Here is a 57,671-nt window from a genome sequence, read left to right on the forward strand (position 1 = left end):
CTCTTCGGGCGGCTCGTTCTTGTCGCGGTAGTCGATGTTGTTTTCGGCCTGCCACAGGCTGCCAGCAGCGGGGCCGTCGGGCAGGGTGGCCAGGGCCACGGAATTGCGCAGGCCCAGCGCAAAGGGTGCGAACTGCTGCACCGGCGCTTGTCCTTGCAGCGCAGGGCTGCGCAGAACCGCACGCCATACGGCGCCCCGAAACTGCATCGCCCCGCGCTCGGGGCAGGGATGGGGCAGGGCGCCTTGCGCGTCCTGGCAGCGGTCTGTGAGCGAGCCGATGTTGACGTAAAGGCTGCCATCAGGCCCGAACGTGATTTCCTTGAGCGGGTGGGCGCCGTCGTCGGGCAGCTGGTCCAGCACCTTTTGCGCCTGGATCGGTTGGCCGGCGGCCGGCACCGGCGTGCGCCAGATGCGGCCGGCCTCGCCGATGTAGATCTGGGCATCGGGCCCGCGTACCAGGGCGAGGGGCCGGTCGAGCTTGTCGGCGAGGACCTGGACCTGGGGGCGCTGTGTGGCGGCGGCCGAGGGCGCAGGCAGGCGCAGCTCCAGCAGCCGGCCCTGGCGCGGCATCCAGCTGCCCATGTCGATGATCCACAGGCGCCCGGGGCTGATCTCCAGCACCCGGCGCGGGGCGCGCAGGCCGTCGCGTTCATCAGCCACCAGAGCTACGCAGGTGCCGGCCGGGCTGCCGATGCTGACTCTGTCATAGCCGCCGCAGCGGCCCTGGGGCGTATAGCCCCGGGCATGCGCCAGCGGCGCCCAGGCCAGCAGGGCGCTGGCCAGCGCAGCGAGCGCCGCCTGGGCTGGCAGGCGTTCAGGCCAGCACTTGTGCAATCGCCTTGCCCACGTCCGGGGTCTTGGCCTGGCCGCCCAGGTCGGGCGTGCGCGGGCCGCTCAGAATGGTCTGGCTGATCGCATCGACGATGGCGTCATGCGCGCTGCGCCAGGCGCCCTGGCCGTTGCCCAGGAAGTCGAGCATCAGCGCCACCGACCAGATCATCGCAATGGGGTTGGCAATGTTCTGGCCGTAGATGTCGGGCGCCGAGCCATGCACCGGCTCGAACAGCGAGGGGAAGTTGCGCTCAGGATTCAGGTTGGCAGAGGGCGCGAGGCCGATGGTGCCGGTGGTGGCCGGGCCCAGGTCGCTCAGGATGTCGCCAAACAGGTTGGTGGCAGCGACCACATCGAAGCGGCCGGGCTGCAGCACAAAGCGGGCGGTCAGGATGTCGATGTGCTGCTTGTCCAGCACCACGTCCGGGTAGTTCTGGGCCATGGCTTCGGCACATTTGTCCCACCAGGGCATGCTGATCGCAATGCCGTTGGACTTGGTGGCCAGCGTCACATGCTTTTTGCTGCGGCTTTGGGCCAGGTCAAAGGCGAACTTGAGCAGGCGGTCAGCGCCCTTGCGGGTGAAGACGGCCTCTTGCAGCACCATCTCGCGGTCCGTGCCTTCGAACATGATGCCGCCCAGCGCGGTGTACTCGCCCTCGGTGTTCTCGCGCACCACGTAGTAGTCGATATCGCCGGGCTTGCGGCCAGCCAGCGGGCAGGGCACGCCGTCAAACAGGCGCACCGGGCGCAGGTTGATGTACTGGTCGAACTCGCGGCGGAATTTGAGCAGCGAGCCCCAGAGCGAGACATGGTCGGGCACGGTTGCTGGCCAGCCGACGGCGCCGAACAGGATCGCGTCAAAGCCTTGCAGCTGCGCTTTCCAGTCGTCGGGCATCATCTGGCCGTGGGCGGCAAAGTAGTCGCAATGCGCCCAGTCAAAGTGCTGCATCTCCAGCGGCAGGTCAAAGCGCTTGGCGGCGGCTTCCAGCACGCGGATGCCTTCGGGCATCACTTCCTTGCCAATGCCGTCGCCCGCCAATACCGCGATACGTAGTTTCTTGCTCATGCTGGTCCTGAAATCCTGGTGAATAGGGATGTTGGCCGCCCGGGCGACTGGCCGCGCTCGCAAAGGCCATCGCTGGGCTCTACAATCGCTCGTCCTTGCACCTGGGTGCCGGGGCTGGGGTGTCTGGATGGGCATCCTAGCGCTGTTGGAGCAGCTGCGCAGCATGGTGCGAGACAGCTTGCACCGCCGGCGCCCCATTTTGCCGCCTGCCGTGTCGCCTTTTCCTTTTCCCCCTGAATCCCTGGCCGTCCTGGCCGCCGCCTGCTGGGCGCTGGCCGCGCTGTTCTCTGCCCCCGTAGCACGCAAGATGGGCGCCTTTGCCTTTACCCGCTGGCGCATGGTGTTCGCCACCGTGATGCTGGGCGGCTGGGCCAGCTTGGCGGGCACCTGGGGAAGCCTGAATTTGGCGCTGGTGGGCGTGCTGGTGCTGTCGGGCTTTATCGGTATCTTCATTGGCGACACGGTGCTGTTTGCCTGCATGAACCGGCTGGGCCCGCGCCGCTCGGGCATTTTGTTTGCCACCCATTCGATGATGTCGGCCGTGTTGGCGGCGCTCTTTTTGGGCGAGCGCATGGGCGCGGTGGCCATGCTGGGCTGCGCGCTGGTGCTGAGTGGCGTGATGTGCGCCATTGCCTTTGGCAAGCGCGCCGGTAGCGCATCGAGCCTGGAGGCCACGCGCGGCCGGCTGGCGGTGGGCGTGGGCCTGGGGCTGATCGCAGCCCTGGGCCAGGCGCTGGGCACCTTGGTGGTCAAGCCGGTGATGGGCCCCGATGTGGACCCGGTGGCCGCATCGGCCGTGCGCATGGCGGCCGGCTTTGGCTTTCATGCGCTGCTGCTGCTCGTGGGTTGGAAGCCGGCGCGCCTGACTGCCGTGATGGCGCCGCGCGACTGGCAATTGCTGGCGGGCAGCGCCTTTTTGTCGATGGCCATGGGCATGACCTTGATCCTCGCCGCCCTCAAGTACGGCAGCGCCGGGCTGGTGGGCATGCTGTCCTCTGTCTCGCCCATCCTGCTGCTGCCGCTGTTGTGGTGGAAGACCAAGGTGCCGCCCACCTTGGGGGCCATGGCCGGCGCGCTGCTGACCGTGGCCGGCGTGGTGCTGATCCTGGCGCGGCTGCACTGACCGAAGCGCCCCGCGCGCCTGCGCTAGAAGGACGTACCCAGACCCAACTTCATGCCCCGGCGGTCCATCGTGCGCAGCGCCAGCAAGGAGTTTTTCTGCGTGCTGCTGTCATCGGGCAGCACATCGCTGCGCGCCAGCTCACCGGCCTGCAAGGCCTTGCCCGATCCCGTATCGGCCTGCAGCACAAAGCGGTAGTCCTTGAGGTAGACACTGCCCCGGCCGGAGATCGTGAAGGTCTCCACGCAGCGCACCTGGCCGGTCGAGGGGTTCAGAAAACTGCAGCGCACGCCGCCGCCGGCCGTGGTGGCGGCAGTGCCATCGACCTGGGTCAGCGCCACATGGGCGGTTTCCTTGTTCGTCGTGTCGTGGAAGGTCCAGTGGCCCAGCAGGCTGGCCGGGTCTGGCGCGACGGGCGCAAACTGGAAGCGCTCGATGGCGACGGCTCCTTCACCCGGAAAGCGGATATGGCCGCGTGTGGGCGAGCTGAAATCCAGGAACACCTCGCCGGCCGTGGAGGCCTCAGTGCCACTGAGCGGGCCGCTGCCAAAGTAGCGGCCGCCCTGGTAACTCTTGAGTGGGGCGCTGGCCTGGCCACTGGCAAAGGCGCCGACACCCAGGTGGAAGGTGGCATTGCCATCGGACTGGTAGTTGTAGACCTGCATGACCAGCGTGCCGGTCTGCACATCGATGGCCATGCCGCGCCCGGGCTGGCCATTTTTCTCGCCTGTCACGATCCAGGTGCCGCTGGCGGGGACCGGCGTGGTGTCGCTGAACACCAGCGAGTCATAGCCATCCGGGCTAAGCATGCGCTGGCCCACCAACTGGTAGCTGCTGCCGTCCAACTGCGCCGAGCCGCTCAACTGGTGCAGCACCGTCTGGAACTGCAGCCTGACGGCGGGCGTGGCACTGCCATTGCTGCAGTTAAAGCCTTGCAAGGTGGCGCTGTAGCTGCAGGAGACCTGGATCTGGGTGCCATTGGGCAGCGCCATGGCCATCGCGGGGCCGGTGCTGGTGTCCAGCCCGCTGAGCGCAATGGCCGAATACACCGCCTTGCCGCTGCTGTCTTGCATGGACATGAGCCAGTACGCGGAGGGCAGCGCAGAAGCCGGGGTGTTCTCAAACCGAAAGCGCTGGATCGCTACCGTGGGCTCGCCGGGGAAGCGCAGCTGGGCTTGCGTGGCGCTGGTGAACTCGATGCGCACCTCGCCCGCATCGCCATCCTCCACACCTGACAGCGGCCCGCTGCCGAAATAGCGCCCGCCCCGGTAGCTTTTGAGTGGGGCCGCCACCTGGTTGCCGTCTATGTTGCCGACGGCCAGGTGGAAGGTGGCCGTGCCATTGGCCCGGTAGTTGTAGACCTGCATGACCAGCACGCCATCTTGCACATCGATGGCCATGCCCCGGCCAGGCTTGCCATCTTGCTCGGCGCTGACGATCCAGGTTCCCGGTAGCGGCGTGAAATCGCTGGCGGCCTGCGCCGCTGGGATGGACGCCAAGGCGATCGTGCCGGCCAGCACCGCAGAGCGAAACAGGGGGCTGCGCTGCAGCCAAGGGCGAACCGTAGAGGACATGCTTCACTCCTGCTAGCCGGGATGGCTACGGTGCCCATATTGCTACAAATGTTTACGCCGTGTGGGAGTGGTTGATGGTGGTAAGTGGTTAATCACTTTTTGTGAAGGGATACAAAAAAGCCAGGTAATGCGCGGCATTACCTGGCTCTGCGGCGGGCTAAGCGCTGATGGACGGGCCCACCAAGCTCAGCAAGCGCGGCTTACTTGATCAAACGCACGGCGCCCGACATGCTGACCGACACCGTGGTGTAGCCCGGCTCCAGGCCCACGGGGGCGCTGCTGTCTTCCATCTTGCTCATCATGGCCACGCCCCGGCCCATGCGTGGCATCGGCTGGCTGGTACCACTTTGGTTCAGGTGGATGGTGTCGTACTCGTACTGCGCATAGCCCATGGCATTGGCGGTGACCTTGGCCTTGGCGTTGAAGTTCTTGACAGCTTCGGCGATCAGCTGGTCCTGCGCCTTGTTGCGAGCGGCATCGGACAGGCGAAAGCCCGAGCCGGTCAGGCGGGCCTTGTCCATCAACGCGGCCATCGTCTGGCCGAGCACGGCCGTGTCCGTCGACTCCAGCTGCACATTGAACTGGGTGCGCCAGCTGGTGACCTTGCCATCCTTGTTGTAGACGGGGCTGGTGAACAGGTTCTCGGTCGTGACCTGCAGGGTCTGGGACTTCTTGGCGGTGGCCAGCACATCGGCCAGCGCGGTCTTGCCCAGCTGCTGGGCCTGGGCCTGGTCCTTGGATTCCTTCTCGACGCTGAACTGGGCCCAGGCGGTGTCTTCCGGCACGCGGGTGGTCGCTTCGGCATCCAGGTTCAGGCTGGGGCGTTTGTCGATGTTGGAAGCGGCAGGAGCAGGGTTTTGGGCCATGGCAGTGGAAGCTACAAAAGGGGTGGCGGCGATCAAGGCGGCGGTTGCCAGCATGCGCATTTTTTTCATCAGATTCTCCTGGTTCAAAACAGTCGCGAAGGGCATGCCGCCAAAAGAGCGGGGCCCAGGTCACCGGGCTTGGAGTGCCAGGCGGGCTGCAAGTTTCAGCAGCCCCCACATGCCGTATCGGAGACCAAGCTTATCCCCAAGTGCCGCGACAAAGAGCCACAGCGTAGGCGGCGGCAGGCCGGAGCCTTGTAGGACGGGCTGCCGCAATCGCCCTGGTTCATCGATATTCACATTTGGCTTGCCGCACCTGCGTCTAACCGGCAATCGCCTGGCTGTCCCGCAACGCGGCAATGCTGTCATCGCCATAGCCCAGGCTGCGCAGCAGCTCCTGCGTGTGCTGGCCCAGCTGCGGCGGGTCCATGCGCACGCCCAGGCGCTCACCGGCCATGCGCAGCGGCAGCAAGGTGGTGGGGGCCATCTGCCCCGCGCGTTCGCCATCGCTCAGGCGAACGGGGGCGAGGCCGCCGCTGGCCAGCAGGTGTGGGTCGTCCAGCAGCTCTTCGGGCTTGCTGATCGGGGCATAGGGCAGGCCGTTGGCCTCAAAGACCTGGCCAATGTGCGCGGCGCTCATCGTGGCAAAGCGCTGGCGCAGCTCAGGCAGCAACTGGGGGCGCAGGCGCACCCGGTCGTTGTTGCTGGTGTAGCTGGGGTTGGCCAACAGATCGCCCCAGCCAAACGCGCTGCACATGGTGGCCCACTGCGCATCACTGACTGCAGCCAGAAAGATCTGGGCGCCATCCTGCACGGTGAACACGTCATACACCGACCAGGCCGAGATGCGGTTGGGCATGGGCTCGGCCGCCTCACCGGTCACGGCGAACTGCATCATGTGCTGGCCCACCAGGAACACATTGTTTTCGAACAGCGCTGAGTCGATCTCCTGGCCACGTCCCGTTTGCGCCAGCTGCATCAGCGCGGCCATCGCGCCGATGGCCCCGAACATGCCGCCCATGATGTCGTTGACGCTGGTGCCCGCGCGCAGGGGGTCGCCGGGACGGCCGGTCATATAGGCCAGGCCGCCCATCATCTGCACCACCTCGTCGAGCGCGGTGCGGTGCTCGTAGGGCCCGGGGAGAAAGCCGCTGTGGTTCACATAGATGAGGCGCGGGTTGAGCTGCGACAGCGCGCGGTAATCGAGTCCGTACTTGCGCATCACGCCGGGCTTGAAGTTCTGCACCACGATATCGGCCGTGCTGGCCAGGCGGATTGCCGCCTCCAGCCCCTGGGCCTGGCGCAGGTCGATGGCCACGCTTTTCTTGTTGCGGTTGAACATCGGGAAAAAGCCCGCTCCCGCGCCCAGCAGGTGGCGGGTGCGGTCACCCTCGACCGGCTCCACCTTGATGACCTCGGCTCCCAGATCGGCGAGCACCAGTCCACAGGTCGGGCCCATCACCATGTGGCTGAATTCGACCACGCGAAGGCCCGTCAGCGGCAGGGGAGAGGGGGTGGAGACTGTGTTGACGGGCGTGCTAAGAGGTATGGAAGTGTCGGTATGGTGCATGACTGAGGAAAGCGAAAGCGTCGGCAGGCTGGGGGCTGAGGGCGGCATTGGGCGTATCTCTTCGCAGTCGCAGCAGCAGCTGGAAAGCCCCGTAGATACAGGGGTGTATGCGGTGTGTAACACATCCGCGCTAGGACAGGTGCTGGGGGCTGTCCCGGTTGCGAAGACGCCAGGCAAAAAAAAGCCTTCTGCCGCGTGGCAGAAGGCAGGGGTGTTGGCGAGGCTAAGCGCGGATGTCACCGTGCCATGGATTTCCCGCCAGCAGACCTCAATTGGTTTTGAAGGTGCTGGTGTAGGTGAAGGCCTCACCGGTTTCCTTGATCGTGAAGCTGAACTTCAGATTCACCGTCTTGCCATTGGTATAGGCGCTGCGCAGCGCAAAGGATACTGGCTTGTCCGAAGTGACCACTTGGCCATCAGCCAGACCTTCAAAAGACGCTTTGACGCTGGAGCCCGAAGTGAGGTTGGTCGCTTTGAGGTCGGCAATCGTGTAGTTGGCGCCATTGACTTGGAGCTTGTATTGGGCAATCTTGTAGGTGTTCTCGCAAGCACCGACGCAAGCTACGCTAGCGCTGATCTCTGACGAGCCGGTGTATGGCCAGCTCAGCGCCTGGCCCGATGCGGCGGAGTCATCGTCACGCAACAGGCGAATACCGTCCTTGGGCATGACGGTTACCGTCACTTTGGCTGCGGCACTGTCCTTGCTGCCATCATTGACCACAAGCGTGATCACATAGCTGCCAGCCTTGTCGGCGACAAAGCTGGGGCTGATGGTGTCGGCAGACTTCAGTTGGGCCTCGCTGCCTGCCGGGGCAGCGCTCAGCGTCCACTTGTAGGTCAGGCGTTTACCGGCCGCAGCTTTGCCGCTGCCTTCCAAGGTCACCGTCCCGCCTTCGACTGCGCCGGTCACCGTGCCGATTTGGGCGGTAGGTGCAGCAGCCTCGCCGTTGCCAGGGTTGTTGCCTTCGTCGTCCACAGGGTAGAGGGGGCCGCCTTGTACCAGATTGCCTTGGGCGTCGGTGATGCGGATAGCGGTCAATTCGGGCGAGCTGTCGGGGAGGGAGCCACCGTCGCCCAAAATAGCGCGGGCAGCACCATAAAAACCCGCACCCAGGCGAATGCGCTGCTGGTCAGCAGTGACCGTCTTGGGTTCGCAGACAAAGCGCAGATCCAGCCAGTAAGACACGGTGCAGGTGTATCCGGCATCCTTGTCTTCGACTACGCCGCTGGCGGTTTTCTTCAGGTTGAGAATGCGATGCTTGACAGCGCCGGCATGCGGCACCAGCGCCCAAGTGCCGACGAGGCTGTCGATGCGGTCTTGGTCAATACCGAAGTAAAAACGCTTGAAATTGACAGGATCTTCCTTGGGGAATTGAATCAGGCCGGTCGCTGTGGTATTGAAGGTGATCTGCTCCGGTCCGACATACACATCTTCAACACCGTCTTGTGCAGGGCCTCCCAAGTAGCGACCGCCCTTGTACTTCATCACGGGGATGGCAGGCAAGGAGGGATTGACCGCGCTGGGGCTGTGGGTGGCCATGCCGATGTGGAAAGTGGCATTGCCCTTTTCGTCGTAGTTGTAGATGGGCATGAACAGCAGGTGCTTGCTGCCCACCGGCTTTTGCAGATCCAGCGAAATACCACGGCCCGCCTTGCCGGTGACTTCATTGCTGATGATCCAGGTTCCCGCTTCAGGCAGCGAATTGCGGCGGAAGTAGGCGCGCGTGACGACCTTGCTCTCTTCGATGGCGTACGCCGTTTGTTCCACCCGGGCGCCCATCACCTTGGTGTCGCTGCCATCCAGGGTCAAGGTGCCTTGCAGGTCGTCAATGCTGCGCTGCATGACCAGGCTGATGGGCTTGCGTACAGAACTGCCTGAGCTGGTGTCCACTTGCTCGCCGACGCAGCTGAATTCCATGTTGGAGCCCAGGTACTCGCATTCCATGAAGCCATGCTTGTTGGGCGTGGCCAAGTCCAGCGTATGCACCGTGAACTTGCTGCTGGATTTGTAGGGCCAGCCGGCAGCCATGTTCGGAACCATGGCCATCTGCGTGCCAATCGCGGTATCGGCAAAGAAGGTCGATGTGGGTTTGCCATCAGCATCCATCGCCACCATGGCCCAACGCTCGACAAAGGCTGGGTCGGACCATTGGTCTTCCGGCGTGCTTTCGTAGTTGAAGCGGTGCATCAACTTGGGCTCTTCGCCAGGGAGCTGGATCGTGGCGGTAGTACGGCTGGTGAATTCGATCTTCACATTGCCGGCATTTTCAGCTTCCACTCCATCACGGCGGCCGCTGCCAAAGTAAGGTCCATCCTTGTACTTTTTGAGGGGTGCGTCCACCTTGTTGTCAATCACTGCGCCTGTAGCCATATGGAAGGTGGCGCTGCCGTCCTTGTTGTAGTTGTACAGCTGCATCAGAAAGACGCCATCCTGGACATCAATGCCCATGCCGCGGCCAGGCTTGCCGCCCAATTCGTCGGCAATGATCCAGTTTCCGTTCTGTGGCGCAATGGTGTTGGCAGCCCAACCTGCGGAGACGGCGCAAGATATCAGCGCAGCTGTGATGCTTTTGGAGATCAGTCGCATGGGTGTATTCATAGGAAGTGAAACAAGGCAGTCGGCACCGACCGCATAGCTGTGTGTCATGGAAGCCTACAGCCAACCGAGCATTGTAAAAGCATGGCGGCAAAGCCAAGGATTTTGCAGGGAATCGTTACCAATTTCTGTATTTGAAGGTCAGTGCACACAGGGCCAGACGCTTGCTGGCTGGTTCGATGTCAGTTTCCTCGGGCCCTGCATCCATCCTGTGGGACCGAACGCCGCTTGCTAAAGGCTCTCACAGGCCAGGCGCCATGCGCATACACCGCAATCTTGCTGGTGTATTGAGTTGTGAAATAAAATGATACATAAATAACCTATTGAAATTTATTGATTTCAGTCAAGGTTGGGCCCAGGCCAAATTTCAGTCTTTGTTAACCAAAGTGAATACATGGAATCAAAGGCTTTATTTTGATAATTGATTAAGTTAATATATTTTTTTGAATTTCAACTGATGGACACAGGCCCTGATGCTGCACAGGCTTCAGGGTCTTGGCATTTCGGTGTCGGTGTTTTCAACAAGAACGGTCAAGGTGTGATGGGTTCAGTGAATAGGTGGGCGCAGGGTGCGCGGCGGATGCATGGCTTGCTGGGGCTTTGCTTGGCGTTGGGGCAGGGCGTGGCACATGCGGCAGACAATGTGACTGCTGTCTGGGGTAGCTTCAACGGCAACCGCTGGACGGCCAGTACCAGCAACGCCGCCACGGCGCCTGCAGCCAATGGGAACAACGATCTGCTGGCGTTCACGGCCGGGGGCGTGCGCTACTCGACCGGGGTCAATGATGCGGTGCTGACCGGGGCTTTTGAGCCGGCGGTCTTCCAGGGCTTTACGCCCAACGCCAGCTCGCTCCCGGCTACGGGTGGTCTCAATGCCATCGCCCAGAGCGCCAGCTACGACATCTCCAAGACCCGGGCCTCCTACCTGTCTGATGGCGTGCATGGGCTCGATCTCAGCACGGCCTTGTTCAATATCCCGGCGAGCTCGCTGCGCTTCAGTGCGAGCGTGGGCAATCCCGAGTCCACGACGGATGATGTGCCCGATGTGCTGGTCACCCAGGTCGGTCAGCCATCGAGCAAGACCGACACCTTTTATTTCATCGACGACACGGGCGCGGTCGTGGGGAACAGCGTCAGCATCGCGCTCAGCAGCGTGCCGGTCGTCGCCCGGCAGAACTGGCAGTTCTGGAACCCCAACCACACCAAGTCCTCGGTCGGTGATGGCAGCCGTGATCTGCGCATACGTGCTTACTATTTCGCCGACTTTGGCATCACGCCGCAGAACATGGGCCGGGTGGCTGGCTTTGTGCAGGCCTTGAGCGGCGACTCCGACATTGCCTTTGTTGCCTACAACCAGGAGGCCGTGAGCACCCCGGCGGCCTTGAGCGTGCAAAAGACCAATGCGGCCGCAGCCGTGACCGCAGGCGGCCGCACGGTCTACACCGTGACGATCAGCAATACCGGCGGCTCGCTGGCCAGCGATGTCTCCTGGCAGGATCTGCCCCGAGGCCTGCGCGTGCTGGGTATTGAGGCCGGTGCCGTGGGCGCGGGCAGCGATGCCGGTGTCTGCAATAGCAGTGGCTGCACGGGCCTGCGCCTGGCGCCGGGTGCATCGATCACGTACCGCGTGGAGGCGGAGGTGACCGGCTTGGTGGGTACGATGGCATCGAACACCGCCGTTGTGAACGGCGCCAACTGCAGCAACGGCAGTCCCGCCAGTTGCAGCAGCAGCGATGCGGATCTGATCGTGGCCGCCGACTCGGTCAGTGTGGTCAAGACCAATGGGGCGGACCGCCTGACCGTGGGCGCCGAGACCACCTACAGCGTGACCCTGAGCAACAGCGCTGCGACCACGTTCTCGGGCCTGAGCTGGAGCGATGTGCCCAGCGGCCTGGCGGTCAGTGGCATCCGCGCGGGCAGCGTGGGGGCCGGTAGTGTGGCGGGAACCTGCAGCACCACGGGCTGCACCGGCATCACCTTGGCTGCGGGCCAATCCATCGTCTACATCGTCAGCGCAAAAGTGAATGCTGCCATAGCCGCAGGCGCCTCGGTCAGCAACAAGGCCGTCGTGCAAGGCGGCACCTGCACCAGCGAGCGGGTGAGCGGCTGCGCCAGCACCGATACCGACCAGGTGGTGACGGCGGCCAATATGCAGATCAGCAAGAGCAATGGCGTAGATGTACTGGCCCAGGGTGCCAGCACGGTCTACCAGGTGGTTGTGCGCAACACCGGCGGCAGTGCAGCTGCGGGCCTGCGTTGGGCAGAGAGCCCGGTGGGCCTCAATATTGAGCGCGTCAGCGCCACGACGGTGGGCGCCAACAGCGAGGCCGGCCTATGCACCGTCAGTGGTTGCTCGGATATCGCCGTTGCGGCTGGCGAATCGATTGTCTATGCGGTGCAGGCAACCGTCACCGGCGAGGTGGGTGTGGACAGCGCTCGCAATGCGGTGACCTTGAGTGGCGCGACCTGCAGCGGCGGCAACAGCTGCAGCGCCGAGGACCGCGATGCCATCGTGCTGCCAGCCGCTGTCAGCATCCACAAGAGCAATGGTGTCGATACGCTGACCGAAGGCGCCAGCAGCAGCTATACCGTCACCATTACCAACAGCGGTGGCATGCCCGCTGCCGGCCTCGCCTGGCTGGACAGCCCCCAAGGCATGGAGATTGAGGCCATCACGCCGCTGGCGGCCGCAGCGCCCAGTGATGCCGGCAGCTGCAGCCTGCAGGCACCGATGGGCTGCAACGGCATCACGGTTGCCGCCAACGCCAGCGTCAGCTACCAGGTGCGGGCGCGGGTCACGGCGCTGGTGGAGGGCCGTGCCGATGCCACGGTCAGCAATACGGCCACGCTGACGGGGGCGAACTGCACGGCAGCATCCCCCTGCACAGTGACGGATACCGACTCTCTGCGCAGCCCCGTGCATCTGACGCTGAGCAAGACGGCCGCGGCAACGGTGGAAGCGGGCCAGGCGCTGGACTACCAGTTCCGCATTGGCAACAGCGGCCAGACGGCCGTTGCCGCCGGGCAAACGCTGGTGGTCGCTGAGGCCCTGCCCGATGGCATGCGCCTGACGGGTGCCTCGCCCGGTGCCGGTGTGGCATCGGCGGTCTGTAGTGGCGAGCCGCTGGAGTGCGAGCTGGTGCTGGATGCCGCGCTGGAGCAAGGCGGCCATGTTGCCTTTGGCTTGCATGCCATCGCGCCAGCGCAGGCCGGCAGCATCACCAACCATGCCGCCATCGATCCGCTGGGGGGCAGCGAGCCGCCTGTGCCGGGCGCTGCCTGCCTGCCTGCCGACAGCTGTGCCCAGGCGCGCACTGATGTGCTGGCCCCCGCCCATATCACCGTGCTCAAAAGCAATGGCGTGAGCCAGGTGCTGGAAGGCAGCAGCACGCGCTATGTGGTGACGCTGAGCAATGAAGGCGGCATGCCCGTAGAGCTGCAATGGGACGATGTGCCCAGCGGCATGGTGGTGACCGAGATTGTTGCGACCGAGGTTGGGGGCCACAGCGCCGCAGGTGTCTGCAGCCCATCGGGTTGCACCGGCGTGACGCTGGCAGGCGGCGAAACCGTGCGCTATGCGGTACTGGCCCGGATCACGGCCACGGCACCTGCGCATGTTCGCAATCTGGCCCGGGTGAGCGATGCGGCCCAGTGCAGCAGCAGCGCGCCTTGCAGCAGTGAGGACGAGGATGAGGTCTACAGCAACACCATCGATGTGGACCCACCTGCGCCCGATCCCACGCCTGACCCGACTCCAGACCCTGACCCCACTCCGGATCCAGACCCGACACCGTTGCCCGCGCCGGTGGCGGTACCTACGGTATCGCTGGCGGGTCAGCTGCTGATGTCGCTGCTGCTGGGCGGGGCCGCTGCGCTGGGCCTGCGCCGCATGCGCCAGCGCTGCCTCCACTGAGCGGCAAAGCGCCCACAAAAAAACCATTGCCGCTCGGTGCTGCAGTGGTTTTTTTGATGTTTGTCTTCCGGGCAGCCCCGTACCCGGGGCCTGCCTCCCGGCGATCAGGGGGCCAGTGCAGCCTTCACGGCGGCAGAGACCTGGCCCATGTCCGCCTTGCCCGCCAGCTGGGTCTTGACGGCGCCCATGACCTTGCCCATGTCGCCAGGGCCCGAGGCGCCCAGTTCCGCCACGATGGCCTGGACCGCAGCGGTCACTTCTTCGGCGGACATGCGCTCTGGCAGGTAGGCCTTGATGACCTCGATTTCCGACTTTTCCTTGTCGGCCAGGTCCTGGCGGCCGGCAGTTTCAAATGCCGCGATGCTGTCCTTGCGCTGCTTGATCATCTTGTCGACGATGGCGATCACCATCGCGTCATCGAGCTCGACGCGCTCATCGACTTCCTTCTGCTTCATCGCAGCTTGCAGCAAGCGGATGGTGCCCAGGCGTTCGGTGTCCTTGGCGCGCATCGCGTTCTTCATGTCTTCGGTGATTTGTGCTTTCAAGCTCATAATAGGCTCCTGTTGGCAGGCCGTCGACGCAAGCAGCGGTCTGCCTGAAAAATCTGGCGATGGCCAGAAAACAAAAAACCCGCGCCTGGCGTCCCGAGCGCGGGTGGTGTCACAGCCTGGGCAAATTGCGTCAGGCCTGTGAGAGCTGCGATCAGTACAGCTTCTTGGGCAGTTGCATGCTGCGAACGCGCTTGTAGTGGCGCTTGACGGCAGCAGCCTTCTTGCGCTTGCGCTCAGCAGTTGGCTTTTCGTAGAACTCGCGAGCGCGCAGGTCGGTCAGCAGGCCCAGTTTTTCGATGGTGCGCTTGAAGCGGCGCAGCGCAACGTCAAAGGGTTCGTTTTCTTTTACACGGATAGTCGTCATTAGCTAATGTTTCCATTGGTGCCAACAGCGGGTTTTGGGGAAGATCGCGCCCCAAAGCCTTGAATGGCGGTTTTGCCCTGTCATATTGACTAGTATTGGCAGACAGGGCTTTGCCAGCAAAGAGGGGAGATTATATCCGGCTTTTGATCCAAAAGCAAGAGGGTCGCGGTTTGCAAGCGGGGAGCCAGACCTGCGCTGTTGCTCTCCTGCATCTTGCCTTGCCTGCTGTTATTGGCTTTCTGCCATGCCCGCTGCGCAGGCGGCCGCACTGGCCCAGGCCCATTGAAAGTTGTAGCCGCCCAGCCAGCCGGTGATATCCACCACCTCGCCAATGCAGTAGAGGCCCGGCACCTTCTTGGCCTCCATCGTTTGCTGCGACAGCTCGCGCGTGTCCACACCGCCCACGGTGACCTCGGCCTTTCTATAGCCTTCGGTGCCGGTGGGGGTCAGCTCCCAGCGCGTCAGGCGCTCGGCCAGGCGCAGCAGGGCCTTGTCACTCGCCTCGGCAATCGGGCGCTGCCATTCGGCATCCTGCGCCACCCAGGCATCGGCCAGGCGCGCGGGCACCAGGCTGGCCAGCGCATTGGCAATCAGCTTGCGCGAGCGCTGCTTGGCCGACAGCAGCTGCTCGGCCACATCCACCTCAGGCACCAGGTTGATGTCGATGGGTGTGCCGGGCGTCCAGTAGCTCGAGATCTGCAGGATGGCCGGCCCCGACAGGCCCCGGTGCGTGAACAGCAGGTCTTCGTTGAATGTCATGCGGTTTTTCTTGCTGCCGGTGCCAATTACCACCGGCAAGGCCAGGCCCGCCAGCTGCGCATAGGGCGCCCAGGCACTGCCATCGAAGGTCATCGGCACAAGGCCTGGCACACGCGGCACCAGTGCCAGACCAAACTGCTGGGCCAGGCGGTAGCCCAGGTCGGTGGCACCAATCTTGGGGATGGACAGGCCGCCGGTGGCAACCACCAGGTGGCGGCAGTGCACCGTGCCCTGGGCGGTGCTGACCTGAAAGCGCTGGCCTTGGGCATCGGCATCCAGCGCCGCAACGGCGTTGACAGCGCAGGGCTGCCAGTGGGTCACCTCGCCCGCGCGGCACTCGGCCAGCAGCATCGCGATGATGTCTTCGGCCGAATGGTCCGCAAACAGCTGGCCCTTGTGCTTTTCGTGGTGGGCAATGCCGTGCTTGTCGACCAGCGCGACAAATTCGGCCGGCCCAAAGCGCGACAGTGCCGAGCGGCAGAACTGCGGGTTCTGGCCGACAAAGTGCCGGTGCGGCTGGCGCACATCCAGATCGCGGTTGGTGAAGTTGCTGCGCCCGCCGCCCGAGATGCGGATCTTCTCTGCGACCTTGGCCGCATGGTCAATCAGCAGTACCTTGAGCCCGCGCTGGCCCGCCTGCGCCGCACAAAACAGGCCGGCAGCGCCTGCGCCAATGATGACGGTATCGAACAGGTGGGAGGGAGCGGGAGAAGGCATGCGGATCCGGAAGATGGCTGGGCCTCTCAATTGAGTGCCTGCGCCGACAAAAGCAGCGATTATCGGTGATGCGGCTCTAACCCGACTGCCTGCCCAGGTGGGCTATGCAATGCCAGGCCTTTTTCAGCAGTGCTGCCGGGTAGCGATGGCAGGCCTGGGCCTGGCCCAGATCGGCTGGGGTGAGCCCACCTGGCGCATGCTGCAGCATATCGGCCAGCACCTCGGCCACCTCGGCGCCCCGGTACAGGCTGGCTTGCGCCAGTTGGTCAGCCAGCAGCCGGTAGCCGGCGTGAAAGCGCAAGGGCAGACCGGAAGTCTGCACGGCTTGCGCCAGCGGCGTATTGCGGTAGCAGGGGTCGAGCCAGATGGCCGCCACATCGCGCGCCAGCACCAGGCCGCCATGCAGCTGGGCCTCGACATAGTGGTCCAGCGGGTCGGCCAGTTGCAGGCATTGCAGCTGCTGCCAGTCCATCTGCTGCCACAGCCCGACATGGCGGGGCTGCCAGTAGCTGTCGGGGTCGCAAAAGCTGCTGCGCGCGGTGGCGGCGCGGTGCAGCTGCAGATACGCCGATCCAAAGCGGGGCGCGGCGCCATAACCCTGGTGGCTGGGGTGGCCCAAGGGCGCCAGATCGACGGCGCCGTACACCGGCCGCTCGGCGGGATCGGCGTGGTTGTAGGCGCCCGCAAACTGCTGGTCCTCCCACTGCCAGCGCTCGCCCTGGGGCTGGGGGCTGTAGCTGCCATTGCTGCGGCCGCTCTCAAACTGCGACAGGTAGCGGCCTTGCTGGCACAGCAGCGCCAGCAGCGGCTGGCCTTGCACGATCCAGTCGGCATGAAAGTGAACGTGAATCGAAGCGGGTGCAAGTGCGTGCTCGCGCACCGGGCCGCCACGGCGTTGCACGGCCTGCAGGGCTTGCTGCTGGGCGGCGGTCAACAAGGGCGTGGGGCTGGGCATGGGCAGGTTCGGTTGAAGGTCCAGGGACTGCAGTGGATGGATCGTAGCCGGTTCTGCGCTGCATGTATGCCCTGGCTGTTCTGGGGTTGGATACTGCCCAGCGGCCCGGCGCTGGCCGACAATCAGCGCTTATCCCCGATCTCTTGAGGAGTTTGCGTGTCGTTTTGCCAGGCCTTGTGGCAAGCCAACCAGGCGCTGTACCAGCGCACCTTGGACCATCCCTTCAACCGCGAGCTGGCGGCAGGCAGCTTGTCGGTCGAGCGCTTTCGCCATTACATGATCCAGGATGCGCATTACCTGGTGGCCTATGGCCGTGCGCTGGCCGTCGCTGCCGCCAAGGCCGACCAGGCAGAAGGCGTGGTGCAGTTTGCCAATGCCGCCAATGAGGCGGTGGCCGAGGAGCGCAAGCTGCACGATGGCTTTATGCGCGACTTCGGCATTACGCCGCAGCACTTTGCCGCCACGCCACTGACGCCGGCCTGCCACCACTACACGAGCTTTTTGCTGGCCAACAGCTGGTCGCAGAGTTACCCGGTGGCGCTGGCCGGGCTCTTGCCCTGCTTTTGGATCTATGCCGAAGTGGGGCGCGACATCCATGCCCGCTCCCAGCCGGGCAACCCCTACCAGGCCTGGGTGGATACCTACGCCAGTGAGGAGTTTCATGCGGCGGTGCGCGGCGTCATCGCCACGATCGACCGTGTGGCCGAATCCGCTGACTCGGCCACGCGCACGCGCATGGCCGAGGCCTACCGCTACAGCGCTGAGCTCGAATGGATGTTCTGGGACAGCGCCTACCAATTGGGAAGCTGGCCGACACGCTAAGCTGCGCTGAAGCCTGGTGCGCTGCCGCACGCTGCGCCGGCTGTAAAGCCCGGGCAGCGCGGGCGTAAAGTTATGCAATGCTGCATCCGGTCGCGATAGGCTGGCGGTATTCGCCTACAGGCGCCTGCCAAAAACCGCCTTACGCTTCGTGGCATTCATTGATCAGATGCGCCAACGCGCAGACCCCGAGCGAGCCCGAGGCCTACACGCACGCATCGCAACCTTAGAAGGAGTTGCCATGTTGTCTACCAACGCTGCCCACACCCATACCGCCTACCACGCCCCCGTGTATGAACCCACGGTCGATGAGCTGGCCGTGCTGAAGAAGCTGGAGCTGGGCGAACCGATCTCGGTGGAGGATGCGCTGCATGCGCATGTCTCCAAGCGTTTGCTCGAGCGCGGCTTGGTCGAGCAGCGCGATGGCCATCTCACCATTACGGCGCAGGGCCTGCAGCTGATCAAGCGCGACGATGCCTGATCCCCACCCCACCTGCGCCGAGCAGCGACACCCCAGGCAGTCCAAGCAGGCTGCCTTTTTTTTCATCATGGCACTCTTTTTGTTTTATTTTCAACGATTTGGGTGGCTTATCTACAGCTGTGCACAGAGCTTTCCACAGCATTGTGCCCACGGACTGGGGACAACGCGGTGATGCGCTGAAATAGCGGCGTTCCAGTGCCAGAAGAGGCCAGGGCCAGTAGTGCAGGCGCGTTGAAACTGCGCGAATGACGCGCCCAGGCCCCATATGCCTCAATTTTGAGCATGGTTGGCATTTGGCTTAGAAATCAGCGGCTTGCCTTGCTTATCTACAAGCTTCTTCACAGCTTTCCACAGCATTGTGCCCGTGCATTGGGGACAACGCGCGACTGCCGCGCGACGCGCAGGCCTGGGGTGATCCGCAAGCTGGTGGGGCGCTGCGCGCATGTTGGCTGGCTTGCGCTTTGCTGCGCCAGGAATGGCGATGGGCGGCTGCAGGCAGCGAAGCAACCGCACCGCAAAAAACCTGCGCGTCCAACAGCCTTGCCAACGGCGTGCTGCCACGGAATCTCAGTAGACTCGGGGCTGGCGGCGGTGGCGTTTACTTATCTTCGCAGTCGGTACAGGGCAGGTGCAACATGGCTGCACTAGGATGCGGTCATTCTTTACATGCAGGTGCCGATGGTGGAGCTTTGCCCCAGGCCGCTGCTGTAACTCACCTCTACCGATTGCTGCCATGGACCATAACTCCAATAATTCCACCCGTCCCACCCCAACCCCCGGCGCGGCAGACGCCGGGCTGAAACCCGGTGCTGCAGCAGCACCCAAGCGCCGCAGCCGCTGGCTGGGCTCGACGATCGCCATCGTGCTGGTGGCGGGGCTGGCAGGTGGGGCCTGGTACCTGGTGCAAATCAAGAAGAACCCGAGCGGCATGGCAGCGGGCGCGCCCGGCATGGGCGGCCCACCGGGCGCAGGCGGCCCTCCTGGCATGGGCCCTGGCGCGATGCGCGCGATGGCCGTCACCGTGGGCAGCGCGGCGGCCAAGCGCCAAACGCTGCCCGTCACCCTGACGGCGATGGGCACGGTGGTGCCCACCACCACGGTGACCCTGACCACCCAGGTCTCGGGCATTCTGCGCGATGTGCTGTTCACCGAAGGCCAGATGGTCAAGAAGGGCCAGAAGCTCGCCCAGATTGATCCGCGCCCATTTGAGCAAGCGCTGCAGCAGGCCAAGGGCCAGTTGGCACGCGACCAGGCGCAGCTCGATGCCGCGCGCGTGACGCTCAAGCGCTACCAGACCTTGTGGGACCAGGATTCGATTGCCCGCCAGGACCTGGACACGCAGGCCGCGCTGGCCAAGCAGCTCGAAGGCACGGTGCTCACCGACCAGGCCCAGGTGCAGACCGCCCAGCTCAATCTGGGTTATGCCAGCATTACCTCACCCATCGATGGCCGCATCGGTCTGCGCACGATGGATGCGGGAAACTACATCAGCGCGGGCGGCACCACCGGCATCGCCGTCATCACCAAGATTGCGCCGATCGATGTGAGCTTTACCGTGCCGCAAGACCATATCCCCGCGGTGCTGGGCGCGCAAAAGACCGATGCCCGGCTACCGGTGGCAGCGCTGGACCGCGCGGGCAACAAGACCTTGGCCCAGGGCGTATTCCTGACCTTGGACAACCTGGTCGATACCGCCACGGGCACCGTCAAGGCCAAGGCCCGGTTCGACAACAGCGACGGCTCGCTCTTTCCCAACCAGTTTGTCAACACCCGCCTGACCTTGAAGGACGAGAGCGCGCTGGTGGTGCCGGTCACCGCCATCCGCACCGGCGGCAATGGCGATTTTGTCTATGTGATCAATGCGGACCGCACCGTGACCCAGCGCACCGTCATCCGGGGCATGAGCACGGTCGAATGGGTGGCCATCAACTCCGGCCTCAAGGAAGGCGAGTTGGTAGTGACCGAGGGCGCCGACCGCTTGAAGGATGGCGCAGTGGTCGCCCTGCAAGGCGACACCCCCACGCAGGCCCATGGCGCCAGCAGTGGCCGGCGCGGCCCCCGTGAGGGCGGTGGGCGCGAGGGCGGCGGGCGCCGCGGCGCTAACGGTGGCCCCGCATCGGGCGCACCCGGTGCGGCAGGTAATGGTGTGGCTGCGGGCACTGGTGGCGGCGGCGCTGCCGTCGAGCCCAATGCCGGCCAGCCCAGCGCCGCAGCCCCTGCGGTGAACCCGGACCAGGCTGCCGGTGGCGCCAGTGGTTCAGGTGGCGCCAGCGGTTCAGGTGGATCAACCCCTTCCACGCCATCCGGCCAGACCGCACCGGCGATCAAACCGGAGGATGTGCCCAAGGGCATGGCGCCAGCGGCCACCACCGTGCAACCCGCCCAGCGCGCCAACCCATAAGGCGGGCTGAGCGATGAGTCCTTCCCGTCCCTTTATCCAGCGGCCGGTAGCGACGGCCTTGCTGATGCTCGCCATCGTGCTGACCGGTCTGGTGGGCTTTCGGCTGCTGCCGCTGTCGGCGCTGCCCGAGGTGGATTACCCGACGATCCAGGTGCAGACCCTGTACCCGGGGGCCAGCCCCGAGGTGATGAGCCGCACGGTGAGTGCGCCGCTCGAGCGCCAGCTCGGCCAGATGTCCGGCCTGGACCGCATGGCATCGACCAGCGCAGCGGGCGTGTCCATCGTGACCTTGCAGTTCCAGCTGGGCTTGTCGCTGGATGTGGCCGAGCAAGAAGTGCAGGCGGCCATCAACGCCAGCAGCGCGCTGCTGCCGGCCGACCTGCCCGCGCCCCCGATTTATGCCAAGGTCAATCCGGCCGACACGCCGGTGATGAGCCTGGCCATCACCTCCAAGGAGCTGCCGCTCACCGAGGTGCAGAACATCGTCAATACGCGCCTGGCGCAGAAGATCAGCCAGGTCACCGGCGTGGGGCTGGTCAGCCTGGAGGGCGGGCAAAAGCCTGCGATGCGCATCCAGGCCAACACCCAGGCGCTGGCGGCCAATGGCATCACCCTGAGCAGCCTGCGCACTGCCATCAGCAATGCCAATTCCAACACCGCCAAAGGCAGTTTTGATGGCCCCAAGCGCTCGTACTCGATCAACAGCAACGACCAGCTGCTGACCGCTGCCGACTACATGAACCTGGTGGTGTCCTGGAAGGACGGCGCCCCGGTGATGATGAAGGATGTGGCGCGCGTGGTGGCGAGCGCCGAGAACGACCGGCTCGCCGCCTGGGTCGATGAGACACCCGCGATCATCTTGAACGTGCAGCGCCAGCCCGGCGCCAATGTGATTGCGACGGTGGACGCGATCAAGCAGCGCCTGCCCGAGCTCACCGCCTCCTTGCCCGCCTCGGTCGAGGTCAAGGTGCTTACCGACCGCACCACCGGCATCCGCGCCTCGGTCGAGCATGTGCAGATGGAGCTGGCGCTGGCCGTGGTGATGGTGGTGCTGGTGATCTTCTTTTTCCTGCACAGCCTGCGCGCCACGGTGATTGCGAGCCTGGCCGTGCCCATCTCGCTGATCGGCAGCTGCGGGGCCATGTACCTGCTGGGCTACAGCCTGAACAACCTGAGCCTGATGGCGCTGACCATTGCCACCGGCTTTGTCGTCGACGATGCAATCGTGATGATCGAGAACATTGCGCGCTACATCGAGGAGGGCGAGACGCCGATGGCCGCTGCCTTGAAGGGCGCCGCGCAAATCGGCTTTACCATCATCTCGCTGACCGTGTCGCTGATCGCGGTGCTGATTCCGTTGCTCTTCATGGGCGACATCGTCGGGCGTCTGTTCCGCGAATTTGCGGTGACCCTGGCGATCACCATCCTAATCTCGGCAGTGGTCTCGCTCACCTTGGTGCCGATGATGTCGGCGCGCTGGCTCAAGCAAGAGGACACCAGCGCGCACACGCGCGGCTGGGCCAGCTCGGTGCAGCGCGGTTTCGACAAGGTGATCCACCACTACGACCGGGGGCTGCACTGGGTGTTTCGCCACCAGGCGCTGACCCTGGTCGTGGCCGTGGCCACCGTGGTGCTGACGGGCCTGCTCTACCTGGCCATCCCCAAGGGCCTGTTCCCGACGCAGGACACCGGCCAGCTGCAGGCGCAGATCGAGGCGGCGCAAGAAGTGTCCTTTGCCCGCATGAGCAACCTGCAGCGGCAGGCCGTGAGCGCCATCCTGCAGGACAAGGATGTCGCCTCGGTCAGCTCGGTGGTGGGCGTGGATGCGGCCAACAACACCATGCTCAACACCGGCAGCCTGTCGATCAACCTGACCCGGCCGCATGATGCGCAGGATGAGGTGATGCAGCGCCTGCGCGAGCGGGTGAGCCAGGTGGCGGGGGTGCGCATTTTTCTGCAGCCCTCGCAGGACCTGACCATCGACTCGCAAACCGGCCCTACCGAATACCGCCTGTCGATCGGCGGCGTGAACACCGACCAGGTCAATGACTGGACGCAAAAGCTCGTCAGCCAGCTGCAGAATGTGGCCCAGGTGCGCAATGCCACGAGCGACGCCGGGCGCAAGGGCCTGTCGGCCTATGTGAATGTGGACCGCGATACCGCATCGCGCCTGGGCATCAGCGCCAGCAGCATCGATGACAGCCTCTACAGCGCCTTTGGCCAGCGCATTGTCTCGACGATCTTCACGGAGACCAACCAGTACCGGGTGATTCTGGAGGCGCAGCAGGAGCAGCTCAACAGCGTGCAGACCCTGGGCAACCTGGCCATCAATGCCAGCAGCACGGGCGCTACGCCGCTGTCGGCGATTGCCAAGATCGAGGAGCAGATGGCGCCGCTGCAGGTGACCCGCGTGTCGCAGTACCCGGCCGCCACCCTGGGCTTTGACACGGCGCCTGGCGTGTCGCTGGGCCATGCGGTCGATGCCATCAAGCAGGCGGCCAAGGACATCGGCATGCCCGCGTCGCTGACCATGGAGTTCCTGGGCGCAGCGGCGGCCTACCAGAACTCGCTCACCAGCCAGCTGGTCTTGATTTTGGCGGCGCTGGTCTGCGTCTACATCGTGCTGGGCGTGCTGTACGAGAGCTATGTGCACCCGCTCACCATTCTCTCGACCCTGCCATCGGCCGGCGTGGGCGCCTTGCTGGCGCTGATGATCAGCGGCAACGACCTGGGCGTGATCGGCATCATCGGCATCATCTTGCTGATCGGCATCGTCAAGAAGAACGCGATCATGATGATCGACTTTGCGATCGATGCCGAGCGCAACCAGGGCATGGCACCGCAAGAGGCCATCCACCAGGCCGCGCTGCTGCGCTTTCGGCCCATCTTGATGACGACCTTGGCCGCCTTGTTTGCCGCGCTGCCGCTGATGTTTGGCTGGGGCGAGGGCGCCGAGCTGCGCCGCCCGCTGGGCCTGGCCATTTTTGGCGGGCTGATGCTCAGCCAGTTGCTGACCTTGTTCACCACGCCGGTGATCTACCTGGTGTTTGACCGCCTGGGTGCCCGCTTTGGCCGCCGCCAAGCCGGTACTGCGGATGGAAGCCATTCCGAGGTGCAGGCATGAACCTGTCCCAGCCCTTTGTCAAACGCCCGGTCGCAACGGTCCTGCTGACCATTGGCATGGCATTGGCGGGTATTGCCGCGTTCTTTGCGCTGCCGGTGGCACCGCTGCCGCAGGTGGACTACCCGGTGATCTCGGTCACGGCCAGCCTCTCGGGCGCGAGCCCAGAGAACATGGCCTCGAGCGTGGCCACGCCGCTGGAGCGCCACCTGGGCGTGATTGCCGGTGTCAACGAGATGACCTCGCGCAGCTCGACCGGCTCGGCCAATGTGACCTTGCAGTTTGACCTCAACCGCGACATCAATGGCGCCGCGCGCGAGGTGCAGGCGGCCATCAATGCAGCGCGCACCGATCTGCCTTCTGACCTGCGCAGCAACCCCACCTACCGCAAGATGAACCCGTCGGATTCGCCGATCATCATCTTGGCGATGACCTCGCCCACGCGCACCCCCGGCGAGCTGTATGACGAAGTCTCCAACGTGGTGAGCCAGCGCATCTCGCAGGTCGATGGTGTGGGCGATGTGGAAATCGGCGGCGGCTCCTTGCCGGCGGTGCGGGTCGAGCTCTTGCCCCAGGCGCTGAGCCACTACGGCATTGCGACCGAGGATGTGCGCGCCGCCATCCAGGCGGCCAATGCCAACCGGCCCAAGGGCGCCATCGAGAGTGGCGGCAACCGCCTGCAGATCTACACCCCCGCGCCCGAGCGCAAGGCCAGCTGGTACCAGGGCCTGGTGGTGGGCTGGCGCGACAATGCGGCCGTCCGCCTAGGCGATGTGGCGCGCGTCATCGACGGGCCGGCCAATGTCTACACGATGGGGCTGTTCAACGGCCAGCCCGCCATCCTGGTGCTGATCACGCGCCAGCCCGGCGCCAACATCATCAATACCGTGGACAACGTGCGCAAGCTCCTGCCCGAGCTGCAGGCCCAGCTGCCCAAGGATGTGAAGATCCAGGTGGCAAGCGACAGCACCAACTCGATCCGCTCGTCGCTGCGCGAGATCGAGACCACCTTGATGGTGTCGGTGATCCTGGTGGTGCTGGTGGTGGGCGCCTTTATCCGCAAGGCGCGCGCCACGGTGATTCCGGCGGTGGCCACCGTGGTGTCGCTGCTGGGCACCTTTGGCGTGATGTACCTGCTGGGCTATAGCCTGAACAACTTGAGCCTGATGGCGCTGACGGTCGCCACCGGTTTTGTCGTCGATGATGCGATTGTGGTGCTGGAGAACACCAGCCGCCATATCGAGCAGGGCATGGACAAGATGGCCGCCGCGCTGCAGGGCGCGCGCGAGGTGGGCTTTACCGTGCTGTCGATCAGCCTGTCCCTGGTGGCGGTGTTCATTCCGCTGCTGTTCATGGAAGGGCAGATCGGCCGTTTGTTCAAGGAGTTCGCCGTGACCTTGTCGGTCGCGGTGATGATCTCGCTGGTCATCTCGCTGACCACCACGCCGATGATGTGCGCCTGGTTTCTGCGCAATGAGGATGCGATTGAGACGGCGCCGCGCGGCCGCTTTGCCCGCGCGCTGGAAAGCGGCTATGACTGGATGTTGCGCGTTTATGAGCGCTGCCTGGATTGGGCCTTGCATGCCAAGGCCGTGGTGATGCTGATCCTGGTGATCGTCATCGGCATGAATGGCTATTTGTTCATGCATGTGCAAAAGGGCTTTTTCCCGCAGCAGGACAATGGCCAGCTCGCCGGCGGCCTGCGCGCAGACCAGAGCATCTCGTCGACCGCGATGGCCGGCAAGCTCAAGGAGGCACTGGCCATCATCCAGCAGGACCCGGCCATCGACACGGTGGTGGGCTTTGCCGGCGGCAGCCGCTCGGGCGGCGGCTTTGTGTTCATCAACCTCAAGCCGGTGAGCGAGCGCGATGTGACCAGCCTGCAGGTGGTCGCGCGCCTGCGGCCGCAGCTGTCGCAGATCACCGGTCTGCGCGTGTTTCTGAACCCGGTGCAGGATTTGCGCATGGGGGGGCGCTCGTCGAACTCGACCTACCAGTACACCCTCAAGAGCGACAACACCGCCGACATGAAGAAATGGGCCACGCGCCTGGCCGAGCGGCTCAAGCAAGAGCCCTTGCTGCAGGACGTGGACACCGACCAGTCCGACAGCGGCGTGGAAGTCTATGTCGAGGTGGACAAGCAGGCTGCAGCACGCCTGGGGGTGAATGCCAAGTCCATCAACAATGCGCTCTACAACGCCTTTGGTCAGCGCTCGGTGGCCACCATCTACAGCGATCTGAACCAGTACTCGGTGATCATGGAGTGGGCGCCCGAATACACGCGTGGGCCGCCGGCGCTGCAGGATATCTATGTGCCATCGAACCTGAGCGGCACCGAGGGCACCGCGGCCAACCCGGCGCTGCGCAGTGCATCGACCGGCAGCGTGATCAGCACCAGCGTGGCCACCATGGTGCCGCTGTCGAGCTTTGCCAAGGTGCTTGAGCGCCCTGCGCCCACCAGTGTGAACCACCAGGATGGTGAGCTGTCGACGACGATATCGTTCAACCTGGACGCAGGCGTGGCGCTGAGCGAAGCCCAGCAGGTGATTGCCCAGGCCGAGGCCGATATCGCCATGCCGATCAATGTGCGCGGCAGCTTCCAGGGCACGGCGCTGAGCTTTCAGAAATCGCAGAACCAGCAGCTCTACCTGATCCTGGCTGCGATTGTCGTGATCTACATCGTGCTGGGCATGCTCTATGAAAGCCTGGTGCACCCGATCACCGTATTGTCCACGCTGCCATCGGCGGGGGTGGGCGCGGTGATTGCGCTGATGCTGTTTGACATGCAGTTCACGGTGATTGCGCTCATCGGGGTGTTCTTGCTCATTGGCATCGTGAAGAAAAACGCCATCCTGATCATCGACTTTGCGCTGGAGGCCGAGCGATCGCGGGGCCTGTCCGCGATCGATGCGGTGCGCGAGGCCTGCCTGCTGCGTTTTCGCCCCATCCTGATGACCACCTTGGCCGCCGCGCTGGGTGCCTTGCCACTGGCCATTGGCTTTGGCCAGGGCTCGGAGCTGCGCCAGCCGCTGGGCATCGCCATCATTGGCGGCCTGCTGGCCAGCCAATTGCTGACCCTGGTCACCACCCCCGTGGTCTATGTGCTGCTGGACAAGCTGCGCCGCCGCGCGCCCAACGAGCGTGACCTGGGCCGTGCCTCGAGTGACGGCATGCCTACCCTGGAACACTGATACGCCATGACGCCTTCTCTTGATCTTTCCTATTCTTTTCGTGCCCCCCTGCTGCGCAGCCTGGCGCTGGCGCTATGCTGCGCAGGGCTCTTGAGCGCCTGCTCGGTGGCCCCCGTCTACCAGGTGCCCGCCACGCCAGCGCCAGCCAGCTTCAAGGAAGCGGGCGCGCTGTGGCAAAGCGCCCAGCCCAACGATGCGGTGGACCGGGGCGACTGGTGGACGCTGTTTGCGGACGAGCCGCTCAACCAGCTCGCTGCCCGGGTGCAGGTGCACAACCAGAACATTGCCGCGGCTGCTGCCGCTGTGCAGCAAGCCCAGGCCGCGTTGCGCGTGGAGCAGGCCGGCTTGCTGCCGACCGTCAGTGGCAGCCTGGGCCAGACGCGCCAGGGTGGCAGCCAGTCCAGCAGCAATGGCAGTGCCTCGCTGGGCATCAGCGCCGCCTGGGATGCAGACCTGTGGGGCCGCCTGCGCGAATCGGTGAGCGCCGCCCAAAGCAGTGCCCAGGCGAGCGAAGCCGATCTGGCCGCTGCGCGCCTGTCGGCCGTGGGCAGCCTGGTGCAGAACTATTTCCGCCTGCGCGAGGCCGATGCCGAGATGCAGATCCTGCTGCAATCGATCGAGGGTTACCAGCGCAGCCTGCTGATTGCCCAGAACCGCTACGACGTGGGGGTGGAGGCGCGCACGGCAGTGCTGCAGGCGCAGACCACGTTAACCAATACCCAGGCCAGCGTGGAGTCCCTGCGCCAGTCGCGCCAGACCTACGAGCATGCGATTGCCGTGTTGACGGGCCAGGCGCCGGCGCAGTTTGACCTGCCGCCCGCCGCCTGGAACGTGACCGTGCCCGAGATTCCGGGCGTGGTGCCATCGACCCTGCTGGAGCGCCGGCCCGACATTGCCGCTGCCGAGCGCGCGGTGGCTGCTGCCAATGCCCAGATCGGCGTGGCCCAGGCGGCCTACTACCCGAGCCTGGGCCTGAGCGGCTCGTTGAACCGCTCGGGGTCGAACATCGGCAACCTGTTCAGCGCCTCGGGCCTGCTGTGGTCGCTGGGCGCATCGCTGAGCCAGAGCATTTTCAACGCCGGCGCCACCACCGCGCAGGTCGATTCGGCCCGCGCCGCGCATGCGGCCCGCACGGCCAGCTACCGCCAGTCGGTGCTGGCGGCGTTCCAGGCGGTCGAAGATGTGCTAAGCAATGTGGCGGCGCTCAATGCCCAAAAGCCGCTGCTGCAGCAAAGCCTCGATTCTGCCGAGAAGGTCGAGCAGCAGATGCTCAACCGCTACAAGGAAGGCCAGGTGCCCTATACCGATGTGGTCACCGCCCAGGCCACAGCGCTGTCGGCACGTCGATCCTTGATCCAGCTGCAGCTGAACCAGCAACTGGCAGCGGCCCAACTCATCCAGGAGCTGGGGGGCGGCTGGCATGCCGATTGGATGAAGCCGGGCGCCTAAAGCTCAGCCAAAGGGTTCAGTGCAGATGGGGCAGAAAATTGCGCCCTGTCCGCTGCACAAATTGCGCATAGCTCATTGGCGCGCCCAGCTGCGCATCGCCCCGGTTGGGCAGCACCCAGGCCCAGGCGCGTTGCTGCTGCTCATCAAACACCAGCTTGTACAAATGGCTGGGCACCCAGACCTGGTTGCGGCCAATGGTGGGGGTCTGGCCCTCAAACAAGGGTCCGGTATAGACAAAGACATTGCCGCTGGCGCGCTTGGCGTACTTGCGCACATCCGCTTCGAGCTTGGACCAGACCTGGCGATTGTGCGTCGGGTCCTGCGGCACCATGTTGGACAGCGCAAAGGACTGCGCCATGCCGGTGGCGGTGCTCTGGTCCGCTGCCGGCGCCATATGGCCCCGGTCATAGCCACTGGCCTGGTAATCGGATAGCTCGGCCTTGTAGGCCGCGCGCAGGCGTGCGTCGGCATAAAAGTGGTCGGTGCGCTGCAAGCCCGCCGCGCCTTGCAGCCGCTGGCGGCTTAAGCGCTCCACCGTGACGATCGGCGTTTTGGACAGCCCTGAATAAAGTACCGCAAACCCGGTCGAGCACAGGGTGACGGGCATCCAGTTGCGCCCCACACTGGCAGCACTGAGCGGCGCGCTGGCGGGCAGCTGCTCGGCGCAGTCGGCAAAGCCCTGGCTGCCTTTATCGCTGCTCGCCTGGCTGGAAGGGGGCGGGGTGGGGGTGGCTGAAGCGTGCCCGGCATCTGACGCAGCGCCCCGGCTTTGCCGGGCAATCTCTAGAAAGCGGCTTTGCCAGTCTGCCGCGGTGGACTGGACCTCTTCCACCCAGTGCTGCACCGTTTGCACCGGCGGCAGCTGCTGCAGCCACTGAGTGCTATGGCTGACCGCCCATTGGCGGATAGGGTCGAGTTGCGGCACATAGGCGGCCGACGCGATGGCTGCGACCGCGCTGTAGGCGGCAATCGCCCCTTTGCCCACCATGCCGCGTAAATAACCGCGCAGCAGGCCGGGGGCGGACTTGGATGCTTTTTTCTTTTTGGCGGGGCGCTTGGCGGAACGGGGAGGAGGGCAGGCCATGAACTACGACAACCGGGGCATGCCGACCTTTAGCCAGCACAGCAAGACAACTGCCGTATTGTGGCTCAAATTGCTACCTGTTGCCTGAAATTGCTATGAATTTTTAAGCTAACTATCTAGTGCAATGAATGCGTTGTGGCTATATGGTGCTGAAGGCCGCCAAGCACAGGACTGTATAAAAATATGGCAAATATTGCGCTGTAGAAGCGCAGCTGGCACAGCCGCCCCCGCGCCACCGGGGCTGGTGCTTCAACCAACGGTCTGCGGCGGTGGCTGCATCCCTCATAAAACAGATTTCACACGAATAGCAAACAACTGCAAACTGATAGTTGTTGTTAACCACAAATAGATTTAATCGAATATCATATAGCTATCAATTATAGCTAAGTGTTAGCGCAGAGTTAATCGCTGTAGCCGTTTCTGTCATTTACCATCCGCGCTGGGGGAGAATCCAGTGCGGAATTTCTGATGGCGGCACAGGTAATGGGTGGTAATGGTATTTGTTGCCCCCCTAATTCGCAAAGACAATATTTACTCAATGTACACCCCTGTCTACGTGTATTTGTCGTCAGAGCCGTTTTCGAAGATAAAACTCAAGCCCACCAGCCATTTCGGCGTGTACAGAACGGATCCCATCAAGCTCGTGGTGAACGAAACCACGGTGGCGACCTACCAGTATGTGCGGCTGGACCGGGTATTCAACAAGATTTTTATCTACGATATCCATTTGCGCCGCGATGTGGGCAGCCTGGGCCTGGGCCAGTTTTATGATGAGCAAATGGGCGGGCGTAGTAAATCGGGTGGAGATGAATAATCGCCATGGTATTGGATGATTGTGGGGGACGATTCCAATAATCGCATGGTCAACCGCCATTGGGTCTCCATCTTTCTTTCCGCCTCTGCAGTTGGCTTGCTCAGTTAGTCGATCCCATCGCCCAGGCTTGGCTATCTGGTTTCGTATGGCTTGAAAATGGACCATGGTCTGGTCATAAGAGGCGCTAGATGCAAGCCTCACGCGTCCAAACGCGCATCCCCTCCTTGGGGCACCACTGCATTTCGCTGTACGGCAGATCCGGCGCAATGGCTGAAAGCGCTGAGCGACTGTCCGCGTACCCGCCATCGTGAGGGGGGAGCAGGCGCCCTTATAAGCAAATGGCTTAGAAATATCCAACCATAAAAGAAACTATTTATAACAAAATTTGGCTATAAATGTGACAATATGTTTCTTGTGTGGTCTAGGCCAAGTGCCCGCGATGTGGCGGTAGCTCTGGCCAGTTGCGAAATCCCTCGAGTCCCATTCCTCTATCTCACCCTTGGCAATGAAAAAGCAACTTTTGGTCTTTGCGGCTGCGGCCTGCGCGCTGTCTTCTTTTGCGCAAACGGCGCCTACACTATCGTGTTCCAGTCTTGTCTCCGAACTCAACACTGGCACTCTGAATGGCACAAAGCTGGGTACTTCCCAGCCGGATCCGGTGTGGAGTCAGTTTCAGGAGTACACCGGTTCGCCACAAAAGCCCCCACCTAATGGCGCCAATTGGGTGCAGGCCCGAACGACGGGGACGGTAGACGGGAGCTGGGCTAATTTTGGTGATGCGCAATGGCTCAGTCCCGGCTTCATGGGCGTGACTGGAGCGTACAACCAGTCGTGGCCCGGCAACTGGTGGCCGCGTCCCCTTCCTAGTCCGACGCCATTCAACAACCACTATCGGGTCCAGTTCAACCTGTCGCCCGAGGTGCCACCGTCTGCCCTGCGCATCGAGATGGAATACATGGGCGATGACCTGGTCAATGCGGCCTATGTCAATGGCACTGCCGTTGAGCCGTTTTCAGGAAACGGGTTTGGCGGCGGCGTTTACACCACGCTGAACAGTGGCTGGGTCGCGGGCCTCAATACCCTCGTGTTTACGACGGCAGATACTGGGTGGGCAGCAGGCTTTTTGGCGCGTGCCCGCACCGCCGGGGAGTCGGTCTGCTCGGTATCACCGATCAGTGTGACCAAGACGGCAGACAAGGCCAGCTATGTGCCGGGCGATACCATCAACTACAGCGTAACGGTGACAAGCCAGGGCTTGGTAGATGCTACTGGTCTGAGCTTGGCCGATGCAGTGCCTGCCGGTGTGGCCAACCCGGTATGGACCTGCTCGGCAGGCGCGGGCACGGCGGTGTGTCCTAGCCCGATCTCCTCCAATGTGGTGTTTGACTTGCCTGCGCAATCCAGCCTGGTGTTCAGCTTGTCAGGCACGGTCACGGGCCGTGCCAGTCTGGACAACACCGCAACGATCAGCCCTGGCACCGGTGGCGTGTGTTCTGCCACGACGGGCTGCTCAGCGACGGTCACTCCGCCCTATACCGCCTCGTCGACTTCTCCCATCAGCATCACCAAAACAGCGGATCAAGCAAGCTACCAGCCGGGGCAGACGGTGCAGTACGCCATCACGGTCACGAACGAATGGACTGCCAATGCGACAGGCTTGATGTTGGCGGATCCGCTGCCTGCTGGTATCTCGAATCCCGTGTGGAGCTGTGCCGCTGCCGCTGGTGCTGCGGTCTGCCCTGTGCCAGCAGCTCCAGGCACTAGCTTTGATTTGCCAGGCAACGCCAGCCTGGTGTTCACGTTGAAGGGCACCGTAACCGGGCTGGCTTCTCTGGACAACACTGCGACAGTCAGCCCTGGCGTTGGCGGGGAATGCGCGGCCAGCACCGGATGCTCCGCCAGCGTGAGCCCCAGCTACACCGCTGCGCCCCCGGTGGCACAGGCCGTTCCTGGCTTGGGTGCGTGCGCGCTGGCTGCCCTGACGGCGTCTTTGGGTCTGCTGGCCTGGCGACGCAAGAGGGATCAGCGCATGAGGGTCGAGAAATAAGCCGCCTCCCGCGCCATCTCGTTTGGTTCTAGCCCTCCTTGTGAGGGCTTTTTGCTGCGTCGGTGGTGCAAAGTGGGAATTTAGGCGATGCAGCCTTTTCTCTCGCTCGTGTGGGAGAGGCTGGCTGGGCTGTTTCAACGGATGCACACAGCAATTCTTTTAGCTGCAGGGTGTACTGATGGTGATAGCCTGGAGGCGTCTGCGATATGGATCGGTGCTTCAATCAGATGGATGCCAAGCCCCCCAACACCAACCCAACAAGGGGCTTGCCCTCTGGTTAGAATGTCGGCTGCTATCGTTTTTAAACAAACGCAATCGGTTTCAACCGCGAACGCCTAGACATGCAGCACCCCGCACCAGACAAAGAAAAAGCCGCTAAGTTGTTTAAACTTAACGGCTTTGAATGTGGTGCCCGGGGCCGGAATCGAACCGGCACGCCTTGCGGCGGGGGATTTTGAGTCCCCTGCGTCTACCAATTTCACCACCCGGGCTGTGTCGGTATCGCAGCTCGCAATTATGGCACAAATAATGAGCTCCAAAAAATACCCAACGATTGAGGATGCGATTGGCAAGACCCCTTTGGTGACCCTGCAGCGCATCGGTGCCAACTACAACGAAGCCCATGGCAATGTGGTGCTGGGCAAGCTCGAGGGCAACAACCCAGCTGGCTCGGTCAAGGACCGCCCAGCGGTGTCGATGATCCAGCGCGCGCAGGAGCGCGGCGAGATCAAGCCCGGTGACACCTTGATCGAGGCGACCTCGGGCAACACCGGTATTGCGCTGGCAATGGCTGCAGCCATCAAAGGCTACCGCATGGTGCTGATCATGCCCGAGGACCTGTCCATCGAGCGCGCGCAGACGATGAAGGCCTATGGCGCGCAGCTGATCCTCACGCCCAAGAGCGGCGGCATGGAATATGCCCGCGACCTGGCCGACAAGATGGTCGCCGAAGGCAAGGGCATTGTGCTGGACCAGTTTGCCAACCCGGACAATCCGCGCGCCCATTATGAGACCACCGGCCCCGAGATCTGGGAGCAGACTGGCGGCCAGATCACCCACTTTGTCAGTGCGATGGGCACGACCGGCACCATCACCGGCGTCTCGCGCTACCTGAAGGAAAAGAACCCGGCCGTGCGCATCATCGGCGCCCAGCCCACCGAGGGCTCGCGCATCCCCGGCATCCGCAAGTGGCCCGAAGAGTACCTGCCCAAGATCTATGATCCGAGCGCGGTCGACGAGATGGTCTATGTGACCCAGAACGATGCCGAGGACATGGCCCGCAGCCTCGCCCGTGACGAAGGCATCTTTGCCGGCATCTCTGCTGCTGGCGCCTGCCATGTCGCACAGGAAATTGCGCGCCGCGAACGCAACGCTACCATTGTGTTCGTCGTCTGCGACCGGGGGGACCGCTATCTGTCCACCGGCGTGTTTCCCGCCTGAGCACGCGCGCCGAGCGATGAGCGCTCGGTTGCCGGCATGAAAGCCCTATGCAATACGATACGAAATTTTGTGTGAACTGCGCCACGGCGCTGCAATGGAAGGTGATGGCCGAGGACAGCGGCGAGGTGAGCCGACTGCGCTGCCCGGCCTGCGGCTGGACGCACTGGGGCAACCCCACGCCTGTGCTGGCCGCTGTCGTCGAGAACGACCTGGGCCAGGTGCTGCTGGCGCGCAATGCGCTGTGGCAGCCGGGCATGTTTGGCCTGATCACCGGCTTCATGGAGGCTGGCGAATCGCCCGAGGCCGGCATTGCCCGCGAGGTGCTCGAAGAGACGGGCCTGCAGACCCAGGCCCTGCGCCTGATTGGCTGCTGGGAGTTTTTGCGCATGAACCAGGTGCTTATCGCCTACCATGTGCGCGTGGCGGGCCGGCCCGAGGACGTGCGCCTGTCGCCCGAGCTGGTGGAGTACCAGTGGCAGACTGCGCAGGAAGTGCTGTGCTGGCCCTCCGGCACGGGTTATGCGATGGCCGAGTGGGTCAAGAGCAAGGGCGAGCCGGTGCGCTTTGGAGCGTTCCGCCCCAACAACCCGAATCCGAACCCCGATCCCGCCAAATGGCCAGTCAATTATTGGGAAGAGGACGCGCGCTTTGTGGTCGCTCCCCGTTTGGACTGAGCAGGGTGGGTTATCGATAACGAATGAACACGATGGATATTGACCAGGAAGTGGATACGCGCGGACTGAACTGCCCGCTGCCGATTTTGAAGGCCAAGAAGGCCTTGGCCACCATGCAAAGCGGCCAGCTGCTCAAGGTGGTGGCGACGGATACCGGCTCGATCCGGGATTTCCAGGCCTTTGCCAAGCAGACCGGCAATGAGCTGGTGGAGCAGCAGACCGTGGGTGAGGAGTTCATCCATATTCTGCGCCGCCGCTAGGCGCTCCCCACGCTGCTGAAACACCAAAGGCCTGCATCTGCAGGCCTTTGTTTTGAAGAGGTGGAGCGCCGGTCAGATCTGCAGGTTCTTCAAAAAGGCGCGGAAATCATCGCCCACGTCGGGATGCTGCAGCGCCAGCTCCACGGTGGCCTGCAAAAAGCCTTCCTTGCTGCCGCAGTCATAGCGCTTGCCGCTGTAGCGGTAGGCATACACGGTTTCGCTGTGCATCAGGCGCTCGATCGCATCGGTCAGCTGGATCTCGCCGCCCACGCCCTTGGGCTGGTTGCGGATCTCGTCAAAAATGCCGGGGGTGAGCACATAGCGGCCGGCCACACCCATGCGCGAGGGGGCTTTTTCCGGGGCGGGCTTTTCGACGATCTCGTCAATGCGCATCAGCGGGCCGCCTGCGGGCTCGCCCTTGACGATGCCGTAGCGCTTGGTGTGTTCCAGCGGCACTTCCTGCACCGCCAGCAGCGAGCGGCCTTGTTTGGAAAAGGCGGCCGTCATCTGCGCCATCACGCCCGGGCCGCCTGGCGCGCCGGTCATCAGGTCGTCGGCCAGCAGCACGGCAAAGGGCTCATTGCCCACCAGTGGCTCGGCGCAGAGCACCGCGTGGCCCAGGCCCAGCGAGCGGGGCTGGCGTACAAACAGGCAATTCATGTCATCGGGGCTGACGCTGCGCACCAGGTCCAGCATGGCCTGCTTGCCGGCGTTTTCCAGCTCGTTTTCCAGCTCATAGGCGGTGTCGAAGTGGTCTTCGATCGCACGCTTGCTGCGGCCAGTGACAAAGATCATGTCCCGGATACCGGCCTCGTAGGCCTCTTCCACCGCGTACTGGATCAGGGGCTTGTCCACGACGGGCAGCATTTCCTTGGGCGATGCCTTGGTGGCAGGCAAAAAGCGGGTGCCCAGGCCAGCGACTGGGAAAACGGCTTTGCGGACACGGGTCGGTGTAGTCATAAATACTCGGGTGCTAGGACTTGGATGTGACAAAGGCGCAGCAAGCTGCGCCTTTGTGTGCAGGGCCAAGGGGCATTATGTGCTGATTTTTGCACGGCCCCGGCCGATTCAACCCAGGCGCTGGAGCTGCTCTTGCAGCTTGCTGAGCGAGGCACCAAAGTCCGCCACGCGCTTTTTCTCCTGGTCCAGCACGGCAGCGGGGGCCTTGGCGCAGAAAGCCTCGTTGGACAGCTTGGCGTTGGCCTTGGTGATCTCGCCTTCGAGGCGCTTGATCTCCTTGCCCAGGCGCAGCTTCTCGGCCTCCACATCCACTTCGACAAACAGCGCCATGCGCGCATCGCCCACCACCGACACGGGGGCATGCTGGGCTTCGGCCGCCCAGGCCGCTTCGTCGTCAAACACCTTGACCTCGCTCAGCTTGGCCAGGTTCTTGAGCACATCGGCGTTGGCGCGCAGGAAGGCGGCGCCCTCGGCAGAGCCGGCCACCGTCAGCAGCGGCAGGCGCTGCGCGGGCGACACGGCCATTTCTCCGCGCAGCGCACGGCAGGCATCCACCATCTGCTTGATACGCTCGACATAGGCAATCGCTGCGTTGTCGATCTTCTCGGGTTGGGCTTGCGGGTAGGCGGCAATCGCAATCGATGCGCCTTCGCGTCCGGCCACGGGTGCCACCTTCTGCCACAGCGCTTCGGTCACGAACGGGATGATCGGATGGGCCAGGCGCAGAATGGTTTCCAGCGTGCGGATCAGCGTGCGGCGGGTGCCGCGCTGCTGGGCTTCGTTGCCGGTCTGGATCTGCACCTTGGCGATTTCCAGGTACCAGTCGCAGAACTCATTCCAGACAAAGTCATAGAGGGTGTTGGCGACGTTGTCCAGGCGGAACTCGGCAAAGCCCTTGGCCACCTCGGCCTCGACCTTTTGCAGCTGCGAGACGATCCAGCGGTCGGGCTGGCTGAACTGCAGGTAGTCGCCCGTGGCGCACTGGTCCTTGCTGTGTTCCAGCAGACCGCAGTCATGGCCTTCGCAGTTCATCAGCACAAAGCGCGAGGCGTTCCACAGCTTGTTGCAGAAGTTGCGGTAGCCTTCGCAGCGCTTGCTGTCGAAGTTGATCGAACGGCCCAGCGACGCGAGCGCTGCAAAGGTAAAGCGCAGCGCATCGGCGCCATAGGCGGGAATGCCTTCGGGGAACTCCTTTTGCGTGTTCTTGCGCACCTGGGGCGCCGTCTCCGGCTTGCGCAGGCCCACGGTGCGCTTGTCCAGCAGCGGCTCCAGTGCAATGCCATCGATCAGGTCGACGGGGTCGAGCACATTGCCTTCGGACTTGGACATCTTCTTGCCCTGCGCATCGCGCACCAGGCCGTGGATGTAGACATGCTTGAACGGCACGCGCCCGGTGAAGTGCGTGGTCATCATGATCATCCGGGCGACCCAGAAGAAGATGATGTCGTAGCCGGTCACCAGCACCGACGAGGGCAGGTAGAGGTTGAAGTCGTCATCGGCGGCGTCGCCCTGCTCGGGCCAGCCCATGGTGCTGAAGGGCACCATCGCCGAGGAGTACCAGGTGTCGAGCACATCGGCGTCGCGGCGCAGCACCTTGCCGGGCGCCTGTGCCTGGGCTTCGGCCTCGTTCTTGGCGACGTAGATGTTGCCTTCTTCGTCGTACCAAGCCGGAATCTGGTGGCCCCACCACAGCTGGCGCGAAATGCACCAGTCCTGGATGTTGTTCATCCACTGGTTGTAGGTGTTGACCCAGTTCTCGGGCACAAACTGCACCTGGCCCGAGGCCACGGCGTCGATGGCCTTTTGCGCAATGCTCTTGCCGGTCGGGTCCTGGTCACTGACCTTGCTCATCGCGATGAACCACTGGTCGGTCAGCATGGGCTCGATCACCTGGCCGGTACGGTCGCAGATGGGCACCATCAGCTTGTGCTTCTTGGTCTCGACCAGCAGCCCCTGGGCTTCGAGGTCGGCCACGATGGCCTTGCGCGCGACAAAGCGGTCCATGCCGCGGTATTTCTCGGGCGCCTCGTCGTTGATCTTGGCCTCCAGGGTCAGCACCACGATCATCGGCAGCTTGTGGCGCTGGCCGACCTGGTAGTCGTTCTGGTCGTGCGCGGGCGTGACCTTGACCACGCCGGTGCCGAATTCGCGGTCCACATAGTCGTCGGCAATGATCGGGATCTGGCGGCCCACCAGCGGCAGGGTCACGGTCTGGCCGATCAGGTGCTGGTAGCGCGTGTCTTCGGGGTGGACCATCACGGCCACGTCGCCCAGCATGGTTTCGGGGCGGGTGGTGGCCACCACCAGCTGGCCTTCGCCACTGGTCAGCGGGTAGGCAATGTGCCAGAGCGACCCGTCCTTTTCCTGGTTTTCCACTTCCAGGTCGGACACGGCCGATTGCAGCACCGGGTCCCAGTTGACCAGGCGCTTGCCGCGGTAGATCAGGCCTTGCTGGTAGAGCTTGACGAAGGTCTCGGTCACCACTTTGGAGAGCTTGTCGTCCATCGTGAAGTACTCGCGGCTCCAGTCCACGGTATCGCCCATGCGGCGCATCTGCGTAGTGATGGTGTTGCCCGACTGCTCCTTCCACTCCCAGACCTTGGCGACAAAGTTCTCGCGGCCCAGGTCATAGCGGCTTTGGCCGGCGGCCTGCAGCTGGCGCTCCACGACGATCTGGGTGGCGATGCCGGCATGGTCGGTGCCCGGAATCCAGGCTGTGTTGTAGCCCTTCATGCGGTGGTAGCGGGTGAGCGAGTCCATGATCGTCTGGTTGAACGCATGGCCCATGTGCAGCGTGCCGGTCACATTGGGGGGTGGCAGCTGGATGGAGAAGTTGTGCTGCGCCGCGACCGATTCCGCATTGGGCGCACCGGTGCCGCGATAGCCGGCGTTGCCGTAGCCGCGCTTTTCCCATTCCGGGCCCCAATGGGCCTCGATGGCCGCAGGCTCAAAAGACTTGGACAGGCTATCGAGACCTGGTTGGGAGATCGGTTGGCTGTTGGTGTCGCTCATGGTGTGATCAATGGAAAACGGCACCACAGATCGAGATGCCGTTGGATAGCTTGGAATGAATAGGCTGATTTTAGCCCGCCTGCGGCCATGACCGGCCCGCGTGGGCTTGTGCCGCCGTTGGCGGCGGCCTCGCCCTGGGCGATGGCCATAAAAAAACTGCCAGGGGCCGTCAATCGGCCACTGGCAGTCTGTGCTCCTGTGCGGAGGATTTCAGCGTGGGTATCGGCTGGATTACTGCTTCACAGCTTCGATCTGCACGACCAGGCGCACGTTCTTGGCAGCGCCATAGTTCACACCATAGTCCAGGCCGAAGGCGGTGCGGTCAAAGGTGGTTTCGAAATCGCCACCGCAGACTTCGCGATCCTGCAGCATCTTGTTGGGGTAGCAGTTGAACTTGCTGGCCTTGAAGGTGATGGGCTGGGTCTTGCCCAGCAAGGTCAGGTTACCTTCGACGGCGCTGAGCTTGTCGCCGTCAAACACGAACTTGGTCGACTGAAATCGTGCCTTGGGGTGCTCGGCCACGTTGAAGATGTCCTTGCTTTGCAGGTGCTTGTCAAAAGCGGGCGTGCCGGAGTTGACCGAGGAGGTGTCGATGCTGATATCGACCGAGCCGGTCTTGCCCGCGCGGTCCAGCGTCAATGTGCCTTCTTTTTTGTCAAAGCGTGCACGGTTGGTGCTGGCGCCGTTGTGGTCGATCTCGAAGGTCGCAAAGGTGTGCGTCGGGTCGATCGCGTAGGTGGCTGGCGCCGCGTGCACGGCACCGGCGAACAGGGAAGCAGCGGCCAGGGCCAACAGGGAAGTGCGCATCAGGAATCTCCTAAAAAAGGTTGAGAGAAAAGGGAACAACAGCTTAGATCTTGCCCACGCCGGTCAGGGCCAGCTTGAACTGCACCAGCACTTCGTCGGCCACCATCGAGGTGTCTTTCCAATCGCCATCACCGATGGCGTAGGTCAGGCGCTTCAAGGGCAGGGTGCCCGCTGCGGTGGTGGTCGTGCCCGACTGGGTCAAGGTGACGGGCAGGCTGACCTTCTGGACATTGCCCTTGATCGTCAAGGTGCCATCGACCTGGTACTTGCCGCCGCCCAGCGCCTTGACGGCGGTGGAGTCAAAAGTGGCTTGCGGGAACTTGGCGACGTTGAACCATTCGGCCTTGGGCAGCTCAGCATCGGTTTCCTTGACGCCCATCGTGGCGCTGCCGGTATCGACCGAGAAATGGATCTTGCTGGCTTCGGGCTTGACCGTGTCGAAAGCGATCTTGGCATCGAACTTCTGGAAGTGGCCCTTGATCGGCACGCCCATCTGCTTGGCTTCGAAGTTGACGGCGCTTTGCGCGGGCACCAGCGCTTGCTGGGCCATCACGGGGGTGGCAAAGGCAGCTGCGGTCACGGCGGCAGCGAACAGGGCGGTGGGGGAGAGCTTGGACATCAGATCAGACTCCAGTAAAAAAACGCTAGGAAAACGGTACAAATCAGGAGGCGCGGCCGGGCAGCATGCGCGAGAGCAGACCATCGCGGTCGATCAGCTGGTGCTTGAGCAGCGCGGCCACATGCATCACCACCAAGGCTGCCAGCGTATAGGCAAGGTAGGCATGCCAGGGCTTGAGGGCTTCTGCGAGCTCCGGGCTCTTGCTCACCAGATCGGGCAGCGGCACCACGCCAAACAGAACGATGGGAAAGCCCGATGCCGAGCTGTAGATCCAGCCCACCAGCGGCACCGCAAAGAACAGTGCATACATCAGGTGGTGCACGCCGTGGTGGGCCACATGCTGCCAGGCGGGCATTGCGCGGGCGGTGGCCTCGGGCAGCGCCGGTGGGCGGTGGGTGAAGCGCCACAGGATACGCACGGCCGACAAAATCAAGATCGTCATACCGGCCCATTTGTGCCAGTTGAAGTACTTGAGGCGCGTAGGGGAGAAAGGCAGGCTGGTCATGTACAGGCCAAAGGCAAAGATACCAATCAGGGCCAGGGCCAAAATCCAGTGCAGTGCGATCGCCGTGCCGGTGTAGCGGGTGTTATTCGTCGTGGTAGCCATAAAAAACGCTGCAGCGGTAGGCCCAGCGGTATTGTTTGAAGCGAGTGTAGGAGCGGATCAACCGGTAGAAGTTCAGCCCGATTGATGGCGAAGTTCAAATTAATTGAATTGATCGATCGCCGGCTGGCGAGTTCCAGAACCAATGCACATAAGCATATGCCGAGCAGGCGCAAACCCGCGCTGCTCACTGGCGCGCATACAACAGCGGGGGGCCGGGACTTTGTATCGCCTTGTATACCTTGCTGGGGCAGCGGCGCACCACACAGGGCGCGACGGGGCCTGACCGGTCCTGCCTCAGGCTTGCTCGCCGGCGAGGGCTGCCTGCTTCCAGGCATGGGCGGCCGCAGCGGCATCGCCCCGGTACTCGGCCTGCCGTGCCAGGTGCTGCCAGGCGCGGCGGCGCAGCGATTCCTCTTGCAGCGAAGGAGCCGCCTGCTGCAGCCACTGCTGGGCCTTGCCCCAGAGCTGGCGCTGCAGGCAGGCGCAGCCGGCCAGGTACTGCAGGTAGGGGTCATGGGGGCGGCGCTGCTGGGCCGCCTCAATGCGTGCCAGCCAGCTGGCGTCGAGCGCACCCATGCTGTCTTCGAGCACACGCACCAGGCGTTCGGCCTGCAGGCTGGGCAGGCCGTTGTTGCTGGTGGTGTAGCGCTCCCAGGCGGGCAGCAGCCACTCGCGCATCTGCTGCGGGTTGCCGCCCAGCTGCTGCAGGCGCCGCGCCGCGTGGATGCCCACTTCGGGCAGGTTGCGCTCGGCCGCATCCAGGTTGCGCCAGGCCTGCATCAGCTGCTCGGGGTCGTGGGCGTCGTTGATCAGCTCGGTCGCCAGGCCCTTGATGATGCTTTGCGCCGCAGCGGCCGAAAACGCGCGGTGCTTGGCCAGCAGGCGGGCGGTATCGAGCGCGGTCAAAGCCTGGCGCAGCTGGCGCGCGGCCTTGAGCTTGAGGCGCAGCGCCAGGGTGCGACGCGCCGCCCCCTGGGGCAGGCGCGCGAGCTGCTCGATCGCGCTGTGGGCATTGTGGTCATCGAGCGCCCATTGGGCCGCGCGCAGCTGGGTGCCTTCGGCCAGTTCGGGCTGGTTTTTGGCCTGGGGGGTGGCCGCTTCCTGCATCGCCAGCTCCCAGTGCTGGTCGCGCTGGGTTTGGTCCTGCAGCGCATGCGAGCTCTCAGCGGCCAGCACATGGCCCAGCACGCGCAGCTGCAGGCCGTTGGGGATGGCGGCGCCACTGTCCTGCAAGGCCTGCTCCTGGGCCAGTGCCGACAGCGCAGCCTTGCGGGCGCGCACGAAGCGGCCTGCTTGCAGCTGGGTCACGGCATCCAGCGCTGCGCCATGCATGGCGCGCTCTTTTTGCTGGATGCGCCAGCGCTTGGCCTGGCGCGGCAGCTCGAACATGGCGCTGACGCCGCGCAGCGCGCCGTAGACCAGCACAAAGGCCAGCAGCAGCAGCACGACGACCATGTTCAGCGAGAAATCGATGCGGTAGGGCGGCCAGTGCAGGGTCACGCTGCCCTGGTTGCTGCCGGCAAACAGCGCGGCGGCCACTGCCACGGCAAACAGACCGATCAACCAAAGTGCGGCTCTCATCGCTTACCGTCCTGCCGCTGCCGTGGCCAGTGCGGCCAGGGTGTCATTGGCGCGTGGCACTTCCACATCCTGCATGGCCTGCTGCAGCTGGTTGAGTTGCTGGGCGGCCTGCTGGCCTCGGCGCGAGGAGATATCGAAATACTTGTGCACGGCGTCAGCCGCAGCGGCCAGGTCATTGCGCGAGGCATTCATCTGGCGGCCCAGCAAGGCCATGCGGGCGTTCAGGATGCGCAGCTTGAGGTTCTCGCGCACAAAAAATGCCTGTGTGGGCGAGAGCAGCACCGCATCGGGGTAGTCGATGCGGCGTACGCGCACGAGGCTGCGGGCTTCCTCATGCACCACGCCCCAGGCGGTGGACAGCGCCGACAGCCACCAGCTGGGGCTGGCACTGTCGTACGTTGCAGCTTCGGCTGGGGTACTGGCTGCAGCGGGGGTAGCCGATGGGTTGCCCCGGTTGCGGGCGGGCGCCGTGCGGCGGGCGTTTTTGTCGAGCACATCGTTTTGCAGCGGCAGATCATCGATCTGGCGCAGCAGGTCATCCATGCGGGCCAGCAGGCCGGCGGTGTCCAGCGATTTGCTCGCGGCGATGCGGTCCAGGTCGCGGGCAATGGCGCGTTGCAGCGGGGCCAGGCGCGGCTGGGCCGAGACGGTCACGCGCTGCTGGGCGATCTTGAGGGCGCTGACGAGCGGGTCGGGGCTGCCGCTCAGCTGGCTTTGCTGCATCGCAAAGCGCACGGCGCTTTCGATATCGCCGACCATGGTGTCATCGCGGTTGCGTGAGAGGCTTTGCACCAGCTCTTCGAGCTGGCCGCGCTGCAGCGCAACTTCGCCCACGCGCGCTTCCATTACCGACATGCGCGAGGCGGTATCGCGCGAGACATCTTCGGCCTGGCGGGCGAGGGTGCGCGCTTCCACCGCTTGGCTGCGCGAGTCGGCGCTTTGCAGCGCCAGCTGCTGCTGGATGTTGTTGAGCCGCTGCCAGAGCATGGCCGCGCTGATGATGGCAATGGTGGCGGCAACGCCCAGAGCCACTGACGTCCAGACCCAGGCTTGCGGCATGCGGCCGCCCGCAGGGTGGGCCTGGTGGGAGGAGGTGGCCGGGTGGGGAGGCGTGGGGTTCGGTGCGTGCTCGGGCAGCGTCATAGGGCAGATTCTAACGACGCCACCACGTCTTCCAGCGAAGGCCTGCACTGCTGAATGTGGACAAATCCTGCCGCTCGGGTCGCTTGCGCGATGCGTGCATGGGTGCTGAGCGCCTGGGCAGGCGCCAATGCGTCGGCGCTGAATCTGTTGCTTAAATGCATCACCGCCTCGGAGCTGCTGAACAGCCAGATGCTGCCATCGGTCAGCGCCTGCGTTGCCAATGCCAGTTGCGCTGGCGTCCAAGCGGGCGCGCGGCGCTCGTAGACACCGACAAAATCTACGCCCACACCAGCCGCTTGCAACTGGCGCGCCAGCCATTCGCGGCCTGAGCCGCTCACCAACTGGTCGATCGCGCTGCCCGCGCTGGCGCCGCGCACCACCAGCACGCGCTGGCCCGATGCTGCCATCGCTGCGGCCTGGGCGCCGACCTCGGTCCACAGCGATTCGGAGTCGAACTGCGGGGCATCGGTGGCGGGTTGGTCGATCAAATCAATGGGCACGCCCAAGGCCTGTGCCGCGCGGGCCGTGCCTGGGCCCGGGCACCACAGCCGGGTATGGGGCGCCTTGCGCTGCTGCTGGGCCAGCGCCTGCACCAGGGCCGGGTCCAGAAAAAAACGGGCCGCATTGGTGCTCACCAGCATCAACGCGCCATAGTGCTGCCAATGCTGGCGCGCATGCATTCGCGCCGTGTGGTGGGCGGGGCTGTCGGCTGGAACAATATCGATCAGTGGCAGCGCATCGGCCCGCAACCCCCGCTGCCGCAACTGGGCGACCCAGTCGTCCGCCTCGGGTTGCGGGCGGGTGATGATGGTGCGGTGGTGTGACGGGGCCATGGCGGACGGCGGCCGGGTGCTTAGCGGCGCACCTGCGCGCCCGCTTGCTGCAGCAGCGATGCCACCTGCTGGCCCAGTGCATCGGCGCTGGCCAGGTCGGTGACGGCCGCGCGGGCCTGCGCAGACACCAGGGGCGCGTTCGGGTTGGCTTCGTCGCCCCAGGCGGCGCGCAGCCACAGCTGGCCGTCCTGCCATTCACCGTGCGCGGCCAGCGGCATCGAGCAGCTGCCGCCCATGCAGCGGCTGACGGCGCGCTCGGCCGTCACGGTCTGCCAGGTGCGCGGATCGGCCAGGCCGGCAAACAGGGCCAGCAGGTCCTGGCGGTCGCTGCGCACCTCAATGCCCAGCGCGCCCTGGCCGGCCGCGGGCAGCATGGTGTCGGTGGCAAAAGCATGGCGGATGCGTGCATCCAGCGCCAGGCGCTTGAGGCCGGCAGCGGCCAGCACAATGCCGTCGTACTGGCCTTCGTCGAGCTTGCGCAAGCGGGTGTTGACATTGCCGCGCAGCGGCTGGATATCCAGATCGGGACGCAAGGCCTGCAGCAACACCTGGCGGCGCAGGCTGGAGGTGCCGACCACGGCGCCTTGGGGCAGATCCTGCAGACTGGCGTAGTGGTTGGAGACCCAGGCATCGCGCGGGTCCTCGCGTTCGAGCACGGCTGCCAGCGCAAAACCCGGTGGCAGCTCCATCGGCACATCCTTGAGCGAGTGCACGGCCAGGTCGGCGCGGCCCGTCTCCAGCGCGGTTTCCAGCTCTTTGACAAACAGGCCCTTGCCGCCCACCTTGGACAGCGTGCGGTCCAGAATCTGGTCGCCCAAGGTGGTCATCCCCAACAGGCTGACCTGGTGGCCCAGGCGCTGCAGGATATGTTGCACATGTTCAGCCTGCCACAGGGCAAGCTGGCTTTCGCGGGTGGCGATGGTCAGGGACAAGGAGCTCATGGGATGGGGGAGCACGCCAGGCCCGGTCACCTCTTTATTGGCGGCCGGACACCTTACGTGGTCAACAAGCGGTTCACAACAGGCGGCTGATGCTAGCATGTGCAGCGCCGCTCTTGGCGCAGTGCGACTTTGAGCGGCATCAATCGTTCAGCCCCTTTGCTACTTTGCCCTTCGCCCATGACCACTGCCAGCAAAAAAGACAACCCTGCAGTCGCCAAGACCCCTGCGCGCAAACCGAAGGCGAGCAGCCCTGCCGCCACCCAGGCCGTGACGCGGCGCGCGGACAAGGACCAGCCTTTGATGGATGACATCCGGCTTCTGGGCCGGATTCTGGGCGATGTGATTCGCGAGCAGGAGGGCCAGGCCGCGTTCGATCTGATCGAACAGGTGCGCCAGCTGTCGGTAGCCTACCGCCGCAATGACGACCAGGATGCAGAGAAATCGCTCAAGTCGCTGCTCAAGGGCCTCTCGGGCGACCAGACGGTGAGCGTGATCCGCGCCTTCACCTATTTCTCGCACCTGGCCAACCTGGCCGAAGACCGCCACCATATCCGCCGCCGCGAGATCCATGAGCGCGCAGGCAACACCCAGGAGGGCAGCATCGAGGTGGCGCTGGCGCGCCTGCGCTGGGCCGGCATCCCCGTCAAGGCCGTCTCGCAGACGCTGGCGCACAGCCTGATCTCGCCGGTGCTCACGGCCCACCCCACCGAGGTGCAGCGCAAGAGCATTCTGGATGCTGAGCGTGCGATTGCCACCTTGCTGGTGGCGCGCGACGATATCGCCCAGCGCGCCCAGCTCTTCAACAGCAGCAAGGACACGCTGACCCCGCGCCAGCTGGCCGACAACGAGCTGCAGCTCAGTGCCCAGGTCACCCAGCTGTGGCAGACGCGCCTGCTGCGCTACTCCAAGCTGACGGTCGAGGACGAGATCGACAACGCGCTGAGCTACTACCAGGCCACGTTCCTGACCGAGATCCCCAAGCTCTACGCTGCGCTCGAGCGCGAGCTGGGCGAGCGTGACCTGGCCACCTTTTTGCGCATGGGTCAGTGGATTGGCGGCGACCGCGACGGCAACCCCAATGTCACCGCCAAGAGCCTGCAAGAAGCGCTGCGCCGCCAGTCCGACCTGGTGCTGCGCCACTACCTGACCGAGGTGCACTACCTGGGGGGGGAGCTGTCGATGTCCCAGCGCCTGGCCGGCAACACCGCCGCCTTGCAGGCGCTGGCCGCGCGCTCGCCCGATACCAGCCAGCACCGCGAAGACGAGCCCTACCGCCGCGCGCTGATTGGTGTGTATGCGCGCCTGGCCGCGACCTTGAAGAACCTGAGCGGCGGCGAAGCGGCCCGCCATGCGGTGGCGCCGCAGAATCCCTATGCCACCAGTGACGAGTTTCTGGCCGATCTGCGTGTCATTGAGGATTCGCTGCGCGACAACCATGGCCGCGCGCTGGTCGAGCAGCGCCTGTCACCGCTGATCCGTGCCGTGCAGGTGTTTGGCTTCCATCTGGCCACCGTCGATCTGCGCCAAAGCTCGGACCAGCATGAGGCTGTGATCAGCGAGCTGCTGGCCACCGCCGGCCTGCAGGCCGACTACAGCCAGCTGAGCGAGGCGGCCAAGCGCGAGCTGCTGCTGCAATTGCTGTGCGATGCGCGCCCCTTGCGCGTGGTGGGCGCCAGCTACAGCGAGCGCTGCCAAAGCGAGATGGCAATTTTCGAGCGCGCGCGGCTGTCGGTGCAGCTCTATGGCCAGGATGCCATCCGCCACTACATCATCAGCCACACCGAATCGGTCAGCGACCTGCTCGAAGTGCTGCTGCTGCAAAAAGAGGTGGGCCTGCTCAGCGGCCGCATCAACGACGGCCAGTCGCGCGCAACCTTGATCGTGAGCCCGCTGTTCGAGACCATCGATGACCTGCGCCACGCGGCCACCATCATGCGCGAGTACTACGCGCTGCCCCATATTGCCGCGCTGATCCAGCGCAGCGGCGCCGAGCAGGACATCATGCTGGGCTACAGCGACAGCAACAAGGATGGCGGCATCTTCACCAGCAACTGGGAGCTGTACCAGGCCGAGCTGGCGCTCGTCGCGCTGTTTGACGAGCTGAGCCAGCCCAACCCCGTGCAGCTGCGGCTTTTCCATGGCCGGGGCGGTACCGTGGGGCGGGGCGGCGGCCCGAGCTACCAGGCGATTCTGGCCCAGCCGCCGGGCACCGTGCGCGGCCAGATTCGCCTGACCGAGCAGGGCGAGGTGATCGCCTCCAAGTACGCCAACCCCGAGATCGGCCGGCGCAACCTGGAAACGCTTGTGGCTGCCACCTTGGAAGCGACCTTGCTGCAGCCCACCAAGCCCGCCAGCCAGGCGTTTTTGGATGCCGCCGCTGACCTGTCTGCTGCCAGCATGTCCGCCTACCGCGACCTGGTCTACGGCACCAAGGGCTTTGAGAGCTATTTCTTCAGCTCCACCCCGATCCGCGAGATTGCCGAGCTCAATATCGGCTCGCGCCCCGCGTCGCGCAAGGCCAGCCAGCGCATTGAGGATTTGCGCGCCATTCCCTGGGGCTTCAGCTGGGGCCAGTGCCGCCTGACCTTGCCAGGCTGGTACGGCTTTGGCTCGGCTGTGCAGGCCTTTGTCGGGCAAGAGGGGAAGACCGCCAAGCTGCAATGGGCCTTGCTGCAGAAGATGTACCGCCAGTGGCCGTTTTTCCGCACCTTGCTGTCCAACATGGACATGGTGCTGGCCAAGAGCGATATGGCGCTGGCATTGCGTTACAGCGAGCTGGTGGCAGACACCCGTTTGCGCAAACGCGTGTTCCAGGCGATTGAGGCCGAATGGAAGAGCACGGCCGAGGCGCTGGCGCTGATCACCGGCGAGGCCAATCGCCTGGCCAACAACCCGGCGCTGGAGCGCTCGATCCGCCACCGCTTCCCTTATATCGATCCCTTGCACCATCTGCAGGTGGAGCTGATCCGACGCTGGCGCAATGGCGAGGACAATGAACGGGTCAAGACTGGTATCCATATCTCCATTAACGGCATTGCAGCGGCGCTGCGCAACACCGGTTGAGGTGATCCGGATGTGGGCTGGGCTCCCTGCCGTTGGCAAGCGTCCGCCCCTGCGATAAGGCCCTGGCGCCCAGCCGGGGCCTTTGTTATTTTTACGGGGCAGGTGGGTTATCTGCCTTGGATGCAAATACCTGCAGCTGTGGAGCTTTGACACACAGCTGCCAAACAAAAAGGAATGGTGATGAATGCCTATGTGTACCTGGGTGGCGCGATTGCGCTGGAAGTGATGGCCACCACGGCGATGAAGTCGTCCGAGGGCTTTACCCGGCTGGTGCCCAGCCTGATTTGCGGCCTGGGCTATGTGCTGTCGTTCTACCTGCTGGCGCAGACCTTGAAAACCATACCCACCGGCATCGCCTATGCGATCTGGTCGGGCGTGGGGATTGTGGCGATCTCGCTGATCGCCTGGGCCTTGCATGGGCAAAAGCTCGATGCCGGGGCGATGGCCGGCATGGGCCTGATCATTGCCGGGGTGCTGGTGATCAATCTGTTCTCGAAGTCGGCGGGGCATTGATGCGGTTTGTCCACAGATGCGCTCCTTGCAAGGATTGACACAGAAGCTCCACCAGCGATTTATAAAATAAATCTTAGAATGCTTCGTTTTGAATTGAAGGCCAAGAAGGGGTACAGGCATGGGGTGGATGGCAAAAATCGGGGTGGCCAGTCTGGTCACCTGGGGCGCGATGGCGGGTATCGCAGCAGCGGCTGGCGCGGCGGTGCCAGCAGGCCAGGCGGAGCAGGTCTTCAAGGTGCCGGCGCTGGAGCAGCCCGCTGGCGTGCCGTTTGAGTTTGTCCGTACCAAGAGCATGGAAGCGGGCCTGGCCATCCAGCCGGTCGCCATCGACCTGGGCGAGTGGACGGGCCTGAAGTCGGCCCCCGAGATGCCCGTGCACATCATTGGCGCCTCGCGCGCGGTGCAGCAAGCCCAGTCCGCTGCGCAAACGGCGCAGTTGCTGCAATGGCAGCCCTCGGCCAAGGGCGGCACCGTGGCGGCCTTGAGTGTGCGCTCGGGTGGTGCCCAAGGCCTGCGTTTGGGCCTGGTGGTGGAGCAGCTGCCTGGCAGCGCGATGCTGCGCCTCTATACCGACCACCAGCCCGCAGCGGTGTTCGAGATTGCCGGCCAGCGCGTGATGCAGACGCTGCAGGCCAATCGCGATGCCGGCGACCACAGCGAAGCGGGCCGTACCTGGTGGACGCCCAGCAGTTCTGGCGAGCAGGTGAGCTTGGAGATCGAGCTGCCTCCAGGCACGGCGCCTGAGCAGCTCAAGGTGTCACTGCCGCAAGTGATGCACATCTATGAAAACCTGTCGCTGCCACTCGGTACGGAAGAATCGGATGCAGCGCAGGAGGATGCCAAGGCCATGCCGCTGGGCAACCCGGTCGAATGCCACCTGGATGTGAACTGTTTCAGCCAGCTCGAAACCGAGCGCAAAGGCGTGGCACGCATGGCCTATGTGACCGAGCGCATGGCCGATGGCAGCTACTACTATGGTCTGTGCACCGGCAGCCTGCTCAACGATGCCCAGGGCTCCAGAACACCGTACTTTCTGACCGCCGCCCACTGCATGTCGACCCAGACGCTGGCTTCGGCACTGGAGACCGACTGGTTCTACACGTCCACGCGCTGCTCCAGCAACAGCCTCTCGCCCAGCAGCGTGAATCTGCGCAATGGCGCCCAACTGCTCTACAGCAGTGCCAACCCCGATGTCACCCTGCTCAAGCTCAACGACACGCCGCCAGCGGGTGCCGTGTTCCTGGGCTGGGACAGCAGCATCGTGCCCAACAGCACCAGCGTGGCGGGCGTGCACCACCCCGATGGCGGCCTGCAAAAGATCAGCTTTGGCACCATGTCCTCGCGCTATGACTGCAGCCTGGACAGCAAGAGTGTGTTCTGCACCTCGGCCCCCAGCAGCGGCAACTACTACTATGTGCAATGGACCCTGGGCCTGACCCAGCCGGGCAGCAGTGGCTCCCCGCTGTTCAACAACGGCGCCGTCACCGGTGTGTTGACCGGCGCTTCGGAAGCCAGCTGCCGCGCCAACGCGGGCGGCGCCTACAGCTTCTACCCCAGCTTGAACAGCGTGATGCCGGCTCTGCGCAAATGGCTGGTGGATGCGGGCGGCACGCAAACCCCGGTCGCAGGCCGCATGCCGGTCTACCGCTTCTACAACACGCAAAACGGCACACACTTCTTTACGGCCAGCGCGCAGGAGCGCGATGCGGTGATCCAGGGCAACCCGAACTACCAGTATGAAAATATTGGCTTTTATGCGTCCACGCAAACGGCTGCAGCGCCCAATGCGGTCTACCGCTTCTACAACAACAACTCGGGCTCGCACTTCTACACGATCAATGCCGACGAGCGCGCCTTCGTGATTGCGAACTACCCGCAGTTCAGCGTGGAAGGCACTGCCTGGTATGCACGCCAGGCCCAAGGCGAGGGCTCGGTCCCGATGTACCGTTTCTACAATACGCTCACTGGCGCGCACTTCTACACGACCAACCCGTCCGAGCGCGACTTTGTCGTGGCGACCTATCCGCAGTTCAATTTCGAGGGTGTTGGCTACTACGTCTGGGGCAGCCAGTAAGCGGGCGCCGACTGGGTCTGACAGCTGGCGGGAGCGCGGTCAGACCCTGTAGTTCAGCACCGGCCCATCAGCCCCTTTCCACCGGGCGCGCTGGGTCGCTGCACCATTCGCTCCAGCTACCGGCAAACAGCGCCGTGGGCGCATAGCCTGCAATCTCCATCGCGATCAGATTGGGCAGTGCGCTGACGCCGCTGCCGCACTGGTGCACCACCGTCTGCGGGTCGTGCCCGGCCAGCAGCGCATCAAACTCGGCACGCAGTTCAGCGGCGGGCTTGAAACGGCCATCCGCATCGATATTGGTCGTAAAGGGCCGGTTGAGGGCGCCGGGGATATGGCCGGCCACCGGATCCAGCGGTTCGACCTCACCACGGTAACGCGCAGGCGCACGGGCGTCGATGATGGTTTGCGGCGTACCCAGGGCTTGCTGTACCTGGGCAGCGGTCTTGAGTGTGCGCAGCGCAGGGCGCAGCTCGAAGTTGCTCTGGAAATGGCTGACCGCCTCGCCCGCCTCCACCGCGCCGCCTGCGGCCTGCCAGGCCTGCAAGCCGCCGTCGAGCACGGCGACGGCATCATGGCCGGCCCACTTGAGCATCCACCACAGGCGGCCAGCGTAGTTCACGCCATTGCGGTCATAGACGACCGCCTGCATGTCATTGCGAAAGCCCACTTGCGACAGCCACACCGCAAAGCGCTCGCGGCTGGGCAGTGGATGGCGGCCGCCAGAGGCCGGCTCGCCCAGGTCGGTGGCAGCAATCGTCTGGCCGTGGCTGAGGGCGCCGTGCGGGGCGCTCAGGTCCTTGTCGAGGTTGGCGTAGACGGCGCCTGCGATATGGCTCTGGGCAAACTGCTCGGCACCGGCGGCCGGCTGGCTCAGGTCAAAGCTGCAGTCAAACACCATCACGTGTTGGGGGCTGGACTGCTGCAGCGCCTGCAATTGGGCGACGGTGATCAGGGTGGTATAGGCAGCGGTGAGGGGCGTGGTGGCCATGGCAGGTGCTCCAAGAAAAATCTTGCAAACATTATGTGGCAGCGCCGCGCCCGCTGCAGGCAACGGGTGCCGCCCCACCCCGCAAACGGCTGCCGACCCGGGTCAGCGCTTGCGCAGCACCGTGGCGACGATGCCGCTGCCGACGATCAAGGCCATGCCCATCCAGCCAATCGCCGGAATCTGGTCGCCAAAGACGACGATGCTAAAGAGGCCTGCAAACACAATGCCCGAGTACTGCAGGTTCGCGACCACCAGGGTGGCGCGGCGCGTGGTGGCCGAGCCGTAGGCGCGCGTCATCGCCAGCTGGGCGCCGGCGGCCAGAATGCCGACGGGGATCAGCCACAGCGCCGGCCAGCCGGGAAAGCTCGACGTGCCGACAAACAAGGTCGCCAGGCCGCCGGCGATGGCCGAGCCCACGGCAAAGTAGAAGACCACACGCTGCTCGGGCTCACCCATGCGCGACAAGGCCACCACCTGCATGTAGGCAAAGGCCGAGATCAGGCCGGACATCAGGCCCACCAGGCCGGCGAACATCTGGTCGGCCTCGATATTGGGGCGCAGCATCAGAATGACGCCGCAAAAACCACTGATCACCGTCAGCACCAGTGGAATGTTCAGCGCCGGCTGGTCGCCTTCTGCCTTGGGGCGCCAGGTGAGCAGCGCGCTGCCCACGACAAAGGCCGCGACCCAGAGGCTGCTCATGTAGTTCAAGGTCATTGCGGTGGCCAGCGGCAGCTTGCCGATCGCATAGAACCACATGCCCATCGAGGTGACACCGATGCAGCTGCGCCAGGCATGCATCTTGGGGTAGCGGGTGGTGAGCGAAATATGCTGGCGCCGGGTGAGCCACCAGATCAGCGCCATGCTGATGAGGCCGCGGTAGAACACGATCTCGGCCGCATTGAAGTACACAGAGGCGAACTTGATGCACACGCCCATGAGTGCAAACATGAACGCGGCGGCCACCATCCAAAGGGCTTGCATCGGAAATTTCTAAATAAAAAAGCTGCTATCGCAAAGCGCTAGCAGCTGTGGGGTGATCTGCAGAACCTTCGCCCGGGCCCTTGTTCAGACCCTGGCAAGGTGTTGTGCAGACCTTACCTGGTAGTTGGGAGTGCCTGGCCGTGGCAGATCACCTGTCTGGAACGGCGGTCTGCATCATACCCCGATACCACTCGTGGAAGTGCTGCATGCCGTCTTCCATCGGACTCTGGTAGGGGCCCACTTCGTTGTCGCCGCGCTCGAACAAGGCCTTGCGGCCGGCATCCATGCGCTCGGCGATCTCGTCGTCTTCGATGGCCGTTTCCATATAGGCGGCGCGCTGCGCCTGCACAAACTCGGGCTCGAAGGCGCTGATTTCCTCGGGGTAGTAGAACTCCACCACATTGAGGGTCTTGTCCACGCCCAGTGGGTGCAAGGTCGAGACCGTGAGCACATGCGGGTACCACTCCACCATGATGTGGGGGTAGTAGGTCAGCCAGATCGCGCCGTGCTCGGGCATCTTGCCGCCTCGGAAGTTCAGCAGCACCTCGTGCCAGGTCTTGTAGATGTCCGAGCCTGGCTTGGCAAAGGTGGGCGCCACGCCCACGGTCTGCACCGAGTACTCCTTGGCGAACTCCCACTTCAGATCGTCGCAGGTGACGAAATTGCCCAGTCCGGGGTGGAAGGGGCCGACGTGGTAGTCCTCCAGGTAGACCTCGATAAAGGTCTTCCAGTTGTAGTTGCACTCATGCATCTCGACATGGTTGAGCACAAAACCATCAAAGCTCAAGGCAGCGGCCGGGCCCATGTTGGCCAGATCGGCCTGGATGTTGCGGCCGTTGTCCTCAAAGAGGAGGCCATTCCACTCCTGCAACTTGTAGTTGTTCAGGTTGAGGCAGGGATCCTGGGCAAAGTGCGGGGCGCCCAGTAGCTCGCCGCTGGGGCTGTAGGTCCAGCGGTGCAGCGGGCAGACGATATTGCCGCCGGCGCTGCCTTTTTGCTGGTGGTTGAGCGAGCCCCGGCCCTTGAGCATCAACGCCTGGCGGTGGCGGCAGACGTTGGAGATCAGCTCGGCCTGGCCTGCGGCATTGCGCACCAGGGCCCGCCCTTCCTTTTCATGGGGAAGGGCGTAGTAGTCGCCAATCTCGGGAATCGCCAGCTGGTGGCCCACATATTTGGGGCCGTTCTGGAAGATGGTTTGCATCTCGCGCTCGAAAAGCGCTTGATCAAAGTAGCTTGAAACTGGAAGTTGGCTTGCGGCCTGCTGCAGTTGAAGACTTAAATCAGACATGGGTGACCTGACCTAAAGACTCCCCACAGGGAGGGTGCGCGTGCGCACGCGGAGAAAAAAATAAAACCGGCAGCAACAACAAAGGATGGCCGGTTTCGCGAAAAATGGGATTATACCCAGTGGGGTTATTCCCGTTCCGACCATGCGTGAATTGGCCATGGGTGACACAGCATGTCACCGATCCTTCATCGCACAGACAGACCGCCAATATTATCAAATTGATAGCTATAGCCTCATATTTCACGATAGATCGCCGGGATTTTTTGTGGGAATTGGGCCGGGCCTGCAGGCCTCGCAACGGTGGTTGGTCGTCGCTGCGCGCGCAGCCGCTTGTCCTGCGCCTAAAATCGAGCCTTTACATCCATGCACCTGGGCACGCTGTTTGCCCCCTTTGCCCATGCCCAAGGCCACTGCCTCCAAGACGTCTGCCACGCCGGACCTGCCCGAACCCGATAACTACGAAAGCGCGCTGCAGGAGCTCGAAGGCCTGGTTGCGCGCATCGAGTCCGGTCAGCTGCCTTTGGGCGACATGCTGGCCGCCTACCAGCGTGGCGCCGTGCTGCTGGCATTTTGCCGGGGCAAGCTCGAGGCGGTGCAGGACCAGATCAAAGTACTGGATGAGGGCCAGCTCAAGCCCTGGACCAGCGAGGAATAAGTGCTAACCATGACTTCAGCACACGATAATTTTGCCCTTTGGTGCAGCCAGGAACTCGCCCGCGTGGAGGACGCCCTCACGCTGTGGATCGCCGCCGATGCCCCTGCCAACCTGGGCGAGCCCATGCGCTACGCCGTGCTCGATGGCGGCAAGCGCCTGCGCCCGCTGCTGGTGCTGGCCGCTGCCCAGGCCGTGGGCAGCCTGGATGCGTCCCAGGCAGAGGCCGCCTTGCGCGCCGGCTGCGCGGTGGAGCTGATCCACGCCTATTCGCTGGTGCATGACGATATGCCCTGTATGGACAACGACGTGCTGCGCCGTGGCAAGCCCACCGTCCATGTGCAGTTTGGCCAGGCCCAGGCCTTGCTCGCGGGCGACGCGCTGCAGGCGCTGGCGTTCGAGATCCTGGTGCCCGAGGGCAGTGCCATCTCCGATGGCGTGCAGGCGCGCCTGTGCCGCCAGCTGGCCTGGGCAGCTGGCTACAACGGCATGGCCGGTGGCCAGGCCATTGACCTGGCCAGTGTGGGCAAGCAGCTCAGCCGCGAGCAGCTCCAGCAGATGCACAAGCTCAAGACCGGCGCGCTGCTGCAGGCCAGCGTCGAGATGGGCGCCACCTGCGCCGGCATCCAGGGCGCAGCGCTCGCAGCACTGAAGCAATACGGCGCCGCCCTGGGACTGGCGTTCCAGGTGATCGACGATGTGCTCGATGTGGTGGCCGATTCGGCAACGCTGGGCAAGACCGCCGGCAAGGACGCCGACAACGACAAGCCCACCTATGTATCGCTGATGGGCCTGCAGCCCGCGCGCGACTATGCCCATGAGCTGCTGGCCGAGGCGCAGCGGGCACTGGCAGGCAGCGGTTTGCCCCAGACGGCCGCGCTCGCGGCGCTGGCCGACATGGTGGTGCGCCGCAGCCATTGAGTAGGCCAAATGCGCCTTGTGACGGCTTAACCAGCCTCAAGGCGCTAACATAGCCCCTTGCCATTCCAGTAAAAAAACTGCGCGGATGCTTCCGAGGTATGCGTAGCAAGTGACCAAACCATAGTATGTCCACGAAGACCTTTCCCCTGCTAGCCACCGTCAATGACCCGGCGGATCTGCGCAAGATGTCGCGCGCCGAGCTCAAGACCCTGGCGCGTGAGCTGCGGGAGTTCGTGCTCGAGAGCGTGTCCAAGACCGGCGGGCACCTCAGCTCCAACCTGGGCACGGTGGAGCTGACCATTGCGCTGCACGCCGTCTATGAAACGCCGCATGACCGCTTTGTCTGGGATGTCGGCCACCAGACCTATCCGCACAAGATTCTGACGGGCCGGCGCGACCGCATGCAGGGCCTGCGCCAGTGGGGCGGCATCTCGGGCTTTCCGCTGCGCAGCGAGAGCGAATACGACGCCTTTGGCACCGCCCATTCATCGACCAGTATCTCGGCGGCGCTGGGCATGGCCGAGGCCTTCAAGCTGCAGGGCAGCGACCGCCAGGCGGTGGCCATCATTGGCGATGGCGCGATGACGGCCGGCATGGCCTTCGAGGCGCTGAACAACGCCGGGGTCAGCGACGCCAATCTGCTGGTGATCCTGAACGACAACGACATGAGCATCAGCCCGCCGGTGGGTGCGCTCAACCGCTACCTGGCGCAGCTGATGAGCGGCCAGTTCTATGCCAAGGCGCGGGGCGTGGGCAAGAGCATGCTCAAGCAGGTGCCGCCGCTCCTGGAGCTGGCCAAGCGCCTGGAGCAGCAGGCCAAGGGCATGGTGGTGCCCGCCACCCTGTTCGAGAACTTCGGCTTCAACTACATCGGCCCCATCGATGGCCATGACCTCGATTCGCTGATCCCTACCCTGGAGAACATCCGCCAGCTCAAGGGCCCGCAGTTTCTGCATGTGGTCACCAAAAAGGGCCAGGGCTACAAGCTGGCCGAGGCCGACCCGGTGGCCTACCATGGCCCGGGCAAGTTTGACCCGGCCATCGGCCTGGTCAAGCCCGCCACGCCGCCCAAGCCCACCTTTACCCAGGTCTTTGGCCACTGGCTGTGCGACATGGCCGCCCAGGACGAGCGCCTGGTCGCGATCACTCCAGCCATGCGCGAAGGCTCGGGCATGGTCGAGTTTGAAAAGCGCTTCCCCAAGCGCTACTTCGATGTGGGCATTGCCGAGCAGCACAGTGTGACCTTTGCCGCTGGCCTGGCCTGCGAAGGGCTCAAGCCGGTGGTCGCCATCTATTCGACCTTCCTGCAGCGCGGCTATGACCAGCTGATCCACGATGTGGCGCTGCAAAACCTGCCCGTGGTGTTTGCGCTGGATCGCGCGGGCCTGGTGGGGGCCGATGGCGCCACCCATGCCGGCAACTACGACATCGCCTTTACCCGCGCCATTCCGAACATGAGCGTCGCCTGCCCGGCCGATGAGCGCGAATGCCGCCAGCTGCTGAGCACCGCTTTTGCGCAGAACCACCCGGTGACCGTGCGCTACCCGCGTGGCGCGGGGGCCGGTGTGGCGCCACTCGAATCGCTGGAAGGCCTGCCCTTTGGCAAGGGCGAGATCCGCCGCCAGGCGCAGCCTGCGGTGGCGGGCCGCCCGCGTATCGCCATCCTGGCCTTTGGCAGTCTGCTCTATCCGGCCTTGCAGGCCGGTGAGGCGCTCAACGCCACGGTGGTGAACATGCGCTGGGCCAAGCCGCTCGATACCGAGCTGCTCGAGCAGGTAGCGCAAAGCCATGAGGCGCTGGTCACTGTCGAAGACGGTTGCCTGATGGGCGGCGCGGGCAGCGCGGTGCTCGAGGCATTGCAGCAGCTGCACATCGATGTGCCGGTGCTGCAGCTGGGCCTGCCCGATGCCTTTATCGAGCATGGCGACCCGGCCAAGCTGATGGCCATGCAGGGCCTGGATGCGACGGGCATCGAGCGCAGCATCCGCGAACGCTTTGCGGTGCCTGAGGCGGCCGCCGGCC

At 64.1% G+C, this 57,671-nt stretch carries 42 protein-coding genes and 1 tRNA gene (2 of these 43 cut by a window edge); 19 read left to right on the plus strand and 24 right to left on the minus strand.

Going from position 1 to position 57,671, the window contains the following annotated elements:
• On the minus strand, positions 1–834 hold the 5' portion of the coding sequence (locus tag DCO45_RS11370) for a PQQ-dependent sugar dehydrogenase (RefSeq protein WP_243419320.1). Its footprint begins 438 nt before the window's first position; 834 of the gene's 1,272 nt are visible here — the first part of the coding sequence; it begins with the start codon at positions 832–834; the stop codon falls past the left edge of the window.
• The gene (locus DCO45_RS11375; RefSeq protein ID WP_116925931.1) at positions 815–1,897 is read right to left on the minus strand and encodes a tartrate dehydrogenase; all 1,083 of its coding nucleotides are present in this window, start codon (positions 1,895–1,897) and stop codon (positions 815–817) included. Before DCO45_RS11375 ends, DCO45_RS11370 begins: the two co-directional genes overlap by 20 nt.
• A 211-nt stretch (positions 1,898–2,108) precedes the next feature.
• On the opposite strand from DCO45_RS11375, the gene DCO45_RS11380 reads away from it, so the two are divergent.
• Positions 2,109–3,020, plus strand: a complete 912-nt coding sequence (locus DCO45_RS11380) for a DMT family transporter (protein WP_243419321.1) — start codon at positions 2,109–2,111, stop codon at positions 3,018–3,020.
• Between the two features lie 23 nt (positions 3,021–3,043).
• Here the strand turns inward: DCO45_RS11380 and DCO45_RS11385 are convergent, their stop codons facing one another.
• The 4 genes from DCO45_RS11385 to DCO45_RS11400 all read right to left on the minus strand — a co-directional run bounded on the left by DCO45_RS11385 (position 3,044) and on the right by DCO45_RS11400 (position 9,614).
• Complete coding sequence (locus DCO45_RS11385) at positions 3,044–4,591, minus strand: hypothetical protein (protein WP_133248136.1); 1,548 nt, start codon at positions 4,589–4,591, stop codon at positions 3,044–3,046.
• A 200-nt stretch (positions 4,592–4,791) separates the two neighbouring features.
• Positions 4,792–5,526, minus strand: a complete 735-nt coding sequence (locus DCO45_RS11390; protein WP_165841181.1) for an SIMPL domain-containing protein — start codon at positions 5,524–5,526, stop codon at positions 4,792–4,794.
• A gap of 253 nt (positions 5,527–5,779) precedes the next feature.
• Positions 5,780–7,027, minus strand: a complete 1,248-nt coding sequence (locus tag DCO45_RS11395; protein ID WP_116925934.1) for a CaiB/BaiF CoA-transferase family protein — start codon at positions 7,025–7,027, stop codon at positions 5,780–5,782.
• Between the two features lie 268 nt (positions 7,028–7,295).
• The gene (locus tag DCO45_RS11400; RefSeq protein WP_116925935.1) at positions 7,296–9,614 is read right to left on the minus strand and encodes a hypothetical protein; all 2,319 of its coding nucleotides are present in this window, start codon (positions 9,612–9,614) and stop codon (positions 7,296–7,298) included.
• Positions 9,615–10,266: 652 nt separating this feature from the next.
• On the opposite strand from DCO45_RS11400, the gene DCO45_RS11405 reads away from it, so the two are divergent.
• Complete coding sequence (locus tag DCO45_RS11405; RefSeq protein WP_165841182.1) at positions 10,267–13,536, plus strand: DUF11 domain-containing protein; 3,270 nt, start codon at positions 10,267–10,269, stop codon at positions 13,534–13,536.
• A 104-nt stretch (positions 13,537–13,640) separates the two neighbouring features.
• Here DCO45_RS11405 and DCO45_RS11410 read toward each other — a convergent pair whose 3' ends face one another.
• The 4 genes from DCO45_RS11410 to DCO45_RS11425 all read right to left on the minus strand — a co-directional run bounded on the left by DCO45_RS11410 (position 13,641) and on the right by DCO45_RS11425 (position 16,882).
• A complete protein-coding gene (locus DCO45_RS11410) occupies positions 13,641–14,087 on the minus strand; it encodes a GatB/YqeY domain-containing protein (RefSeq protein ID WP_021027649.1) in 447 nt (148 codons plus the stop codon).
• A 151-nt stretch (positions 14,088–14,238) separates the two neighbouring features.
• Complete coding sequence (gene rpsU, locus DCO45_RS11415; RefSeq protein ID WP_007833691.1) at positions 14,239–14,451, minus strand: 30S ribosomal protein S21; 213 nt, start codon at positions 14,449–14,451, stop codon at positions 14,239–14,241.
• A 228-nt stretch (positions 14,452–14,679) separates the two neighbouring features.
• Entirely contained in the window at positions 14,680–15,927 is a 1,248-nt protein-coding gene (locus DCO45_RS11420; RefSeq protein WP_116925937.1) for an NAD(P)/FAD-dependent oxidoreductase, read from the minus strand.
• A gap of 76 nt (positions 15,928–16,003) precedes the next feature.
• Positions 16,004–16,882 carry a DUF3626 domain-containing protein gene (locus tag DCO45_RS11425; RefSeq protein ID WP_116925938.1) on the minus strand — a complete coding sequence of 293 codons (879 nt, stop codon included), beginning with the start codon at positions 16,880–16,882 and terminating at the stop codon, positions 16,004–16,006.
• A gap of 156 nt (positions 16,883–17,038) precedes the next feature.
• Between DCO45_RS11425 and tenA the strand changes: the two genes are divergently transcribed.
• From tenA to DCO45_RS11455, 6 genes are all read left to right on the plus strand, one after another.
• Complete coding sequence (tenA, locus tag DCO45_RS11430) at positions 17,039–17,704, plus strand: thiaminase II (protein ID WP_116925939.1); 666 nt, start codon at positions 17,039–17,041, stop codon at positions 17,702–17,704.
• Positions 17,705–17,942: 238 nt separating this feature from the next.
• The gene (locus DCO45_RS11435) at positions 17,943–18,182 is read left to right on the plus strand and encodes a hypothetical protein (protein WP_116925940.1); all 240 of its coding nucleotides are present in this window, start codon (positions 17,943–17,945) and stop codon (positions 18,180–18,182) included.
• A 733-nt stretch (positions 18,183–18,915) separates the two neighbouring features.
• Positions 18,916–20,583, plus strand: coding sequence for an MdtA/MuxA family multidrug efflux RND transporter periplasmic adaptor subunit (locus DCO45_RS11440; RefSeq protein WP_116925941.1), 1,668 nt, complete (start codon positions 18,916–18,918; stop codon positions 20,581–20,583).
• Positions 20,584–20,596: 13 nt separating this feature from the next.
• On the plus strand, positions 20,597–23,707 hold the full coding sequence (locus DCO45_RS11445; RefSeq protein WP_116925942.1) for an efflux RND transporter permease subunit: 3,111 nt from the start codon (positions 20,597–20,599) through the stop codon (positions 23,705–23,707).
• Entirely contained in the window at positions 23,704–26,895 is a 3,192-nt protein-coding gene (locus DCO45_RS11450; RefSeq protein WP_116925943.1) for an efflux RND transporter permease subunit, read from the plus strand. The genes DCO45_RS11445 and DCO45_RS11450 overlap by 4 nt, the downstream gene beginning before the upstream one ends.
• A 6-nt stretch (positions 26,896–26,901) precedes the next feature.
• Entirely contained in the window at positions 26,902–28,344 is a 1,443-nt protein-coding gene (locus DCO45_RS11455) for an efflux transporter outer membrane subunit (protein ID WP_116925944.1), read from the plus strand.
• A gap of 16 nt (positions 28,345–28,360) precedes the next feature.
• Here DCO45_RS11455 and DCO45_RS11460 read toward each other — a convergent pair whose 3' ends face one another.
• Positions 28,361–29,428: a DNA/RNA non-specific endonuclease gene (locus DCO45_RS11460; protein WP_116925945.1), complete on the minus strand. Its 1,068-nt coding sequence runs from the start codon at positions 29,426–29,428 to the stop codon at positions 28,361–28,363.
• A 538-nt stretch (positions 29,429–29,966) separates the two neighbouring features.
• Between DCO45_RS11460 and DCO45_RS11465 the strand changes: the two genes are divergently transcribed.
• Positions 29,967–30,242, plus strand: coding sequence for a hypothetical protein (locus DCO45_RS11465; RefSeq protein WP_116925946.1), 276 nt, complete (start codon positions 29,967–29,969; stop codon positions 30,240–30,242).
• 505 nt (positions 30,243–30,747) lie between these two features.
• Complete coding sequence (locus tag DCO45_RS11470) at positions 30,748–32,289, plus strand: DUF11 domain-containing protein (protein WP_116925947.1); 1,542 nt, start codon at positions 30,748–30,750, stop codon at positions 32,287–32,289.
• A 406-nt stretch (positions 32,290–32,695) separates the two neighbouring features.
• On the opposite strand, the gene DCO45_RS11475 is transcribed toward DCO45_RS11470, so the two are convergent.
• Positions 32,696–32,780 (minus strand) — tRNA-Leu (locus DCO45_RS11475).
• A 37-nt stretch (positions 32,781–32,817) separates the two neighbouring features.
• Here DCO45_RS11475 and cysM point away from each other — a divergent pair.
• From cysM to DCO45_RS11490, 3 genes are read left to right on the plus strand one after another with little or no spacing between them, the layout of a single operon-like run.
• Positions 32,818–33,729 (plus strand): cysteine synthase CysM, encoded by a 912-nt coding sequence (gene cysM / locus DCO45_RS11480; protein WP_207788072.1) that lies wholly within the window; start codon positions 32,818–32,820, stop codon positions 33,727–33,729.
• Between the two features lie 47 nt (positions 33,730–33,776).
• Complete coding sequence (locus DCO45_RS11485) at positions 33,777–34,403, plus strand: NUDIX hydrolase (RefSeq protein WP_116925949.1); 627 nt, start codon at positions 33,777–33,779, stop codon at positions 34,401–34,403.
• 32 nt (positions 34,404–34,435) lie between these two features.
• The gene (locus tag DCO45_RS11490) at positions 34,436–34,663 is read left to right on the plus strand and encodes a sulfurtransferase TusA family protein (RefSeq protein ID WP_027010629.1); all 228 of its coding nucleotides are present in this window, start codon (positions 34,436–34,438) and stop codon (positions 34,661–34,663) included.
• A 72-nt stretch (positions 34,664–34,735) separates the two neighbouring features.
• On the opposite strand, the gene galU is transcribed toward DCO45_RS11490, so the two are convergent.
• The 9 genes from galU to hemC all read right to left on the minus strand — a co-directional run bounded on the left by galU (position 34,736) and on the right by hemC (position 45,166).
• Positions 34,736–35,623, minus strand: coding sequence for a UTP--glucose-1-phosphate uridylyltransferase GalU (galU, locus tag DCO45_RS11495; protein WP_116925950.1), 888 nt, complete (start codon positions 35,621–35,623; stop codon positions 34,736–34,738).
• A 108-nt stretch (positions 35,624–35,731) separates the two neighbouring features.
• Complete coding sequence (locus DCO45_RS11500) at positions 35,732–38,635, minus strand: valine--tRNA ligase (protein WP_116925951.1); 2,904 nt, start codon at positions 38,633–38,635, stop codon at positions 35,732–35,734.
• 231 nt (positions 38,636–38,866) lie between these two features.
• Positions 38,867–39,442: a YceI family protein gene (locus tag DCO45_RS11505; protein WP_116925952.1), complete on the minus strand. Its 576-nt coding sequence runs from the start codon at positions 39,440–39,442 to the stop codon at positions 38,867–38,869.
• A 43-nt stretch (positions 39,443–39,485) separates the two neighbouring features.
• On the minus strand, positions 39,486–40,061 hold the full coding sequence (locus DCO45_RS11510; RefSeq protein WP_116925953.1) for a YceI family protein: 576 nt from the start codon (positions 40,059–40,061) through the stop codon (positions 39,486–39,488).
• 43 nt (positions 40,062–40,104) lie between these two features.
• Positions 40,105–40,668, minus strand: coding sequence for a cytochrome b (locus tag DCO45_RS11515; protein ID WP_116925954.1), 564 nt, complete (start codon positions 40,666–40,668; stop codon positions 40,105–40,107).
• Positions 40,669–40,962: 294 nt separating this feature from the next.
• Positions 40,963–42,249: a heme biosynthesis HemY N-terminal domain-containing protein gene (locus DCO45_RS11520; RefSeq protein WP_116925955.1), complete on the minus strand. Its 1,287-nt coding sequence runs from the start codon at positions 42,247–42,249 to the stop codon at positions 40,963–40,965.
• A 3-nt stretch (positions 42,250–42,252) separates the two neighbouring features.
• Positions 42,253–43,392, minus strand: coding sequence for a uroporphyrinogen-III C-methyltransferase (locus DCO45_RS11525; protein WP_116925956.1), 1,140 nt, complete (start codon positions 43,390–43,392; stop codon positions 42,253–42,255).
• Entirely contained in the window at positions 43,389–44,225 is an 837-nt protein-coding gene (locus DCO45_RS11530; RefSeq protein ID WP_116925957.1) for a uroporphyrinogen-III synthase, read from the minus strand. The genes DCO45_RS11525 and DCO45_RS11530 overlap by 4 nt, the downstream gene beginning before the upstream one ends.
• A gap of 20 nt (positions 44,226–44,245) precedes the next feature.
• Complete coding sequence (hemC, locus tag DCO45_RS11535) at positions 44,246–45,166, minus strand: hydroxymethylbilane synthase (RefSeq protein ID WP_116925958.1); 921 nt, start codon at positions 45,164–45,166, stop codon at positions 44,246–44,248.
• A 300-nt stretch (positions 45,167–45,466) separates the two neighbouring features.
• Here hemC and ppc point away from each other — a divergent pair, with 300 nt between their 5' ends.
• The 3 genes from ppc (at position 45,467) to DCO45_RS11550 (ending at position 50,816) form a co-directional block, all read left to right on the plus strand.
• A complete protein-coding gene (ppc, locus tag DCO45_RS11540) occupies positions 45,467–48,229 on the plus strand; it encodes a phosphoenolpyruvate carboxylase (RefSeq protein WP_243419327.1) in 2,763 nt (920 codons plus the stop codon).
• A 180-nt stretch (positions 48,230–48,409) separates the two neighbouring features.
• On the plus strand, positions 48,410–48,742 hold the full coding sequence (locus tag DCO45_RS11545; protein ID WP_133248137.1) for an SMR family transporter: 333 nt from the start codon (positions 48,410–48,412) through the stop codon (positions 48,740–48,742).
• 127 nt (positions 48,743–48,869) lie between these two features.
• Positions 48,870–50,816 (plus strand): trypsin-like peptidase domain-containing protein, encoded by a 1,947-nt coding sequence (locus DCO45_RS11550; protein WP_116925960.1) that lies wholly within the window; start codon positions 48,870–48,872, stop codon positions 50,814–50,816.
• Between the two features lie 67 nt (positions 50,817–50,883).
• On the opposite strand, the gene DCO45_RS11555 is transcribed toward DCO45_RS11550, so the two are convergent.
• The 3 genes from DCO45_RS11555 to DCO45_RS11565 form a co-directional block, all read right to left on the minus strand.
• A complete protein-coding gene (locus DCO45_RS11555) occupies positions 50,884–51,804 on the minus strand; it encodes a sulfurtransferase (protein WP_116925961.1) in 921 nt (306 codons plus the stop codon).
• A gap of 102 nt (positions 51,805–51,906) precedes the next feature.
• Positions 51,907–52,788: a DMT family transporter gene (locus DCO45_RS11560; protein WP_116925962.1), complete on the minus strand. Its 882-nt coding sequence runs from the start codon at positions 52,786–52,788 to the stop codon at positions 51,907–51,909.
• A 148-nt stretch (positions 52,789–52,936) separates the two neighbouring features.
• Complete coding sequence (locus DCO45_RS11565) at positions 52,937–54,076, minus strand: aromatic ring-hydroxylating dioxygenase subunit alpha (RefSeq protein WP_116925963.1); 1,140 nt, start codon at positions 54,074–54,076, stop codon at positions 52,937–52,939.
• Between the two features lie 397 nt (positions 54,077–54,473).
• Here DCO45_RS11565 and DCO45_RS11570 point away from each other — a divergent pair, with 397 nt between their 5' ends.
• The 3 genes from DCO45_RS11570 to dxs form a co-directional block, all read left to right on the plus strand.
• Complete coding sequence (locus DCO45_RS11570) at positions 54,474–54,731, plus strand: exodeoxyribonuclease VII small subunit (protein ID WP_021026004.1); 258 nt, start codon at positions 54,474–54,476, stop codon at positions 54,729–54,731.
• Between the two features lie 9 nt (positions 54,732–54,740).
• Complete coding sequence (locus tag DCO45_RS11575) at positions 54,741–55,649, plus strand: polyprenyl synthetase family protein (protein ID WP_116925964.1); 909 nt, start codon at positions 54,741–54,743, stop codon at positions 55,647–55,649.
• 125 nt (positions 55,650–55,774) lie between these two features.
• Positions 55,775–57,671 carry the 5' portion of a 1-deoxy-D-xylulose-5-phosphate synthase gene (gene dxs, locus DCO45_RS11580; RefSeq protein WP_116925965.1) on the plus strand. The gene runs 17 nt beyond the window's last position, so 1,897 of the gene's 1,914 nt are visible here — the first part of the coding sequence; the start codon lies at positions 55,775–55,777; its stop codon lies beyond the right edge, outside the window.

This window comes from Comamonas sp. JNW, assembly GCF_003105075.1.
Lineage (GTDB): Bacteria > Pseudomonadota > Gammaproteobacteria > Burkholderiales > Burkholderiaceae_C > Comamonas > Comamonas squillarum.

Coding starts and splice junctions, on each gene's coding strand:
- DCO45_RS11510 (WP_116925953.1), bottom strand. CDS start 40,061: ATGTCCAAGCTCTCCCCCACCGCCCTGTTCGCTGCCGCCGTGACCGCA.
- hemC (WP_116925958.1), bottom strand. CDS start 45,166: ATGAGCTCCTTGTCCCTGACCATCGCCACCCGCGAAAGCCAGCTTGCC.
- ppc (WP_243419327.1), top strand. CDS start 45,467: ATGGATGACATCCGGCTTCTGGGCCGGATTCTGGGCGATGTGATTCGC.
- DCO45_RS11425 (WP_116925938.1), bottom strand. CDS start 16,882: ATGCCCAGCCCCACGCCCTTGTTGACCGCCGCCCAGCAGCAAGCCCTG.
- galU (WP_116925950.1), bottom strand. CDS start 35,623: ATGACTACACCGACCCGTGTCCGCAAAGCCGTTTTCCCAGTCGCTGGC.
- DCO45_RS11445 (WP_116925942.1), top strand. CDS start 20,597: ATGAGTCCTTCCCGTCCCTTTATCCAGCGGCCGGTAGCGACGGCCTTG.
- DCO45_RS11440 (WP_116925941.1), top strand. CDS start 18,916: ATGGACCATAACTCCAATAATTCCACCCGTCCCACCCCAACCCCCGGC.
- DCO45_RS11565 (WP_116925963.1), bottom strand. CDS start 54,076: ATGTCTGATTTAAGTCTTCAACTGCAGCAGGCCGCAAGCCAACTTCCA.
- DCO45_RS11505 (WP_116925952.1), bottom strand. CDS start 39,442: ATGCGCACTTCCCTGTTGGCCCTGGCCGCTGCTTCCCTGTTCGCCGGT.
- DCO45_RS11530 (WP_116925957.1), bottom strand. CDS start 44,225: ATGGCCCCGTCACACCACCGCACCATCATCACCCGCCCGCAACCCGAG.
- DCO45_RS11375 (WP_116925931.1), bottom strand. CDS start 1,897: ATGAGCAAGAAACTACGTATCGCGGTATTGGCGGGCGACGGCATTGGC.
- DCO45_RS11520 (WP_116925955.1), bottom strand. CDS start 42,249: ATGAGAGCCGCACTTTGGTTGATCGGTCTGTTTGCCGTGGCAGTGGCC.
- DCO45_RS11400 (WP_116925935.1), bottom strand. CDS start 9,614: ATGCGACTGATCTCCAAAAGCATCACAGCTGCGCTGATATCTTGCGCC.
- DCO45_RS11550 (WP_116925960.1), top strand. CDS start 48,870: ATGGCAAAAATCGGGGTGGCCAGTCTGGTCACCTGGGGCGCGATGGCG.
- DCO45_RS11525 (WP_116925956.1), bottom strand. CDS start 43,392: ATGACGCTGCCCGAGCACGCACCGAACCCCACGCCTCCCCACCCGGCC.
- DCO45_RS11460 (WP_116925945.1), bottom strand. CDS start 29,428: ATGGCCTGCCCTCCTCCCCGTTCCGCCAAGCGCCCCGCCAAAAAGAAA.
- DCO45_RS11570 (WP_021026004.1), top strand. CDS start 54,474: ATGCCCAAGGCCACTGCCTCCAAGACGTCTGCCACGCCGGACCTGCCC.
- DCO45_RS11385 (WP_133248136.1), bottom strand. CDS start 4,591: ATGTCCTCTACGGTTCGCCCTTGGCTGCAGCGCAGCCCCCTGTTTCGC.
- DCO45_RS11465 (WP_116925946.1), top strand. CDS start 29,967: ATGTACACCCCTGTCTACGTGTATTTGTCGTCAGAGCCGTTTTCGAAG.
- DCO45_RS11390 (WP_165841181.1), bottom strand. CDS start 5,526: ATGAAAAAAATGCGCATGCTGGCAACCGCCGCCTTGATCGCCGCCACC.
- DCO45_RS11500 (WP_116925951.1), bottom strand. CDS start 38,635: ATGAGCGACACCAACAGCCAACCGATCTCCCAACCAGGTCTCGATAGC.
- DCO45_RS11410 (WP_021027649.1), bottom strand. CDS start 14,087: ATGAGCTTGAAAGCACAAATCACCGAAGACATGAAGAACGCGATGCGC.
- DCO45_RS11560 (WP_116925962.1), bottom strand. CDS start 52,788: ATGCAAGCCCTTTGGATGGTGGCCGCCGCGTTCATGTTTGCACTCATG.
- DCO45_RS11555 (WP_116925961.1), bottom strand. CDS start 51,804: ATGGCCACCACGCCCCTCACCGCTGCCTATACCACCCTGATCACCGTC.
- DCO45_RS11545 (WP_133248137.1), top strand. CDS start 48,410: ATGAATGCCTATGTGTACCTGGGTGGCGCGATTGCGCTGGAAGTGATG.
- DCO45_RS11450 (WP_116925943.1), top strand. CDS start 23,704: ATGAACCTGTCCCAGCCCTTTGTCAAACGCCCGGTCGCAACGGTCCTG.
- rpsU (WP_007833691.1), bottom strand. CDS start 14,451: ATGACGACTATCCGTGTAAAAGAAAACGAACCCTTTGACGTTGCGCTG.
- DCO45_RS11490 (WP_027010629.1), top strand. CDS start 34,436: ATGGATATTGACCAGGAAGTGGATACGCGCGGACTGAACTGCCCGCTG.
- DCO45_RS11435 (WP_116925940.1), top strand. CDS start 17,943: ATGTTGTCTACCAACGCTGCCCACACCCATACCGCCTACCACGCCCCC.
- DCO45_RS11455 (WP_116925944.1), top strand. CDS start 26,902: ATGACGCCTTCTCTTGATCTTTCCTATTCTTTTCGTGCCCCCCTGCTG.
- DCO45_RS11485 (WP_116925949.1), top strand. CDS start 33,777: ATGCAATACGATACGAAATTTTGTGTGAACTGCGCCACGGCGCTGCAA.
- DCO45_RS11420 (WP_116925937.1), bottom strand. CDS start 15,927: ATGCCTTCTCCCGCTCCCTCCCACCTGTTCGATACCGTCATCATTGGC.
- DCO45_RS11515 (WP_116925954.1), bottom strand. CDS start 40,668: ATGGCTACCACGACGAATAACACCCGCTACACCGGCACGGCGATCGCA.
- cysM (WP_207788072.1), top strand. CDS start 32,818: ATGAGCTCCAAAAAATACCCAACGATTGAGGATGCGATTGGCAAGACC.
- DCO45_RS11395 (WP_116925934.1), bottom strand. CDS start 7,027: ATGCACCATACCGACACTTCCATACCTCTTAGCACGCCCGTCAACACA.
- DCO45_RS11470 (WP_116925947.1), top strand. CDS start 30,748: ATGAAAAAGCAACTTTTGGTCTTTGCGGCTGCGGCCTGCGCGCTGTCT.
- DCO45_RS11575 (WP_116925964.1), top strand. CDS start 54,741: ATGACTTCAGCACACGATAATTTTGCCCTTTGGTGCAGCCAGGAACTC.